The organism is Burkholderia sp. NRF60-BP8, from assembly GCF_001522585.2.
In the GTDB taxonomy this organism is placed as follows: domain Bacteria; phylum Pseudomonadota; class Gammaproteobacteria; order Burkholderiales; family Burkholderiaceae; genus Burkholderia.
The window spans coordinates 689,077-746,747 of record NZ_CP013374.1; the positions used below are offsets into that span (position 1 = coordinate 689,077).

The window sequence follows — 57,671 nt, forward strand, 5'->3', positions numbered from 1 at the left end:
ACAACCGCGGGCGCGCCTTCGGTCCGTGCCGGCGTGGCGAGATAGCCCTGCAGTTCCTGGCCGTCCGGGCGGCGAAACGTGATCATGGAACCGGATGTTTGAGACATGAAACCGCTCCTTTTCGAAAAATGCGCCGAGTGCGACATCGGGCCGACCGGCGGGCGTCGCGATACCGCTCGCTCGCGTTCTGGCCGACACCGACCACGCGGCCATTCTATGCGCAAACACCGGATGCTTGCGTGAACGGCGCCGCGCGGCACGCGAGCGGCAAAGGGCGCGGACGGCCGGAAAACGAACACCCCGCCCCGATGAACGGGAGCGGGGTGTCGCGTGTACGGCGTGCGTATCGGAATACGCGGGAAATATGCCGGCGCGTATCCGGCTTACTGGCCGAAATAGATCGAGTCGCGGCCTTCCTGCTTGACCGCGATCGCGCGGCCGGCACGCGCGCCCGCGGCTGCCTGCGCGCCGTAGCCGGCTTCATCGGCGTTCGTCACGCGGGCCTGCGCGGTCTGCAGCGCACGCGGGTAATACTGATCGGAGACTTCGGGCTTGTAGCCGGCTTGTTCGAGCTGGACGAGTTCCGCACGCACCTGGGCGCGCGTCAACTGGCCCGACGGGTTCGATTGGGCGAATGCGCCATACGATGCGGACAGTGCGGTTGCGGCGACGACAGCGGTGATGAACGACTTCATGGTGACCTCCGGTTCTGTTGATTTCGCGCTTCGCTCGTGGCGTTCAGCGGTTGATTGCATCGTAACGATCGCGTTACCGGTCGGAAATATGCGTTGCAGCGAATCATTATTGCAACTGGGTAAACGATTCGCGCGGCATGCGATTTCCTCTGAAGATTGCGGGCGTGCCGGGGCAGGCGCGTGGCCTGCGCGAGCAACAGGGCCGATCGGTGCAGCGCCAGCGGACTGAACGGTTGAATCGCATTCCGAATTAATTTTGGCGAGGCCGCCGGTGTCGTGCTTTTCGCATCACGCAGTCAGGGTCGCTTGCCGCTTCCGGTATTCGGCCGGGGTGATGCCGACGTGCCGGGTGAACGCTCGCCTGAGCGTATCGACGTTCGCGAAGCCGCATTTCGCCGCGACCTGCTTCGGCGTGTCGTGGCCGTTCTCGAGTAGCTGGCGGGCGGCCGAGATGCGGGTCGCCTCGACCCATGCGGCCGGCGTCATGCCGACTTCCGCGCGGAACAGTCGCGCGAAATGGCGCGGGCTCATACCCGCATGCTTCGCCATCTCGGCCACCGAATGCTCGAGTTCCGGATGGGCGGCGATCCAGCGCTGGACTTCCTGCAGCACCGAACGCCCGGCGGGGCGCGCCTCGCCCTTGCGGCTGAACTGGAGCTGCCCGCCCGGGCGCTTGAAGAACATCACCAGTTGCGCGGCGACGCGCCGCGCGATCTCGCGGCCGAGATCCTCCTCGACCAGCGCGAGCGCGAGATCGAGCCCGGCCGTGACGCCGGCGCCGGTGCGCAGCTTGCCGTCGCGTACGTACAGTGCGTCGGCGTCGACGGTGACGGACGGATATGCGTTAGCGAGTGCATCGGCGGCGGCCCAGTGCGTGGTCAGGTGGCGCCCTTTCAGCAGGCCGGTGGCCGCGAGGAGGAACGCGCCGGTGCAGATCGAGCCGTAGCGCCTGCTTTGCACGGCCGCCGAGCGCAGCCACGCGAGGACGTCGGTGCGCAATACGATCTGGCCGGCGTGCGGCGCGCCGGCGACCAGCAGCGTGTCGAGGCGCTCCGGGATATCAGGCGCGATCCAGTCGGGCAGCACCCGTGCGCCGGACGAACTGCAGATCGGCCCGGGCCCGCTCGCGATGACCCGCAGCGTGTAGAACGGCTTGCCGCACTCGGTGTTTGCTTGCGCGAACACGTCGAGCGGCGCGGAGACGTCGAGCAGTTGAACACCCGGAACGGCGAAAATACCCACGATCTTCGGCATGATCGATTGCATGTGGTATCGAACGTGATGCGCAGCAGTATAGGGGCGCTTCTTGCGCCGTGCAGGCGTCGTGTCCGTTCGTCGCGCGAAATGGCAGGATCAGGCGTGATACGTTCATTGGAGACATCGGTCGGAATCCGGAAAATCGAAGATGTCTTCCATGGAGGTCGATCATGACTGTGAACGTTGCCGGCATCACCCTTCCCGATACGCGTTTGACGCGCGAGATCACCGAGCTCGTGCGCGATACCGAGTCCGAGCTGCTGTTCCACCATTCGAGCCGCGTGTTCTATTTCGCGGCGCTGGCGGGCCGGCGGCGCGGGCTCGAGTACGATCCCGAACTGCTTTATTGCGGCTGCATGTTCCATGACATGGGACTGACGCACCGGCACAGCAGCGCTTGCGAGCGCTTCGAAGTGGACGGCGCGAACGCCGCGCGCGATTTTCTGAAGGGCAACGGGATTTCCCAACAGGACATCGATGTCGTGTGGACCGCGATCGCTTTGCACACCACACCGGGCATCCCGCAGCACATGCATCCGGTCGTCGCGCTGGTCACGGCGGGCGTCGAGATGGACGTGCTGGGCCTCGCTTATCCGGAATACAGCGATAGCGAGCGGGAAGCGGTCGTGCGCGCGCATCCGCGCACGCCGCATTTCAAGGAGGACATCATTCAGGCGTTCTACGACGGCATCAAGCACAAGCCCGACACGACGTTCGGCAACGTGAAGGCCGACGTGCTCGCGGACAAGGATCCGCATTTCCGTGCGGGCAACTTCTGCAGCGTGATCCGGTCGTCCGCGTGGAGCGGCTGAGCGACGGGCCGGCGCGCATCAGCCGACGTTGATCGACTGCCCGACACGCAGCACGTTCGGCGCCGACGCCAGGCCCGAATTCAACTGCAAGATCTCGTTCAGCGCGCGCGCATCCTGCTGGTCGCGCGTCATCGCCTTGCGGTCGTCCGGCGACACGTGCGCCGCGTCCAGCAGCGACTGGCGATGCGCGTCGGCGATCACCCACAGCGAATCTCCGGCCACGACGATGTACGGCTGCGCGGCCTGCGACGGCGGCGCGGAGGGCTGCGCGGGCGCCGTATTGCCCGTCGTGCCGGTCCCGGGCGGTTGCGTGGCGGTCGTGCCCGGCGCGAGGCCGGTCGTCGGCGTGCCGGCGCTCGGCTGCGGCGGCTGGTGTGACGGCGACGGCGAGGCCGGCGTCGTCTGCGGCTTGTGCGGCGACGATCCCGAGCCGCCCGACGGCGGGCCGAAGAACAGGCTCTGCAATTGCGTGAAGCCCCAGATCCCGATCGGCACGAGGATGAGCGCGGTCGGGTATTTTTTGACCCAGCGCGTCGCGTTCGGGAAATGGGTGTTCAGGCGCGCGCCGAGCAGCATCGCCGTCGATGTCGCGGCGGTTGCCGCGAGCCCGTAGTGCCCTTTGTCGTATTGCGCGATCGTGCCCGCGATGCCGCTCGCGACGCCGACGAAATCCGACGTCGAATCGATCAGGCGCACGACGCGGCTGCGCTTGTCCGCGTTCACGCGGTGCGCGCTGACCGCGTAGACGAGGCCCGAATAGGTCGCGGCGAGCCCTGCGCTCGCGGTCGTCAGCGCACCCGCGACGGTCGGCGCGGTCATGAGCCCGTGCACGCCGACGGCGATCGTCCCGGAATAGCCGACGATCGCGCTGCCGCGCCCGACGAGGCCGAGGAACCGGCGGGAATTGCCGTGATGCAGCTGCGTGAGCGACGTGCCGCCGACCATGCCCTGCATGTTCGCGAGCAGGTCGGCCGACAATTCCTTGATCTGCGCGGCCGCATCGTCGAAGCCGATGAGCCCCTGCCGATGCATTTCGACGAAGTGGCTCGCCTTCACGCGCGTTTCGTTCGTGAGCAGGTCCAGCTGTTCGAGCCGCGCCGGGTTGTAGCCGTGCACCGGCGCGGTCAGCTGTTGCGCGAGCGAGCGCTGCAGGCGATCGAGCACGTCGTGCACCGCGCGCGGATCGCCGCTCTGCAGGCTCTGCACCGCACCCTGGTGCATCGCACCGAATACGCGGCCCGCGCGCGCACCGACGAACAGCGCGGTGTTCGCGTGCGTCAGCGCATCCGAACTCATCACCGTCATGCCGTTGAACACGTTGAGCGCCACGAGCGAACTGGCGCCGGCCACCGTGCCGCCGAAGCCCAGCGACCACGCCCAGTCGCGCTTGCCGAACGACGGCCGGTGGACGCGCAGCGCGTTGAGCTGCGCGAGCGCGGCCTCCTGCGGGTTGCCGCGCTGGTGGCTCGGCTGCGCGGCGATGTCGCGGTTCACGATGACGGGCTTGGTCTCGTCGATCGCGAGCTTCGGATCGGCGGCCACCGCGCGCCAGAACGCGGTGCTCGATGCATTCGGGTTCGCATGCGCGTCGATCTTGCGTGCGGTATCGGGCCTGCCGTACCGGCTCAGCCAGCGATCGCCGGCATCGCGTGCGCGCTCCTCGGCCCGGTTGGCGGGATCGGCGGTATTCCAGTAGTTCTCCTTCGCATAAGTGATCGTTGCCTGCCGTGCGCGGTCCATCAGCGCGGTCGTGTGCCCCTCGTAGAGATCGGCGCGCAGTTGCGCGAGCTGGTCGGGCTTCAGCCCATTCGCAAGACCGACGCGTTCGACTTCGGCGAACAGCACCTGATGCTGGTTCGCGAGCGTCTGCGCGCCGACCCGTTCGAACACGCGCGTGAGCGCGTCGGCGCCGTGCAGGCGTGCGAGCTTGTCGGGCGCATGCAGCTTGTATTCGACGAGCTTGCGGGCGAGTGCGGCGGTCAGGTCCTGGTTCGCGACGAAGTCCGAGCCGTGCGTCGCATACGACAGCCCGAGATGAACCCAGTCGAGTTCCTTGCGATCGAGCACGGCCTCGACGAGCTTCAGGTGGCCGTCGCCCGGCGCCGGTTCGAGCACGGCGTCCCAGCCGTGGAACGTCACCATCACATGCGGCGCGGTCGCGCCGGTGTGCTCCCGCGCCCACGTTTCGAGCGCGTCGAACGTGCGCACGTAGTCGTGGTACGCATCGTTGGTGCCCGCCAGCGTGCGCTGGTCTTCGGCCGACACGAGCGCGCGCGACGGCGCGGTTTCGAGACGCAGCACGAAGCCGCCTTCGGACGCCGCGTCGAGCCATTTGTACAGGTGGCCGAGGTCGTCGAGTTCGAGGTGGCGGCCCGTGCCGTCGATGTCGATTCGCGCGTTCGCTTCGTCGAACTGCGCGTTGTCGAGCTTGCCGAGTTCGCGCACGCGGCGGATGAAGGCGGGGTCGTGTTTGCGGCCGAGCGCGGCGGCGAGCGAATACGGATCGACCGCGACCGACACCACCGGCATCGCACCGCCGTAGCGTTTCACGAGTGCGAGCATCTCGGCGGGGTCGTCGCGCAACGTGAAGCCGCGCGCCATCAGCGCGAGGCGATCCTGGATCTCGGGTTTCGCGCGGGCATAGGCCTGCAGCGCATGCCGGTCCGCGGCCCGTGCGATCGACAGATAGGTGATCGCACGCTTCGCATGGCGCGACACTACGTTCGCCGCATGGTCGGGCCGCGACAGCGGGCCGCGCCACGGCATGCTCGACGCGTCGCGCGCGAGCCTCAACGGGATGCCGAGCGCCTTCATCATCACGCTGTCGGCCATCATGACCTGGCGCGTGGTGCCGAGATCGAGCGGTTTGCCGGTGTGGCCCGCGAACGCCTTCACGCGCTCGTGCTCGGGAAACCAGTGGTCGACCTTCGCCTTGCCGAAGCGAAGGATCCATTCGGCGACCGTCGCGCTCGTCAGGCCGGGCTGATAGGTCTTGATGCTGAACGGTTTGCCGGCCGGCGCGGCCTGCGGCGCGGGCGACGCGGCCGGGGCGGGTGCCGCCGGCGCATTCTGCTTGCCTTTTTTGCCCTTGCCGCGCGCAGGCTTTTTCGGCTTCGCGGACGGGCTGGCGGACGCAGTGCCGGACGCCGGATCGCCGGCAAGTATGGCCTGCCGGTTCTTCGCGGCCGTCAGTTCGGCCGCGATGCGGCTCTCCAGTTCTCCGAACGGAGCGGACGATTCCGCCGCGGCCTTCCGCAACTGCTTGTCGAGTTCCGCTTGTTTCAGCGCATAGGCCGCGACCTGCGTCGGCTGCGTGCGCGCATCGAATTCCGCCGGGTCGAGCCGCGTCACGAGAAAGTGCCGGTCCGAGCCGTCCGGACCGCCGCCGATCTTCGTCTTGTCGAGGTCGATGCCGGGCTTGCTCTTGTCGGCGAAATGCGCGGCATCGTCGAACCATTGCAGCGTGCCGTCGCGGGTCGCGAGGATGCCGTCCGGCTGGTGCAGCGTGTCGATCAGCGCGCCCTCCGTGCCGTAGACGTAGATGAAGTATTCGGGGCCGACCTGGCCGAGATCGATCACGCGCCGCAGATGCAGCGTGTTCGCGCCGCTGAAATCGTGCACGTCGTCGGCCGATTTCGGCAGCAGGTTCGGCGCGACCCATCGGTTGGCGAGCGGCGTCGCGCCGGCCGGCGGCTTGCCTCTCGACTGAATCTTGCCGAGCCGGCGCTGCACGCGGTCGCTCGTTTTCATCGGCGGCGGCTTTTGCTCGGCGATCGGCAACGCCCGCTCGGCCGGCTCGAAGCCGCCATAGCGGGACACCGCCGATTCCGGTAGCGAGGACGGCACGAACACGACGCCGCGCCGGCCGTCGGGCAGGCCGCGTGCGCGGCGACGGAAGGCGGCGCCGAGATCCTGCTCGCCGATCGACGCGTCGCCGACCGAGGTTTTCTCGTGATAGGTCCAGCCGCTGCCATCTTGCTTGGGCACGGCGTAGCCGAGCACCTTGCCGGTCTTCCTGTCTACCGCGAAGATCGTCGTGCTGTCGTCCGCGACCTTCGCGGCCGCCTTGGGACGCTTGAATTGCGGTGCAGCGGCGAGTTCGCCGATCTGCTCGACGACGTCCTGCGCAGGCGCGTCGCCGGATGGTTCGGCATGCCACACGCGCTTCGAATCGACGGCTTCGACCTTCGCCGCGCCGCCGAATTGCCGCAGCTCGTCGAGCGACACCGGCGACAGGTAGAAGTCGAATTTCGCGCGTGCCTCATGCGGCGTTTCGCTGCCGCCGCGCTTGCGTGGGCGCGTGCCCGGATAGAGCGCGTCGCGCAAGTCGTGCGACGGCGTACCGCCGGGGTCGGCCGATTCGACCTGACCGGGCTGGCCGTGGGCATCGGTGGTCAGGCTCGCGACGAACTCGGGTTGCGGATGCGTGCCGTCGTCCGCCGGCCGGTCGACATGCTTCGCGATCAGCACGTGGGCGTTGGGGCCTGCGTATTGCGCGAGGTCGCGGATGTCGGCCAACTGCGTGCCGTCGATCCGCTTCAGGTCGCGTTTGCCGTGCGCATCGAGCCAGTCGGCCGCGCGCGCTTCGGGCGTGCGCGTGGGGGCGGCCGGCAGGAACGACGACGGGTCCGGCACCGGCCACATCATCATCGACGGCATCGTCCGCGGTGCCGTACCGGTTCGCCCGGCTTCGCCGTCGCGCAGCGCCTGCTCGGCCTGCGCGCGATACAGCGCACGGTAGACGGGGTTGCCGGGCAGCGAGGTCCGCGCGTTGCCGAACGCGTCGGCGAGGCGCGCGAGGCCCGCGGCGTCGCCCGGCATCACGTGGTCGGCTTCGCGCGCGATTTCGTCGGGGAGCACCGCGTGCTCGGCGATGTCGATGCCGGTCGATGCGAGGATTTGCTTGCGCACCGCGAATGCGTTGGCTTGCGCGCGCGCCTCGGCGCGCAGCGCGCTTTCCGCGTACGCATCGGGGCTGCTGGTGTCGAGGTCGAGCCGGTTCGTCGCCACGTCGACCGCGTGCCCGACCTCGTGTGCGAGCACGTAGACGATCGTGCCGGCGCTGCGCAGGCCGCCGTCGATCACGATCCGGCGCTGTTCGGCATCGACCTTGCTGCCCGCGCCGGCGCGGCCCTGCACGATCTCCCAGCGGCCGGGATTCAGCAGCCGCAACTGATCGGCGAGCAGGCTCGACCGGTCGGCCAGCGCATAGGCGGCATCGGGCAGCGGCGCGCCGCCGAACCACATCCGGATGCGCGTGAAGAGCGACGGCTTCTGGACGAACGCGCCGTCCGGCAGCGACTCGCTGATCACCGGGTGCGCGAGTTCGACGTGGCCGCTCGCGATGCCGCGTTCGAGCGGCTGGATGACGACATCGATCATCCCGGGCGTGCGGTTGGTCGCCGGGTCCGGATGCGGGATCAGGACGGAAGGGTCGCTGAAGTAGAACTCGCCGCTCGCATCGAACAGGCCTTCGAAATCGAACGACAGGCCGTGCCGCGTGGCAAGCTCGCGCATCGCGGCGAGCTGCCGCATCGATTCGCGCGTCACGCGTTTCGGCAGGATGCCGTGCATCACGTCGAGGCTGCCGAGCTCGGCCAGCGGGCTGTACAGCACCGCGACGCGTCCGTGGTAGGTAAACGGCCCGTCGACCGTGACCGTGCGCATGCCGAGCTGCGTCAACTGGTCGAGCCCGCGTTTTTCGTGGGCGAGCATCGTGCGCGCCTTGTCGCCGCTGGCGTCGAACACGCCGATCGCATTGCGTTTGCCGAGTTCGAATACCGCCTTCGCGGTGCCCGCGCCGAGGAACGGGCCGAGCAGCGCGTCGGGATCGACGCGCCGCGACGGATCGCCGGCGACGTGCAGCCCGTGCTCGTCGACGGCGAGCGCGCCCGCATCGATCCGTTCGCGCGGCGACGGCGTGTAGCGCGTCCACGCGCCCGGGCCGCCGAACTGCATGCGCTGCGTGCCGTCGCTGCGCGGCTCGCCGAGCGTGCGGACCGTGCCGCTGTCGGGCACGTAGATCGTGCGTTGCCAAAGATTCGCGAGCCACGCGGCGTGCGCCGCGCCGCCTTCGCCTGCGAGGACGATGGGCGCGCCGGCCCGCGCGGGCGTGAACGCATGGCGATGATCGATCGAATAGTCGACGGGCGTGGCGGGGCGGCCGCGTGCGTCGAGCAGGCCGCCGGCCGCATCGGTCCGCGCGTGGACGAGCGTCAGCGGCTCCCCGTTCGCATAGGAGACCGGACCGTTGCGCGAGAAGGACAGTTTCGGCGAGCCGCCGCCGAACCAGCGGCGCGGAAACGGCGACGCACGGTCCGCGTGCGCGAGGCTCCACTGCGCCTGTTCGTCGAGCGTGCGCGGCAACCGTGCGCCGCCGCCGGCGCCGGACGATTCGGTCGTGTGCGGTGCGGGCATGCTCGGCGATGCGCTGCCCGACTGTTGCTGCCGGTCCCACGCACGGCCATAGAACGCACCGTAGCGCTCGCCGTCGCGGCCCGATACGGGAGCATTGCCGAATGCGTCGGCGAGGCGTGCGAGGCCGGCTTCGTCGCCCGGCATCACATGATCGGCTTCGCGCGCGATCTCTTCGGGAAGCACCGCGTGCTCGGCGATGTCGACGCCGGTCGATTCGAGGATCTGCTTGCGCACCGCGAACGCGTTGGCTTGTGCGCGCGCTTCGGCGAGCAGCGTGCTTTGCACGTACGCTTCCGGGCTGCTGGTGTCGAGGCCGAGCCGGTCGTTCGACACGTCGGCCGCGTGGCCGGCTTCGTGCGCGAGCGTATAGACGAGCGTGCCGGTGCCGCGCAGGCCGCCGTCGATCACGATCCGGCGTTCATCGACGTCGGTGCGGCTGCCGCGTCCCGCACGCCCCCACACGATCTGCCAGCCATCCGACTTCAGCAGCCGCATCTGGTCGGCGAGCAGGCTCGACTGATCGGCGAGCGCATAGGCGGCATCGGGCAGCGGCGCGCCGCCGAACCACATCCGGATGCGCGTGAAGAGCGACGGCTTCTGGACGAATGCGCCTTCCGGCAGCGATTCGGCGATCGCGGGATGTGCGAGCGCGATGCTGCCGTTGTCGATGCCGCGTTCGAGCGGCGCGATGACGTTGTCGATTTCCTCGAGCGTGGCGTCGATTTCCTCGCGGTCGTCCGTGCGGAATACGGTGGCCGGGTCGCTGAAGTAGAAGTCTCCGTGCGCGTCGAACACCCCCTGGAAATCGAACACCAGACCATCGCGCTCGACGATCTCGCGCATCGCCGCGAGCTGTCGCATCGATTCGTGCGTGACACGTGACGGCAACGCGCCGAGCGAGACGGCGCGGCTGCTGAGTTCGGCGAGCGGATGGTAGAGGATCCCGATCCGGTTGCCGACCGAGAACGGGCCGTCGATGGTCAACGTGCGCATGCCGTAGCGGCGCAGCAGGTCGAGTCCGTTGCGTTCGGTGTCGAGCGCGTCGTAATGATTCGCGAGTTGGCCGTCGCGCGGCCGCGCGGGATCGACGTCGTACAGGCCGATCGCGTTGCGCTTGCCGAGTTCGAACACGCTCTTCTCGATGCCGGCTCCGAGGAACGGACCGATCAGCGCTTGCGGGTCCAGCCGCCGCGACGGGTCGCCCGCGACGTGCAGGCCGTTCGCGTCGACGGCGAGTTCGCCGTAGTCGATTCGCTCGCGCGGCGATGGCGCATAGCGAGTCCATGTGGGTGCGTAATCGAATCGCGCCTGCGTGTGCATGCTGCCCGGGTCGCCCATGGCCGCGTCGAACGCGCGGATGGTGCCGCCGTCCGGCACGTAGACTGGCCGTTGCCAGGTGTTCGTGAGCCATGCCGCGGCGGCGTGGCCGTTGTCGGCGGCCAGGACCAGCGCGTAGCCGCTGCCGGCGCTGGTCGACGTGCCGGCGAGGAAGTGTGCGATCGAAAAGTCGACGTGCCGTGCGGGGCGGCCATGTGCGTCGAGCAGCTGGCCAGTGGCATCGGTGCGGCCGCGAACGATCGTCACCGGTTCGTCGATTCCCGACGACGAGCGTTCGTCCAGGAACCGCAGCGTCATCTGTCGCGGCTCGTTGCGCCCGCGTTCGGCGAACGGCGAGATCGCCTCCGCGTGCGCGAGGCTCCACTGCACCTGTTCCTCGAGCGTGCGCGGCAGGTGCGCGCCGCCGCCGGCCGATTCGGTCGTGTGCGGCGCCGGCATCCGGCGCGGGGCGCCGCCGTCGCGTTTCTGCTTGTCCCAGATGCCGTCGTAGAACGCCTGATACGTCTCGCCGCGCCGGCCTGACACCGGTGCGTCGGCGAACGCGTCGGCAAGCCGTGCGACCGTGCCCGCATAGTCGCTCGACGGCGTCCAGCGGTCGGCCTCGTGCTGGAGCGCGTCGGGCAGCGTCGTGTTCGCCGCGATGTCGCCGCCGCCCGCGAGATCGATCTCGTAGCGCGCCTCGAACGCGTTGATCTGCGCGCGCGCTTCGGCTTCGAGCGCCTTGCGCGTGAAGCGGCTGCGGCCGCTGTAGTCGAGCGAATCCAGCGTGCCGTCGATCGCCTCGACCGCGTGCTTGGCCTCGTGCGCGAGCGTGTAGGTGATGCTGCCCGAATCGTGCAGTCCGCCATCGATCGTCACGCGGCGTCGCTTCGGGTCGATCCGGCTGCCGCCGCCGCGCTTGCCGAGGCTCACGCGCCAGCCGGCATCGCTCAGCATCCGCAACTGCTGCGTGAGCGTGTCCGACTGCTGCGCGAGCGCGTGGACCGCGTCCGGCAGCGGTGCGCCGCCGAAACGCATTTGCAGCCGCGTGAACAGGCCCGGGCCGGCAAGCGCAGGGTCCGGCGGTGCTTCGGTAGTTTCCGGGTGTGCGGCGGCCGGGAGCGCGTGGTTGTCGGCCCGTGCGTCGCGGGCCGGCTTCGGCGGCCGGGATGCGTCGCGGGCCGGCTTCGGCGGCCGGGATGCGTCGCGGGCGTCGTTCGCCGCTTGCGACGCGGATCGTTCGGCCGGCTTGACGAGTACCACGATCCGATTCGGCGCACTGAAGGCACCGTCCAGCGCACGCGCGCCGCGAGCGGGCGGCTGCGGCAGGGCGGCGTGCGTTTCGGGATCGGCGGCGTTGCGCCGGGCCGTTGCGAGCACGACGACGGTATCGTCGTTCGCGGGCGGTGGCGCGCGGCGCGCGGCAGGTGCTTCCGGATTCGCCGCGGGCGGGTCGGTCTCGACGACGCCCGCCGCATCGGAGTGCGCCGCCTGCGCGTTCGTGCCGACGACGCGGCCGCCTGCCGCCGCTGCGTCGGGGGCGGGCAGGTAGCGCGTGAGCGGCGCGTCGGCGCGCAACGTGCCGTCCGTGTGCAGCGCGTCCGGCGCGGCCGCGAATACCGGCCGCTGCCAGCGGTTCGCGAGTTCGGGCGCGACGTGCGCGTCGGCCGCATCGGCGATGACGACGATCGGCTCCGCGACGTCGGCGGGCAGCGCGCCCGCCGCACGCGGCCGCGCAGCCTCGGGCGTGGCGGCTGCCGGATCCTCGCCGTTGCGCACGATGAAGAGCGTATGTTCGCCGTAGTCGAGCGCTTCGACGGACGGGCCGCGCGGCACCGACACGCCGGCCGGGTCGAGCGTCGCGGGCCGGGAGGCCGGGTCGGCGTCGGTCAGGTCGATCACGCGGACCGGCGTGCGCGGCGCGACGCTGGCCGGCTCTTCGAGCGCGCCCGCGCCGGGTGCGCCGGGCGCCCGCGCGACGGCCGGATCGTTCTCCGCGCGCAGGTCGCTGCTGCGGCGATTCTGCGCGGCGACGTGCGAATCGGACGCGCGCGTTTCCTGCTGCTCCTCGTCGCGCGCGGTCCGTGCTTCGCTCGTGTGCTGCGCGTTGCGTGCGCTGGCGGTCGTGGTCGCGGTGGCCGTGTCGTTCGCTTCGGTGGCACGCGCCGCGGCTTCGTCGGCCGGCGTGGTTCGCGGCGCGCTGTCGGCCGGCGGGGCCGCGTCGCTTGCCGGCTGTCGCGGGTCGCTGCGCGCCGGGGCGGGCGTTTTCGCGACGAGCTTCGACGGCGCAACGATTTCGCCGTCGCTGCCGAACGACAGCCGGTCGCCCGTTTCCGTGACCGAATCGATCTTCGTGCCTTCGGTCCAGGTCTTGCCGGTCAGCTTGACGATGCTCAGTTCGCCGTTCTCGCCGAGGATCACCGACGTCCCGCGCGGCAGGTTGTTCAGATCCTTGTTGTTGAGCGAGTCGAGCACGCGCACGGGCATGTTGTCGTACGTGAGTACCTTGTCGCCCGCCATCAGCGTGCCGTCCTTCGCGACCTTGACGTCGACGCCGTCGAGCGATGCGCGCGTCGCACCGAACGCCAGTTGCGACGGCTCGTTCCTGGTCAGTATCTTCTGCAGTTGCTGTCCGTCGATCGAGATGCGTTCGCCACCCGCTGAACGGGCGACCACCGGCCGGCCCGTGACGCGAACCGTCGCGTTGACCACGCGGTCCCGCACGCCGCCCGCGCCCATCAGCGCGACGTTCGTGAAGCCGGACTTGAGATCCTCCCAGCCCTTCTCGCTGTTCCCGTTCTTGAAATCGACATAGGCTTCGCCGAAGGTTTCGCCCGCGGCGCCGATGCCGGTGGCGAGCGACGTGCCGCGCACGATCGCCGTGGTCACTCGCGCGGCCTTCGCCGAGCCGGTGAGTGCGGTGATCGTCTTGCCGAACACTTCCGAGCCCGCGAACTTCGCCGCGCCGGCCGCCCCCATCGGCACGAGGTTGAGCCAGTCGCCGCGCGCGCCGGCGTCGGTGAACGGATTGACGCTCTGGTTGTGTTCCAGGCGCGAGCCGATATCGAGCGCGGATTTCGTCATGCTCGAACCGATCGCCGTGTCCATCATCACCGCGCCCGCGAAGTTCAGCGCGCCGCCGGCGAACGCGCCGACGCCGGTGGCGTCGAGCAGCACGCCGGCGCCTTCCATCAGCAGCCCGAGACCCATCATCCCCAGGTTCACCTTGCCGCCGGTCAGCGTGTTCAGCGCGCTGTCGAACCAGTCGTCGTGATGCGCGGCCTTCTGCTGGAACTGCGCGTGACCGTTGTCGTCGTAGCCGGTCACGAGATCGAGCGTGCCGCTCGACGCAAGCTGGTTGTTGTCGAGGTAGTCGCCGACATTGTCGTAATGCGCGGACGTGTCGTCGACGTACTGGACGTGGCCCTTGCTGTCGGTGACCTTGAAGAGTGCGCTCGTCACCATGCCGGCCGTCTTGTCCGAATAGATCAGCGGCAGGACGTTGACCTGCGTGCCGCTGCCGCCGCCGAGCTTCAGGATTTCGCCGCGCACCTTGTCGATCGTGTCGAGCTTGTCCTTGTCGGTGTAGCGCACCGTGTCGTCGTTGACGGGCGCGGTGGGCGTGCCCGTATCCGACGACGGTTGCACGTCGGGCGGCAGCCCGATCGCGGTGCCGATCAGGTTGCGCTGCTCGTTGTCGGTCAGCTTGCCGAAATGGATCGTCGCGGCCTTGTTCGTGCTCGCCCCGGCTTGATCGAGCAGCGATTGCGACAGTTCGCCCTGGTGCGCGCGGAAGAAGCCGTCGAGCGCCTTCGAATAGGCATCCTTGTCATCCTGACTCTGCGGATTGCGCAGGTTCTCGGCGAGGCTCGCATCGAACTGGTCGAGCAGGACCTGCTGATGCGACATCTCGGTCAGCAACTGCAGCTTGTTGACGGTCGCGTCGGCTTGTTGCAGGGCGTTGCGCGCCTGGTCGAGCTGGTCCTGGTACGGATTCGGCCGCAGCGGCGTGCGCATCGGAATCTCGTCGCCGTTGACCTCGCGCATGCGCACCGGCGTCGGGTTGTTCGCGTACCAGTCGTCGTAGGTTTTCTGCATGTCGGCGAGCTTGCCCTTCAGCACGCCTTGCTGCGCCTTCGCGTTCGCGAGCTGGAATTTCGCGGCTGCGTCGTTGAACGTGTTGGACAGCCGGCCGTCGGCCGCGCGCAGCGCGCCCGCGACGACATGGAGTTTTTTCGCGTCGAGCGCGGTCTGGCCGGTCGCGGTGGTCGGCACGGACGTGTTCGAGCCGGGCGGCTGCAGCACGAACGACGGATTCGTGAACAGCGTCGTGGGCGGCAGCGACGTCGACAGCGCGCTGGGCGGCGTCGACGTGCTCAGCGACGACGTCGGCGTCTGCGTCGTCGATGGCGCCGGCGTGCTCGAGGTGCTCGATGTGCTCGGCACCGACGTGCTCAGCGACGGCGACGGTTGCGCCGACGGGGACGGCGGCGTTGCGGACGGCGGCGGATTCGTCGACAGCGTCGGCGTCGGGTTCTGCAGCACGAACGGCACCTTCGGCTTGAGCTGCGCATCGATTTGCGCGCCGGCGTCGTCGTACTGCTGCGCGAGCGTCTGACCGTACGCGACGACGAATCCGTCGTGCGCGAGGCTGGCCTTCTGCTTCGCCTGCGCGAGCGCATCGGACGCGGCGGCGAGGTCGGTATCGACGGTCGGATGCGGATCGAGCGAGTGCGGATTCGCGGTATGCCAGTCGTCGGACGCCGATTTCGCGGCGTCGTACTTGCCTTGCAAGTCGTCGACGCTCAACTGCGCGCCGAGCATCTGCATGTAGCTGCCGCTCGTGTTCGCCTGCGTGGTCGCGCGATCGAGCGCGGCCTTGTCGTCTTTCGCCGCGCCGGGCGTCGAGCCGATCAGGCACGCGCTGTCGGCGTCGTACTTCTGCTGCAGCGTCGTGACCTGCTGCGCGTCGAGCGACGCCGCATAGGCCGCGTTCGAGTAATTGGCGATCTTCGCGGCCTGCGCGATATCGGCCTGAACGGCGTGCATGTCGACGTTGCCGTTCGCATCGGCCGGCGGCGGATCGGGCAGATCGACCTGCAACTGCAGCGGTGCGAGCGCATCGTTCAGCTTGCCGACGCCGGTGTCGATCGCGTCCTTGTACGCGGGATCGGCCATGTACGACTGGAACTGCTTGTAGGCGAGATTCGCATTGCTGACGTCTGCCCAGTACTTCGCCTGAGCCGTTACCGCGCTCGAGGTCGCCGATTGCCAGTCGTCGTAGGCCTGGACCTGGGCGGGCGTCTTGCAATCGCCCTGCTGCGGGACGAAGTTCGGATTCGCCTTCGTCTGGTCGGGGAACAGCTTTTGCAGCGCGGCGAGCTTCGCATCGGCCTGCTGTTGCGCGGGCCCCTCGATTTTGTCGTTCGTCGGGTCGGCGCTGTACTGGTCGGCTTTCGCCTGCTCGCCGTACAGAATCCGGTAGCCGGCGTCGGTCGTCACGTCGAGCTCGCGTTGCGCGGTGTCGGCCGCATCGTGCGCCTTCGCGTAGTTGTCGCGTGCGGCCTTGCGCTCGTCGGGCGTCGCATCGGGGTCGCGGTTCGTCATCCGCAGCACGCCCTGCGCGCCTTGCAGCGCCTGCTGCGCGTGGTCGTACCTGGTCTGCGCGTCCTGGATCACACCCTGGACGGCGCGCGTCGTGTCGTTGTCGACCGTGATCTCGGGCGGCGCCACGCGATATTGATCGGCCATGCTCTGGAGCAGGGCGGTGGCCGACGCGATTTCGGGGTTGGTCGGCTTGGACGGATCGGTGCCGAGATCGGCCTGCACCGGGATCGGCGGCGTGGTGGTCGGGGTGACCGGATTGGCCGGGCCGTTGTTCGGGCCGTCGTTGGACGTACCGTCCGCATTGCGCGGCGGTTTCGGGGCGAGGTCGGGGTCCAGCGTCTGCGACAGGAAACGCTGCCAGTTCAACCCCAAACCCATTCCGTCGATGGACAACATGCAAGGCTCCCGTCAGGCGCGGCCGTACGCAAGATGCACGCCGCCGGCGCCGCATGGCGCGATTTCGAGTGTACGGAAGCGGTCGGAGCGGGCACGGACGCGATTCGTAGCGCGCGACGAGCGGGAACGGGTCGGTCCGGGGATCGCTACGAGAAGCGATCATGTCCTGATAAGTGCGCTATGCAGAAGGCGGGGAGATGAGGCGGCTTGCGCATCGATTCGGTCTGGGCCCGGTGTTACAGCTGGCTTTCGGTGATGGCGTGCGCCTTACTTTCTGCTTTCGGTTTTATGATAAGGTGTGCGAAGTAATTTGCGGCGGTGGACGGGGCGGGTAGGAGTAGGCAGTGCGGTATGCCCTGCATCGAGACGAGGAGTTCGGGCGACACGAGTTTGGAGAGCGGATATTGGCGCGCGAGGAACAGGGGCCGGTACGGCGGGTGATGCACTTTTTTGTGGTGGATCGGTGTTGTCGGATGAATTGCACCGATATCCGATGGGAGAGGCCGGCTGCTGGCTGGAGCAGTCGGTCGACGTGTAATCGGCAGAGTTCGACGTGTTAGCGGGGGACGCGACCAATCGGGCTGGGGAAAGAGGCGGCTCCTTCACTTCGCGTAGCACCATCGGAAAATTGTTACGTGACAACTTCGCACCATCACGGTCGGTGACTTTATATACTGAATTTTTCGGCCCCATCACCGGGGCGAATCTCCGATTCGCGTATCCCCAAATACGGGTCCAGCAGCCCGATCGGCAAGCCCATCGCTCAACCACCCGCAAGCATTCGGCAAAACGCCTATAATGATTGGGCAAATTGCCGTAGAGAGGTCAGGTCATGAGCACCATCGCTTTTCATCCTTCGGGCGTCGCTCATCCGCGTCAGGCCGAATTCACGATTCTCGAGCAGCTGCTCGCGATCCGCGTCCGGTCGGGCGCCGATCTGGCCGAGCTGGCGAGCGCGCGCGTCGACGTGTCGGTGATCGACCGACTGTCCGAGCGCGGGCTGAAATCGGACGAGCTGGCCTTCATCATTCCGCGCCGCACGCTGAGTCATCGTCGCCAGGCGCACGAACGCCTGTCGCCGGAAGAGTCGGACAAGGCGATCCGCCTCGCGCGCATCGTCGCGCAGGCGGCGGCCACGTTCGGCGACCAGGACAAGGCGATGGCGTGGCTGCGCAACGGGCTCCAGCGCTTCGGCGGCCGCACGTCGCTCGACATGGCGAGCACCGAGCATGGTGCGCGGCTCGTCGAAGAGGCCCTCACGCAGATCGACGAGGGGTACTTCGCTTGACGACGCTGTGGCGGATCAGCAATTACGCCGATCTGAAAGGCACTGGCGGATTGCGGGCCGGCGGCCGTTGGCATTTCGCCGGGCAGCCCGTCGTGTATCTCGCCGAGCATCCGGCGCTCGCGTTGCTCGAGACGCTGGTTCATTTCGAAATCGCCACCGTCGCGCAATTGCCGAGCGGATACCAGTTGCTGCGTATCGAAGTACCCGATTCGGTGGATGTTGCCGAAATCGCCGAAGGCGATGCACCGGAGGACTGGCGAACGAACGTCGACTGGACCCGCAGCGCCGGCACCGAGTGGCTGCACACGCAGCCGAGCGCGCTGCTGCGCGTGCCGAGCGTCGTCGTGCCGCATGCCCATAACTTCCTGTTGAATCCGCTGCATCCGGCCGCGTCCGACATCCGCGTCGCGGAAGTGATGCAAGCGCCGTACGACACGCGGATTCTGCGGCTGGTCCAGTCGAAGCCGGGCGAATAGCGAACCGGCAGGCGTACGGTCCGCGCCGGCGGCGCGCGTTCAGCGCTCGTGGGCGGCGCGATTCGCGGCCGCATCGGGCGACAGCGTTTGCCGAATGCGCGTGACCGTTCGCATGCTGGCGAGACCGAGCATCGCGGTGACGTCGGCATGCGCGTGGCCCGCGAGCAGCTGGCGGCGCGCATACGTATTGCGCAGCACGCGCGGGCTCATGTCCGCTGCATGAAAGCCGATCGCGTTCAGCGCGTCGCGCACGACGAGCAGCAGGAACATGTCGTTCATTGCGCCCCCGCGCGGCGCGGGAAACAGCAGCGCCGACGGCCGCAGCTCCGAGCGCGCACGCCATGCGGCGAGCGGCGCCACCGCGAACGCGGCGAGCTCGATCCGGCGCGCCGGCCGCGCGCGATCGCGCGGCACCGACAACACCGCCGGCCGCGCGTCGAGATCGGGCGCATTGCCCGTCGCCGCGCGAATTTCGGCCGACGTGATGCCGCTCGCGAGCAGCAGCGCGACGATCGCGCGATTCCGGCAGTCGGCCGGCGTGTCGTCCGCGCGAGGCTGTACGTGGCGTTGCAGCGCCGTGTCGGCATCGGGCGGCAGGTAGCACGGCTCGGGCTCGCCGTCCGGCCAGGCGAGATCGCGTGTCGATCGGCCGGCCGGATGAATCGTCCGCACACCGGCGTCGACCAGATGCCGGCCCAGTCGGTCGATCAGCTTCGCATAACGCACGCGTGTCGACGTGCCGGGCGCGCAGGTGCGGTCGAGTTCCGCGAGGAAGGCCGCGACGTGGTCGGGCCCGAACGTGGCGAGCGATACGCGCTGTGCGCTCAGGTGGCGCAGGAATCGCTCGAACATCGCGACATGCTGCACGACCGAACGCGGCGCGAACGGCCGGCGGCCGGCGCCGATCGCGGCGGTTTCCTGCCAGACGCGAAACGCGCCGACGGGGTCGTGAATCCAGCGATCCGTGTCCATTCCCGCTTTATAGCCGGACGCGGTGACGCCGGCAATCGTCCCGATGTCCGGTCGGCCGGCGCGTCGGTGCACCAACGCGTGTCGTCGACGCCGTCGTTGTCCATCGTCAGTAGACGAGCACGAGCAGCAGCGTCGCGCCGCGTGAGCGTGCCGCTTGCCTTCATGCGTCGCGCGCAGGCGCCGCAGCTGCCGCCGCGTGCGCTTGTCCGCCCAGCCGCGCGAGCGCGGCGAACGCCAGTTGCGTCGCGATGGCCGCGAGCGTGCCGGCCGCCATGCCGTTGCCGAGCACGATCTGCACGGGCGCGCCGAAATGGCGATACAGGTTCGGCACCAGGATCGGCGCGAGGCCGACCACCAGGGCGGCCGCGAGCGTGTACTGGTTCGCGCGCGCGTGCAGGTCGACGCTCGCGAGCAGCCGAATGCCCATCACGCCGATCATCGCGAATACAACCAGCGCGGTGCCGCCGACGACGGCGGCCGGAATCGCATACGCGAGCCGCGCGAGCGGCGCGAACAGCGCGATGACGAGCAGGATCGCGCCGGCGGCCGCCGTCACGTAGCGCGAGCGTACGCCGGTCGTCTGCACGACGCCGATGTTCTCGGCGCTCGTCACGATCAGCGGCGTGCCGAACAGCGCGCCGGCCAGCGATGCGAGCGCGTCGCCGCGTATCGTCTTCGGCACGTCGCGCCGGAGCGCGATCGCCTTGCCGCACGTTTCGCCGACGGCGACCGTCTGCGCGGTGGCCTCGGCCATCGAGACCGCGGTGAAAATCAGCAGCGGCAGCGCAGCCAGCACGTCGAAACGCGGCATCCCGAACGGCAGCCACGCCGGATGCGTGAACAGCGGGCCGTGCCATACGTCGCCGAGCGCCGGCATCGCGCCGAGCGCCCAGCCGAGCGTCGCGCCGGCCATCAGCCCGATCAGCACCGCGAGGCGTCCGGCCGTGCCGCGGAATGCGCCGGCGACGACGACGGTGGCGACGATCGTCGCCAGCGCGAGCCCGAGCGAGCGCGGCTGCGCGAAGTCGGCCGAACCGGGCTGGCCGACGACGATCGTCGCGTAGATCCGGATCAGGTTGATCGATACGAGCAACAACATCGCGCCGACGACGATGCGCGGAAAGAGCCGCAGGCAGCGCGTGAAGACGGGCAGCAGCACCCAGTAGAACGCGCTGGCGAGCAGCGCCGCGCCGGCCGCGGTCGGCAGGCCCGCTTGCGCGGCGATGCCCGCGAACAGCATCGTCGGTGCGCCGCCGGGCACCATCACGAACGGCATGCGCGCACCGATCGGGCCGACACCGAGCGATTGCACGAGCGTGCCGATACCGCACGCGAAGAACGTCGCGCCGATCAGCTGGACCGTCAGGTCGGCCGGCAGCGCGAGCGTTTTCGCGATCAGGAACACGGCGGTGATCGGCGACGCGGCCATCGACAGTACGTGCTGCAGCCCGAACAGCGCGAGCTGCCACGCGGGCAGCCGGGCATCGACGGGCAGGGAGATCGGATCGTGCGACACGGCAGGCCCCTCGGAAGCGAACGGCGACGATGGCCGGAAACCGGCGGTGAACGGAAGCTCAGGTCCGTAGCCAGGGCAATTGCGCGGCGCTGTAGCGGAACGTCTGGAACACGCTGTTCAACTGGCCGGGGCCGGTCCTGCGCGCCGCTTCGTCCGGGTATTCGGCGAACCACGGGATCACGTATTCCCAGACGACCTCGCCGGCCGGCGTCACTTCGAACAGTCGGCCCGTCGACGATTCGGTGATGTGCGTGTTGCCGTTCGGCAAGCGTTGCGCGTTGCCCATGAACGGCGTGTAGAACAGGTTCACGACGTCGTCCGCATACGACCACACGACCCGCTGCGTCGCCGGATCGATTTCCACGACGCGCGAGAACGCGACGTGCGCACCGTGGCGGAAATTGCCGTTGTCGAACGCGAGGATGTGGCCGTTCGGCAGCGGCACCGGCGCATGCTGGTGCGATACGACGTCGGGCCCGATCCTCAGGTCGACGCGCCCGGTTGCGCGGTTCACGCCGACGATTCCCGACGTCGTGCGCAGGCTCATCAGCACGCGGCCGTTCGCGTCGACCGCGAGACCGTTGACGAGCGGCCAGTGGTAGCGGCCGAACCCCGCCGCGATCGGAAAATCCTCCGGCCGCAGATGGTCGCGTGCATGCCATTCCCAGACGATCCGGCCGGCGCGGTTCACTTCGCGGATCACGTCCGCGTACATCACCTCGTCGTCGCCGTGCGCGGTGCCGCCCGGCACGCGCCGCGCGAATGCCGCGTCGACCGGTTCGCACGCGGCGTACAGCAGGTTGCCGTTCGGCAGCCACTGCGCGTCGTGGTGATGCGCGGGATCCTCGTAGCGCCACACGATGTCGCCTTGCGGCGTGACCTCGTAGAAATCGCCGCCGTGCCACATCGACCACGGTGCGTAGCGCGATTCGGAGTGCGGATGATTGCCGTTGTAACCGAGATTGCCGTTCGCGAGGATGACCGCGTGGCGGCCGGGACGCACGGGCATCTTCCACTGGTGGGCGACCTCGCCGTCGATGCCGACGAGATAGACGTTGCCGTCGGCCGTCTGCGGCGCGATGAGCGTATAGCCGCCCGCGGACAGCGCGGGGTCGTGGGCGATGAGGCCGACGCCGCGGCGGCGCTGGGTAATCTGGTCGACGGTCGTCACGGCGATCTCCATTCGAATCGGATACGGGAATGCAGCGGAATCTAGACGATTCGTCCGGTCAGTAAAATCGGATTATTCTTGACGGCCTGTTCGGAAAAATCTAACGGTACCTTCATGCGCTCGATATCGCAGACATTCCGCTGTTTCGACGAAGTCGCGCGGCGCGGCTCGATTCGCAAGGCGGCCGACGCGCTGCACCTGACCGCCGCGGCGGTCCACCAGCAGATCCGCAATCTCGAAGCGCAGGTCGGCGTGCCGCTGTTCGACCGGCTGCCGCGCGGCATGCAGTTGACGCTCGCCGGCGAGATCGTGATCGCGGCCGTGCGGCGCGGCCAGCGCGATTTCGACAACGCGCTGACGCAGGTCGAGGATCTGCGTGCGCTGCGGCGCGGGCACGTGAATCTCGCGGTGCCTGCCTCGACGGCGGAAAGGCTCGTGCCCGACGCGATTCTCGCCGCGATGCAGCGTTACCCGGGCGTCACGTACAGCGTGCGCTCGGGAAACGGCGAGAGCATCGTGCGCTGGGTCGAGACGGGCGAGGTCGACATCGGTTATGCGCTGCGCCGGCGCAGCGCGGCGGGCGTCGTCGAGGTGCGCGCGTTCGCGCAGCCGCTGGGTGTCGTCACGGCGCCCGGTCATCCGTTGGCGTCGACGGGCGGCAAGGTGCGGATGCGCGACTGCTTCGCGCATCCGCTGATCCTGATGACGCCCGACACGGAGCTGCGCGCGATGTTCGACCAGATCGATGCGCGGCAGCCGCGCAGCGTGCGGCCGCTGGTCGAAACCGGTTCGGTGTCGATGGTGCGGCGCCTCGTGGCCGCAGGGGCCGGCGTCGGTTTCCTGATCGCGGAAAACGTCGCGGACGACGTGGCCGCCGGCCGGCTCGCCTGGACGCCGCTGGCCGATGCGGGCGCGCGCTCGTTCAGTTGCATCTACCAGCGGGCGGACACGAGCGCGACGGTCGCGATGACGATGTTTCTCTCGTTCTTTTCCGAGGCGATCGACGCGATGGAGCACGCGTTCGCGCGTGGGCGGCCGGCCGCCGCGCGTCGCCGGGCGACAAGGTAACGGTCGCGATGCGAGCCGCATCCGCGTATCGGAATGCGATGCAATGCAGCAAGCAACCTCGCATGCCGGTTCGGTGACGTCGCGCACACGACATGCGGTTGCGTGAAGTCATTTCCTTATTGCGGAAAAAATTTTGTTCATGGGACTATCGAACGCGTCGCCCGTGCACCGAGGGGGTTGCAGGCGACAGGACGTCCATCGCAACGACCGACAAGAACATCGGCAGACCATGAACAGAACAGCGATTTTTCCGTATGCGTCCGCGTTGCTCGCGGCTGCCTTGCTGACCGCGTGCGGCGGCGACGTCGAGAACGAGGCCGCCCGCACGACGACACCTTCCACCGATGCGAGCTGCCTCGCGGTCGACAATAACGGCGCGACGGTCGTGGTGGGCTCGAACCAGCCGGGCGACCCGTCGCTGCCGGAAGCATCGTCGGGCTATCGCACCGGAATGAAGCCCGTCTATGCGAAAACCTACCTGGTGGCCACGTCGAACGCGTACGCGAGCGCGGCCGGTTGCGCGGTGCTGAAGAAGGGCGGTACGGCCGCCGACGCGGCGGTCGCCGTGCAGGCCGTGCTCGGTCTGACCGTCCCCGAGGCGACGGGCCTCGGGTCGGGCGGCGTGCTGCTCTACTACGATGCGCGCGGCAAGACGCTGCAGGCATACGACGGCCGCGAAACCGCGCCGGCCGCCGCGACGGAGAACTACCTGCGCTATGTCGATGACGCCACCGATCATTCGGCGCCGCTGCCGAACGCGCGCGCGAGCGGCCGTTCGATCGGCACGATCGGCGTGCCGCGGCTCATCGAGGCGCTGCAACAGGATCACGGTCGCTTGCCGTGGCAGAGCCTGTTCGGCGACGCGATCACGCTGGCGACCAACGGGTTCCCGATCGGCGGCCGGCTGGCCGACGCGATCGCGGCGAACGCAGCGAACCTGAAGCGGGACCCCGAAGCCGCCGCGTATTTTCTGAACGCCGACGGTTCGCCGAAGACGCTCGGCACCGTACTGAAGAATCCCGCCTACGCGCGCACGCTGTCGTTGATGGCGCAGTCGGGCGCGAACGCGCTGTACACGGGGCAGATCGCGCAGGACATCGTCGCGAAGATCGCGGTGACGAAGGGCGCGGACGGCTCGACGCTCACGCCGGGCAAGACGACCGTCGCGGATCTCGCCGCCTATCAGGCGAAGCGCCGCGAACCGGTGTGCACGACTTATCGCAGTTACTGGGTCTGCGGGATGCCGCCGCCGTCGTCGGGCGGCATCGCGGTCGCATCGGCGCTCGGCATTCTCGAGAATTACGACCTGAAGTCGCTGAAGCCGACGGCGATCGATCTCGAAGGCGGCAAGCCGACCGTCGCGGGCGTCCATCTCATCACCGAGGCCGAACGGCTCGCCTATGCCGACCGCGACAAGTACGTGGCCGATACCGACTTCGTGCCGCTGCCGGGCGGCACGTGGGACACGTTGCTGAACAAGCCGTACCTGAAATCGCGCGCGGCGCTGATCGACCCGACCAAAAGCATGGGCACCGCGCAGCCCGGCAATCTCGGTGCGGTGCCGCTCGGCGTCGACACGACGCTGATCGAGCACGGCACGAACCAGTTCACGATCGTGGACGGCGACGGCAGCGTGCTGAGCGCGACGACGACGGTCGAGTCGAGCATGGGCTCGTTCCACATGACCAACGGCTTCCTGCTGAACAATCAGTTGACCGACTTTTCCGCGAACCCGCTCGACACGTCCGGCAATCCGGTGGCCAACCGACTGCAGCCGGGCAAGCGACCGCGCAGCTCGATGGCGCCGACGATCGTGTTCGGGCAGGCCGCCGACGGCTCGCGCGGCGACTTCGTGATGGCGACCGGATCGCCGGGCGGCGGCACGATTCCGCAATACGTGGTCAAGACGCTGGTCGGCGCGCTCGACTGGGGGCTCGACGCGCAACAGTCGGCGGGGCTCGTCGACTTCGGCGCGAGCAACAGCCCGACGACCACGATCGGCGGCGAGCATCCGAACGTCAACACGGCGAACAACGGCGCGAACGATCCGCTGATCGCGGGGTTGCTCGCGCTCGGGCACAAGGTGTCGACTTCCGCGCAGGCGAGCGGCGTCAACACGGTGATGCGCGTGACGGTCGGCCAATCGCCGGTGTTGCAGGGCGGCACCGATCCGCGTCGCGAAGGCGTCGTGCTCGGCGATACGTTCCGGCCGTAATCGGGCAGCATGCGCACGGCCCGGGTCTGCTGCCGACGACCGGGGGCCGTGCATCGCGACGAGGCTGCATCGACGGCCGGGCAATCTCGATCATTCGGAATGCAGATATATGCGGCCGGCTCGTCAGCCGGCCGTTTAGTTGGTCGGCTGCCCCGATACATGGCGATCGCGCGAAGCGCCGGCGTGAAGCAGCCGGTCGCCCCGGTTCGCGGTTCAAGCCCGTCCGTCGTCAAATACGGCGTTCACTTCGCCGCAAGCCCCCGATTGTCAAACAGTGTGAGTCAATCGTCAGCATTTGCAACGGAAGTAACAGTCCCCGCAAATCAATCGTTTTGCGCGCCGGCGCCGCTACATTAGCCCCACTTGCCGCATGTCGCGGCGAGGCATGCGACAAGCCGCACGAAGGCGGCCCGCAGCAACAACGTCTTTGGGGAGAATGACCATGAACAAGATTCGTACGATTCTGCTGGGTGCCGCTCTGACGGCGATGGCGACGTCGGCTGCATTTGCACAGACGGCTCAGACCGGTGCCGAGGGTTCCGCAGGCGTCGGCGCCCAGGTCCAGACGCCGCTGCTCGGCGGCGGCGTGGGCGTGCAGGCTGGCGCCGGCGCGAATGCGGCAGGCTCGGGTTCGGGCGCGGGCAATGTCGTCGGCGGCGCACTGAACGGCGTCGGCAAGACGGTCGGCGGCGTGGGCTCGGCAGCCGGCACGGCAGTGGGCGGCGCGACGCAGGCGGTCGGTTCGGCGGCCGGCGCGACGAAGGATGCGGCGGCATCGGCCGTGCACGCGACGAAGTCGCACGTGAAGTACGTTGCCGGCTCGGCGAAGAGCCGTGCACAAGGCGCGATGTCGACCGCGGGCGATGTCGCGGGCGGCGCGAAGGCGAAGGCCGGCGAGGCGCTCGAAGGTGCGACGAACTCGGTGCAGGGTGGCGCATCGGTCGGCGTGAAGGGTTCGGCGTCGGCGCAAGGCGGCGCGCTGTAACGAGCAGCACGGATCTCGTCACGGCCCGGCCCGCTTCGATGCGGGCCGGGCTTTTTATTGGGGAGCGCGATACGTCGAGAAAGGCAAGGTATCGATATTGATCAGGATTGCAAAAGTAACAAGACTGGCGGCCTGAGCTGGATGACGAAAGGGGATGACAGTCGAGCTGGGGCAAGCTGACCGGCTTGGCGGCTGCGAAGATGGAACGACGGAGATACCGAGGCAATATCTGCACTGGGTGCTGCTATCGAGCGGCTAGCGGCCTCGAATGTCACGTTCATGACCCGGTGACGATCGTCGCAAATGAACGTGCAATAACGAAATAAAGTATTTGCAAGAAAAGTGAAAGTTGGTTTATAAATACGAGCGTTTCGTATTTTCTCTGTCACTCGCGCCATTGGCATTGAAGAGGGCGTCAAATGGCTGTAACACTGTTTGATGTGTGTCAGCTGCGCGCGCTTTCTCGTGACCATGAATGCCGCCTAAGAAGCAGGCTATGTCGCGTTGGGGATCCCGTGAATTGCTGAAATCGTCAGCCCGCGCCTGATGAATCGCAGGCGGAACACGGCATTTTCGTTGTCGAAACGTTGATTATTTGATCGGTGGAAGTTGCGAGCTATCTTGTGGTTCGCGTTGACGATCACCTGATCTTTTTAATTGATTCGAACGGCGAAATGATCGACATGTTTTTTAATAAAAAGTGAATGTATTATCGATTCCATTTTATTGGCGTGCAGTCGTAAATTCGAAAAAAATATTCCATGATTAATACGCTGCAGGGCACGAAGCATCCGCGGTGATTGAGCGTGTCGTCACGCCTTCAACGATATCCGCACGGGCACTGTCGCGTTTGCAGAGTCGGATCGCGTACCACTATCGGCAATGTGCGATGAGGTTGCGTTGCAATCGGACGCGTCGGCGCCGATCGAGGCACGTCAATGTTCAAGTCGACCAGCGCGAGGCGTTTGGCAGGCTTCTTCGGACGATCACGCTGAAGGTCCGCGACGCGCAGCGCGACGGCGACATGACATTCAACGTCGTGTTGCCGCCCGGAGGCGGCGTCGTGACGACCGACACGGACGCCACGCCTGATTACCGGGTGAGTCCCGTTCACGGAGAGGCTTCAATGCGTAAAGTCATGCTGTACTGGATGATGTTGCTGCTCGCGTCGTTTGCGTCGGGTATCGCGAATATTGCCCATGCGGGACCAGCAAGCGAAGCGCTGGCGCCCGCAGCGGCACGCGCAGACCGGCTGCCCGCCTATCAGCCGCGATTCGGTCGCACGCGCCCGATCGTCGCCGTCGTCGGCGAAAACGACTATACCGAGCTGACCGATTACGTCGTCCCCTATGGCATCGTTGCCGAATCGGGCGCGGCGGATCTCGTCGCACTTGCGACGAAACCGGGCCCCATCCGGATGTTCCCGGCGCCGATGAACGTCATTCCGGACGAAACCACCGCTCGGTTCGATGAGCGCGTGCCCCAGGGGGCGGACTATGTGATCGTGCCGGCCGTGCATCGCGACAGCGATCCGGCGCTGCTTGCATGGGTGGCCGAGCAGGCGAAGAAGGGCGCCACGATCATCGGCGTGTGCGATGGCGTCTGGGTCCTTGCACGCGCGGGGCTGCTGGAAGGCCGTCGCGCGACGGGGCACTGGTACTCGATGAGCGATCTCCGCAAGAAGTTTGCCGATACGCGATGGGTCGACGGCAAGCGTTACGTTGCCGATGGCAAGGTCGTCACGACGACCGGCGTCACCGCGACGATTCCGGTATCGCTTGCGCTCGTCGAGGCGCTCGCCGGACACGAACGCGCACTGCAGGTCGCCGAGCGGCTCGGACGGCCTGCATGGTCGTCCGAGATCGCGAGCGACCGATTCAAACTCGGATTGTCGGCGATGGCGACGATCGCAACCAATTACGTGTCGTTCTGGTCGCACGAGGATTTCGGTATCCCGATCGAGCCGGGTGTCGACGAAATTGCGCTCGTGCTCGAGGCCGACGCCTATTCCACGACGTTCCGCTCCACCGCCTACACGGTTGCAGCGAATCGCGAGCCCGTGCGCACCCGGCGCGGATTGACTATCGTTCCGGACCGCGTGGCCGGCGTCGATGCGCCTGCGCGGATGTTGTCCGTACCGATCGCGCGCTATCCGTTGCATGCGCTCGATGCATCGCTGAATGCGATCTCGTCCGAGTTCGGCAAGCGCACGGCCGCATGGGTCGCACTACAGATGCAGTATCCGGGTTACTGAGCTGCGCATCGCAGCGTCGCCCGGTTCGCCCCCGAGCCTGTCGGTTCTCCGCCCGTCTCCGTGGGAGCCGAGCATGTCCCTGTCGTTTCGTAACTGCTTCGGAGATTCGGAGCACGCATGGACGCTGTGCGATCCTCGCGCGCGCCGCTCCGCCGCGCTCCGCGCCAGGAAGGATTGACCGCGTCCGGCTATTTTCCGATGACGTCGCGGCTCGCGAGCATGATCGCCATGCGGCACCTCGCGACATCGTGGAAATGGTGATTTGCGAACTTCGGTCCGGATCTCCGGATCGGGCGGCGTCCCGTACCCATTGCCCGCACGTCGTGCTTAAATAGCGGCGCTCCCGATAGCCGGCTGTCGCGATGGCAACGCCGGCCGGCTCCGTTTCGCCGTCACGCACGCCTGCTGCGGCACAATGTCGGTTCGCATCGGTATCGCGTGCTTCCCCGCCATCCGCACCGATGGAGAACGCATGTCGTTACCGCTTTCAGGTACCATCCCGACCCGCTTGCAGTGGGCAGCATGATCCGGTCCGACGCGTGTCGCATGTGCGGCGGCAAGCCCGGCGGCTACCGGGACGACGCACGACGGCATGGGCCGTGCGAGCGGCGTCGCCCGTTCGTCATGAAACAGAGGAACCTTCGTGAAGTTCATCCACGCGGCAGACATTCACCTTGACAGCCCGTTGCACGGCCTGAGCGCATATCCCGACGCGCCGGCCGCGCAGTTGCGCAACGCGTCGCGCGAGGCGCTGCGGCAACTCGTGGATCGTGCGATCGAAGAGGAAGTCGCGTTCCTCGTGATCGCAGGCGACCTGTACGACGGCGACTGGAAGGATCACAACACGGGCATCTTCTTCGGCCAGCAGATGGGCCGCCTGCGCAAGGCCGGCATCCGCGCGTTCGTGCTCGGCGGCAATCACGATGCCGAAAGCGAGATGACGAAGAAGCTGACGCTGCCCGACAACGTCACCGTGTTCGGCCACCGCAAGCCGGAAACCTTCAGGCTGCCGGAATTCGACGTCGCGCTGCACGGGCAGAGCTTCAAGGACAAGGCGGTCGTCGACAATCTCGCGATCGGCTATCCGGATCCGGTGCCCGGGTACTACAACATCGGCGTGCTGCACACGGCGCTCGAAGGGTATGCGGCGCATGCGAACTACGCGCCGTGCACACTGGCCGAACTGCACGCGAAAGGCTACGACTACTGGGCGCTCGGGCACGTGCACGAATTCCAGCAATGGGCGGGCGCGTCCACCGTCGTGTTTCCCGGCAACCTGCAGGGGCGCCATATCCGCGAGACGGGCCGGCGCGGCGCGGTGCTCGTGACGGTCGAGCAAGGCAAGACGCAGGTCGAGCGCCTGTATCTCGACGTGCTGCGCTGGGAAGCCGTGTCGGTCGATGCGTCCGATTGCGTGTCGGTTGCGGATCTGTCGAGAAAGATCGGTCAGTCGCTGGAGGCGCTGTTGACCGTCGACGGCCACGTGCCGCGCGCGGTGCGCGTCACCGTCACCGGGCGCACGCCCGCGCACGGTCTCTTTTTCGGCCGCGCGCCGCAGTTGCGTGCGGAGGTGCTGAACCAGATCGGCATCATCGGCAACGAGCGGCTGTGGCTCGAGAAGGTCCGGCTCGCGACGTCCGCCGCCGATCGGCAGCCGGGCGAAAGCGAACCGCTCGAGGCGCTGGAGGACCTGAAGCAGATCCTGGCCGATGCCGCGCACGATCCGGATTTCCTCGCGCTGCTCGAACGCGACCTGAAGCCGTTCGTCGGCAAGGTCCGCAGCGACGTGAAGGAGGACGTGCCGTTGCTGACGATGGCGCGTGCGGGCGAGCTGACGGCGCTGGTCGAGCAGGTCGGGCCCGCGTTGCTGGCGCGGCTGGCGAGGGGGGAGTAAGCGATGCGCATCGGCCAGCTCGATCTGATCAAGTACGGCAAGTTCACCGACGAGACGCTGCGTTTCCCGTCGGCCCGCGAGGATTTTCATGTGATCGTCGGGCCGAACGAGGCCGGCAAGTCGACGATCCGCACGGCCGTGTCCGAGTTGCTGTTCGGCATGAAGCTGCAGACGCCGCTCGATTTCCTGCACAGCACGCCCGAGTTGCGGATCGGCGGCGTGCTGGAGAGCGGCACGGGCGAGCTCGCGTTCCACCGTGCGCGCGGGCGCAGTTCGTTGCGTACGCCCGCCGACGACAAGTTGCCCGACGACTATCTGACGTCGATCCTCGACGGCGCGACGCGCGAATTCTTCGAGCAGATGTTCGGGCTCGATCACGGGCGGCTGGTCGATGGCGGTCGCAGCATTCTCGACGCATCGGACAAGCTCGGTCAGGTGCTGTTCGAATCGGCGGCCGGTGTCGGCAGCCTCGGGCCGGTGCGCGAGGAGCTCGATGCGCGTGCGCTCGAATTGTGGGCGCCGCGTCGCAGCGGCAGCGCATTTGCGCTGGCCGAAACGGCGTTCAACGAAGCCGTGACCGAACTGAAGGCGGTCCAGGTGCGCACGCGCGACTGGGTCGATCGCAAGGATGCGCGCGAAGCGGTCGAGCAGCAGATCGAGCAGGCGCGTGCGGAGCAACGCCGGCTCGAAGCGCTGCGCTCGAAGCTCGAACGCGTGCGACGGCTCGCGCCGTACCTGAAGGAGCTGACGGTCAAGGATGCCGCGCTGGCCGAACTGGGCGCGGTCGTCGAGTTGCCGCCGACCGCGTATGCGGATCTGCTGAAGGCGCAGGGCGATCTCGCGGCCGAGCAGAAGGTGCTCGAGGAGCGGCGCGCCGACCTGCTCGCGAAGCGGCAGGCGCGCGAGGCGATCGTCGCGGATGCCGACACGCTGGCGCTCGAAGCCGATATCGAGGCGCTCGATCGGCTGCGCGGTGCATGCATGAATCACGCGCAGGATCTGCTGTTGCTCGGCGCGGACGTCGAGCGGCATCTGTCCGCCGCGTCGTCGGCGGCCGCGCAGCTCGGCTGGCCGACGGACGAAGCGTCGCTGCGCGCCGCGTTGCCGACGGCGCTGTCGCTGAAGACCGTCGCGAACCTGCTGCGCGAACATGGCGCACTGCATCAGGCGCTGGCCGGTGCGCGCGAATCGCTCGACGAACGCACGCGCGAACTGACGCAGGTCCGGGAACAACAGGCGCGCCTGTCGACCGTCGACGTGCCGGAAGCATTGCGCGCGGCGCTGGCCGATGCGCAAGGTTTTCGCAACAGCGGCCCGCGCGAGCAGGCGCTGGCGCACGAAATCGCGGCCGCCGAACGCACGCTGTCCGGCGCGCTCGACGCGCTCGGCCAGTGGCGCATGCCGGTCGATGCGCTGCGTGCGCTCGACGTGCCGTCGGCGGCGCGGCTCGGCGCGTTGCTCAAGGAAGACAGCGAGCGGGCCAGTGCGGCCGCCGCCGCGCGCGAGGCGCGCGACGGTGCGCTCGAAGAGCTCGAACGCCTCGAACTGCAAGAAAAGCATTTCGCGGAGAACCACAAGGTCGTCACGACCGCCGACGTGCTGGCGGCGCGTGCGCGTCGCGATGGCGCGTGGGGCGATATCCGCAACGGCGCCGTCGATCTCGCCACGGGCGCACCGGCGCTCGACGACGCGATTCGCCTCGCCGACGAACTCGTCGATGCGCAACTCGGCGCGACCCAGGCCGCCGCGACGCTGCAATCCTTGCGTCAGCAGGTCGAATCCGCGCGTGCGGGCGTGACGCGCCGGCAGGCCGCGCTGGACGAACGCGAGCGCGAGCTTGCCGCACATCGCGACGCCTGGGCCGCGCTCGCGACGGCGGCCGCGGTGCCCGGCATGCCGCTGGCGGCGATGGGCGACTGGCTCGCGAAGCGCGACACGGTGTTCGCCGCCCAGACCGATCTCGATCGTCAGCGTCGCGAACTCGATGCAATGCGCGCTGCCCGCGCCGGCGCCGAGGCCGCGCTGCGTGCGGCGCTGCTGACGGTATCGCGGGGCGGCGAATCGGACGGGCTGGCCGCGCTCCTCGCCGTTGCAGAGACGTTCGTACAGTCGGCCGAGAAGGCGGCTGCACAGAAGGACAGCCTCGACGATCGCGCGCGGGAAGCCGAACGCGGATGCGCGATCGCACAGTCGCGGGCCGGCCATGCGCAAACGGCTTACGATGCGTGGCAAGTGCAATGGCGCGACGCGCTGGCCGACGCGAAACTGTCCGCGAGCGCGACGACGCTGGCCGCGGCGGAAAGTGCGCTCGGGCTCGCGAATACGGTGACGGCCGAACTGGCCGAGGCCGTCGCGCCGCGCAACCGGATCGCCGCGATCCGCGCGGAGCTGGCCGCGCTCGAGGCCGGCGCGCGGCGGCTCGCCGAAGCGCTCGCGCCGGAGTGGCTGGCGAGCGGCGACTGGCCGGACGTGGCGCGCCGGCTGACGATGCGCCTCGCGGCCGCCCGGGAAATCGCGCGTGCGATCGAGCGGGCCGACGAGGCCGTGCGGCAGGCCGACGGCAAGGTTGCGGACGCGGCTGCCGCGGTGGCCGGTGCCGATGCGCGCATCCAGCCGCTGTTGCAACTGGCCGGCGTCGCGTCGATCGACGCGGCGCTGCCGCTGGCCGAGCGCTCGGATCGTCAGCGCCAGCTTCGACAGGCGGTCGATGCCGCGCACGAGGCGCTGGTGCGAGACGGCGACGGGCTTTCCCGGTCCGCCGTCGAGGCCGAGGTGGCGGAACAGGACATTGCCGACGTGCCGGCGCATCTCGAAGCGGTGAAGCAGTCGCTCGCCGATATCGGCAGGCGGCTGAACGAGCTGGCGCAGCAGCAGGTCGTGGCCGACCAGGCGTTCGGCGCGATCGACGGCCAGGCGAACGCGGCCGTTGCCGAGTCGAAACGGCAAGAGGCGCTGGCGGCGATGGGCGACGCGGCCGAACAGTATCTGGAGGCAGCCACGGCCAGCCGCTTGCTGAAGTGGGCGACGGATCGCTACCGCGACCAGAAGCAGGGGCCGATGCTGCGGCGCGCGGGCGAGATTTTCGCCGGACTCACGCTGGGCGAATTCGCGAAGCTGACCGTCGATACCGAACGGACGCCGCCCGCGCTGTATGCACGGCGTACCAGGGGAACGTCGGTCGAGGTCGCCGGGCTGAGCGAAGGGACGCGCGATCAGTTGTTCCTCGCGCTGCGGATCGCGGCGTTGGAGTTGCAGCTCGGCAGCCGTACGGCGCTGCCGTTCGTCGCCGACGACCTGTTCATCAATTTCGACGACGCGCGCGCGAAGGCGGGGCTCGATGCGCTGCGCGATCTGTCGACGCGCACCCAGGTGCTGTTTCTGACGCACCACGACCACCTGCTGCCGCTCGTGAAGGACGTCTTCGGCGCGCGGGTCAACGTGATCGAGTTGCAGCGCGCGCCGGCCGGCGCGTGACGCGACGGGGTACGCCGGGGTGCTGCCGCACGGGAAGGGTCATCGGGTACAGGTAGTATGAGCGGTTCCGAAACGCACGCGGCCGGTTCGGCGGTCGCGGGTCTGGCCACACGAGGGGGGAATATGAAGAAGCTGGTAGCCGCGATTGCGTTCGCGGCGGACAAGCATCGCAATCAACGGCGCAAGGATGAAGAGGCGTCGCCGTACATCAATCATCCGATCGCGCTCGCCGACGTGCTGGCCAACGAGGCCGGCGTCGAGGACGAACGCGTGATCGTCGCGGCCGTGTTGCACGACACGGTCGAGGATACGGAGACGACCGAGCAGGAGTTGCTGCGGCTGTTCGGCAAGGACGTGGCGGACATCGTGATGGAAGTCACCGACGACAAGTCGCTGCCGAAGGACGAGCGCAAGCGTCTGCAAGTCGAGCACGCGGCCACCATCAGCCGGCGCGCGAAGCTCGTGAAGCTGGCCGACAAGATCTGCAACCTGCGCGACATCGCCCGGCATCCGCCTGCGGACTGGCCGCTCGAACGCAAGCAGGCGTATTTCGACTGGGCGAAGTCGGTCGTCGACCCGATGCGCGGCGTCCATCCCGGTCTCGAGGCGATCTTCGACACCGCGTACGCCGCACGGCCGGCTGACTGAGGCACGCACATGCGATCGGCCCGATCCGCCGCGCGAGAACCGGTTGCCGTGGCGGGTGTCGATGTCGGCGGCGACAGGAAACTGTGCGATCTCGTGATCCTGCGTGGCTCGACGATCGTCTGCCGGGAAGCGCGGATCGCGCCCGAGTCGCTGCCTTCACTATGTCTCGCCCATGACGTCGTGGCCATTGGCGTCGACGCCCCGAGCCTGTGGTGGGTGGGGAGCGGTCGCCGCGCGGCCGAACAGGCGCTCGCGCGTGAACGGATCTCGTGTTTCCCGACGCCGTCGCGGGAGCAGGCCATCGCGAGCACGTCGGGCTTCTTCGACTGGATGTTCATGGGAGAGCGCGTCTACCGGGCGCTCGCGGACGCTTATCCGTTGCTGACCGACGCGCGTTACGCGGGCGGGCGCGTGAGCTTCGAAACCTATCCGTATGCGATTACCTGCGCGATGCTGGGCAAGGCCGTGGCGTCGGCGAAGCAGAAGCGCAATCAGCGTCGGCAATTGCTGGAGCGGCTGGGCATCGACGTATCGATGCTGCGCTCCGTCGATGCGCGAGACGCGACCCTGTGCGCGTTGACGGCGCAGTACGTGATCGACGGGAACGCGCATGCGTATGGCGATGCGGCGGGCGGATACATCCGCGTGCCGATGATGAGCGAGACGATTGCGCTGGATTCGCCGTAGGGCGACGTCCGGCTCTGCGCGCGGTGGCGGTTGCAGGGCCGCTTCGGGTGGGGAGGATGCGGCCGGCGCGGGGACGCAGATTGTCAGCTAGCGGTTGTTGGCGGGCACGACGGGGCCGGTGCACCGCGCGATTCCGGTGAGCCTGTTCAATCCTCGAGGATGGATTTCGGCACGCTGGACAGGTCGCAGGCCTGTGCATGCTCGAAGTAGCTGTCCGCATCGTCGATCATCACGACCGCGACGTCGATCAGCTCGTCCAGGCGTTGCAGCAGCGATTCCCGCCACTCGATGTCTTCATCGCGCTCGGGCGCCTTGTCCAGCTGCTCGATGATCGAGTCGGCCGTCTGCAGGAATGGAATCGCCTGCTGATAATTTTCGATCGAGACCAGCGCCGCATTGCGCGCGCCGACGAGCCTCTCGCGATGCGCGTCCGCCAGTTCGGATTCGCCGCTGATGCGCGGCAGCATGTCCGAGATGCGTTGCAGAAGCGGCGGGACCTGTTCTTCCAGTCGCATCGCGCGTTCGCGCAGGGCGGCATATTCGTCGCGAAGGTCGGTGTCGCCGGGTTGAGTCGTGCTGTCCATCATCGATTTGAGTGCGTGGTTCGGTCGCGGCATGATACTCGACCGCGCCAGTTTCCTTGCGCGGTCCCCGTCCGCCTGTATACAGGGGGGAAGACGCGTTCGTCATATCTTTGGAGGGCGGCACGCGTTGCGATTTACGGCTCGTCGAATCCCAAAGCCCCCGTGCGCGGCAGCGCACGGGGGCTTTTTCAAACTTTCTTCACAAAGGGCTTGCGCGGACGGGGGCGGATGCATAGAATCACGCCTCTTTCGCGCTAACGGAAACGCGGCGCGGAAGGAAGGGAAGCGGTGCTGTCGAGGTTCGGAAGTAGCGAGCCCGACGGCGCAGGAAGAGGACCCCGCAGTCGCAACGATGTAGTGCAGAAAGTTGTTGACGAGCTGCGAAACGCGGTTCATAATCTCGTTTCTCTGCTGCTGAAAACGCAGCGCTGCCGGGAAACTTCAGGTTCCCTCGCAGAATGCTCTTTAAAAATTAACAGCCGATAAGTGTGGGCGCTTGATGGAAGCGAGCTGATCCTCGGATCAGATAGCAAAAGTATCAAGAGTCTCACACTAAAGTAAGTCAGGTTTATGAAGTGATTCATATTCCTGTCAGCTTTGAGTGAGCGACCGGTTCTTAACTGAACCGAAAACAGTAACAGGTTTGAACTGAAGAGTTTGATCCTGGCTCAGATTGAACGCTGGCGGCATGCCTTACACATGCAAGTCGAACGGCAGCACGGGTGCTTGCACCTGGTGGCGAGTGGCGAACGGGTGAGTAATACATCGGAACATGTCCTGTAGTGGGGGATAGCCCGGCGAAAGCCGGATTAATACCGCATACGATCCACGGATGAAAGCGGGGGACCTTCGGGCCTCGCGCTATAGGGTTGGCCGATGGCTGATTAGCTAGTTGGTGGGGTAAAGGCCTACCAAGGCGACGATCAGTAGCTGGTCTGAGAGGACGACCAGCCACACTGGGACTGAGACACGGCCCAGACTCCTACGGGAGGCAGCAGTGGGGAATTTTGGACAATGGGCGAAAGCCTGATCCAGCAATGCCGCGTGTGTGAAGAAGGCCTTCGGGTTGTAAAGCACTTTTGTCCGGAAAGAAATCCCTGGCTCTAATACGGTCGGGGGATGACGGTACCGGAAGAATAAGCACCGGCTAACTACGTGCCAGCAGCCGCGGTAATACGTAGGGTGCAAGCGTTAATCGGAATTACTGGGCGTAAAGCGTGCGCAGGCGGTTTGCTAAGACCGATGTGAAATCCCCGGGCTCAACCTGGGAACTGCATTGGTGACTGGCAGGCTAGAGTATGGCAGAGGGGGGTAGAATTCCACGTGTAGCAGTGAAATGCGTAGAGATGTGGAGGAATACCGATGGCGAAGGCAGCCCCCTGGGCCAATACTGACGCTCATGCACGAAAGCGTGGGGAGCAAACAGGATTAGATACCCTGGTAGTCCACGCCCTAAACGATGTCAACTAGTTGTTGGGGATTCATTTCCTTAGTAACGTAGCTAACGCGTGAAGTTGACCGCCTGGGGAGTACGGTCGCAAGATTAAAACTCAAAGGAATTGACGGGGACCCGCACAAGCGGTGGATGATGTGGATTAATTCGATGCAACGCGAAAAACCTTACCTACCCTTGACATGGTCGGAATCCTGCTGAGAGGTGGGAGTGCTCGAAAGAGAACCGGCGCACAGGTGCTGCATGGCTGTCGTCAGCTCGTGTCGTGAGATGTTGGGTTAAGTCCCGCAACGAGCGCAACCCTTGTCCTTAGTTGCTACGCAAGAGCACTCTAAGGAGACTGCCGGTGACAAACCGGAGGAAGGTGGGGATGACGTCAAGTCCTCATGGCCCTTATGGGTAGGGCTTCACACGTCATACAATGGTCGGAACAGAGGGTTGCCAACCCGCGAGGGGGAGCTAATCCCAGAAAACCGATCGTAGTCCGGATTGCACTCTGCAACTCGAGTGCATGAAGCTGGAATCGCTAGTAATCGCGGATCAGCATGCCGCGGTGAATACGTTCCCGGGTCTTGTACACACCGCCCGTCACACCATGGGAGTGGGTTTTACCAGAAGTGGCTAGTCTAACCGCAAGGAGGACGGTCACCACGGTAGGATTCATGACTGGGGTGAAGTCGTAACAAGGTAGCCGTATCGGAAGGTGCGGCTGGATCACCTCCTTTCCAGAGCTATCTCGCGAAGTTGAGCGCTCACGCTTATCGGCTGTAAATTTAAAGACAGACTCAGGGGTCTGTAGCTCAGTCGGTTAGAGCACCGTCTTGATAAGGCGGGGGTCGTTGGTTCGAATCCAACCAGACCCACCATTTGTCTGGCGGTACACACCTGAGGCATCTGTACTCATGGGGGGCATAGCTCAGCTGGGAGAGCACCTGCTTTGCAAGCAGGGGGTCGTCGGTTCGATCCCGTCTGCCTCCACCAATCTTCAATGACAAGCGTTCGACTGCGTCGAACCTTTGTCATTGGCGATTGAGCCAGTCAGAGCGGTACGTAGTAAGTATCGGCTGTCGTTCTTTAACAATCTGGAAGAAGTAAGTAATTTGGATAGCGGAAGCGTCTTTGAGATGGACGTGGAAACTATCCGGGTTGTGATTGTATCGATGTATCTCAAGATGATTCGAACTTCATGTTCGGCTCAATTTGGAATACGGCACACACGTAGTGTGGGCTCCGCGTAAGTGCTAAAGCACTAACGCTGAGCGACACGCGAGAACTCAACCTGTAGCGACTGTAGCGTCGAAAGATGAGACAGACTCGTTATAGGGTCAAGCGAACAAGTGCATGTGGTGGATGCCTTGGCGATCACAGGCGATGAAGGACGCGGTAGCCTGCGAAAAGCCCCGGGGAGCTGGCAAACAAGCTTTGATCCGGGGATATCCGAATGGGGAAACCCACTCCTTATGGAGTATCCATGGCTGAATACATAGGCCATGTGAAGCGAACGCGGTGAACTGAAACATCTAAGTAACCGCAGGAAAAGAAATCAACCGAGATTCCCAAAGTAGTGGCGAGCGAAATGGGATGAGCCTTGCACTCTTTATTTGTATTGTTAGCCGAACGCTCTGGAAAGTGCGGCCATAGCAGGTGATAGCCCTGTAGGCGAAAACAGTATGAAAGAACTAGGTGTGCGACAAGTAGGGCGGGACACGTGAAATCCTGTCTGAAGATGGGGGGACCATCCTCCAAGGCTAAATACTCGTGATCGACCGATAGTGAACCAGTACCGTGAGGGAAAGGCGAAAAGAACCCCGGGAGGGGAGTGAAATAGATCCTGAAACCGCATGCATACAAACAGTCGGAGCCTCGCAAGGGGTGACGGCGTACCTTTTGTATAATGGGTCAGCGACTTACGTTCAGTAGCAAGCTTAACCGTATAGGGCAGGCGTAGCGAAAGCGAGTCCGAATAGGGCGTTCAGTTGCTGGGCGTAGACCCGAAACCAGGTGATCTATCCATGGCCAGGATGAAGGTGCGGTAACACGTACTGGAGGTCCGAACCCACTAACGTTGAAAAGTTAGGGGATGAGCTGTGGATAGGGGTGAAAGGCTAAACAAACCTGGAAATAGCTGGTTCTCTCCGAAAACTATTTAGGTAGTGCCTCGTGTCTCACCTTCGGGGGTAGAGCACTGTCATGGTTGGGGGGTCTATTGCAGATTACCCCGCCATAGCAAACTCCGAATACCGAAGAGTGCAATCACGGGAGACAGACATCGGGTGCTAACGTCCGGTGTCAAGAGGGAAACAACCCAGACCGCCAGCTAAGGTCCCCAAATATAGCTAAGTGGGAAACGAAGTGGGAAGGCTAAAACAGTCAGGAGGTTGGCTTAGAAGCAGCCACCCTTTAAAGAAAGCGTAATAGCTCACTGATCGAGTCGTCCTGCGCGGAAGATGTAACGGGGCTAAGCTATATACCGAAGCTGCGGATGCGAGCTTGCTCGCATGGTAGGAGAGCGTTCCGTAAGCCTGCGAAGGTGCGTTGAAAAGCGTGCTGGAGGTATCGGAAGTGCGAATGCTGACATGAGTAGCGATAAAGGGGGTGAAAGGCCCCCTCGCCGTAAGCCCAAGGTTTCCTACGCAACGTTCATCGGCGTAGGGTGAGTCGGCCCCTAAGGCGAGGCAGAAATGCGTAGCTGATGGGAAGCAGGTCAATATTCCTGCACCGTCGTTAGATGCGATGGGGGGACGGATCGCGGAAGGTTGTCCGGGTGTTGGAAGTCCCGGTCGCTGCATTGGAGAAGGCGCTTAGGCAAATCCGGGCGCAGGATTCAAGGGTGTGGCGCGAGCGACTTAGGTCGCGAAGCAATTGGAAGTGGTTCCAAGAAAAGCCTCTAAGCTTCAGTCTAACGATGACCGTACCGCAAACCGACACAGGTGGGCGAGATGAGTATTCTAAGGCGCTTGAGAGAACTCGGGAGAAGGAACTCGGCAAATTGGTACCGTAACTTCGGGATAAGGTACGCCCTTGTAGCTTGACTGGCCTGCGCCAGGAGGGTGAAGGGGTTGCAATAAACTGGTGGCTGCGACTGTTTAATAAAAACACAGCACTCTGCAAACACGAAAGTGGACGTATAGGGTGTGACGCCTGCCCGGTGCCGGAAGATTAAATGATGGGGTGCAAGCTCTTGATTGAAGTCCCGGTAAACGGCGGCCGTAACTATAACGGTCCTAAGGTAGCGAAATTCCTTGTCGGGTAAGTTCCGACCTGCACGAATGGCGTAACGATGGCCACACTGTCTCCTCCCGAGACTCAGCGAAGTTGAAGTGTTTGTGATGATGCAATCTACCCGCGGCTAGACGGAAAGACCCCATGAACCTTTACTGTAGCTTTGCATTGGACTTTGAACCGATCTGTGTAGGATAGGTGGGAGGCTATGAAACCGGAACGCTAGTTTCGGTGGAGCCGTCCTTGAAATACCACCCTGGTTTGTTTGAGGTTCTAACCTTGGCCCGTGATCCGGGTCGGGGACAGTGCATGGTAGGCAGTTTGACTGGGGCGGTCTCCTCCCAAAGCGTAACGGAGGAGTACGAAGGTACGCTAGGTACGGTCGGAAATCGTGCTGATAGTGCAATGGCATAAGCGTGCTTAACTGCGAGACCGACAAGTCGAGCAGGTGCGAAAGCAGGTCATAGTGATCCGGTGGTTCTGTATGGAAGGGCCATCGCTCAACGGATAAAAGGTACTCTGGGGATAACAGGCTGATACCGCCCAAGAGTTCATATCGACGGCGGTGTTTGGCACCTCGATGTCGGCTCATCTCATCCTGGGGCTGTAGCCGGTCCCAAGGGTATGGCTGTTCGCCATTTAAAGAGGTACGTGAGCTGGGTTTAAAACGTCGTGAGACAGTTTGGTCCCTATCTGCCGTGGGCGTTGGATATTTGAAGGGGGCTGCTCCTAGTACGAGAGGACCGGAGTGGACGAACCTCTGGTGTACCGGTTGTCACGCCAGTGGCATCGCCGGGTAGCTATGTTCGGAAGAGATAACCGCTGAAAGCATCTAAGCGGGAAACTCGCCTTAAGATGAGATATCCCTGGAGGCTAGACCTCCTTGAAGGGTCGTTCGAGACCAGGACGTTGATAGGTCGGGTGTGTAAGCGCAGTAATGCGTTCAGCTAACCGATACTAATTGCCCGTAAGGCTTGATCCTATAACAAGTCTGTCTTAACAGGACTTGTTGATTCTCGTGTGCGATACACACAACTCAAAATTACTGCTTCTTCCCGGATTGGTTGCGCTGCGAAGCAACGCAACAACCCTCTTTGCCTGATGACCATAGCGAGTCGGTCCCACCCCTTCCCATCCCGAACAGGACCGTGAAACGACTCTACGCCGATGATAGTGCGGATTCCCGTGTGAAAGTAGGTAATCGTCAGGCTCCCTAAGCCAGAAACCCCCGCCCGAAAGGCGGGGGTTTTTGCATTGGCGCGGCGGAAGTGCACTAGGCCCGGCGACGCGCTATCCGGCACGAGCCTGGGGCGTGGAAAACGTCTTCATGCCCCTGGTCCGACCGACCGAATTCCGATATTTTTCCGTCGCAACGCCCTCGTCAGACCGTGATCCGCAAGATCGGAAAAAATCTGCCCGGAATGGCGCTCGATTCCTGTTCGCCAATCTTTTCAGCCCCCAGCGCCAGATAGAACGGCGCAGCATTGGGATCCGCTTCGATCACGAAGCTTTTGATTCCTCTCGCAGCGGCTTCGGCCCGAACTGATTCCCACAGCGCACGGGCGATGCCCTGGCCCATGTGATCGGGATGAACGAACAACCATCCGGGCGTCGGTCTATCCGAATCCAATGACGCTCGGACCCAGAACCCGATGATCGACCCGCCCGATTCCGCGACGTAACCGATCGCTCCTTCGATCGTCTCCGGCGAAATCGCAAGATCGTTTTGCCACAAGTCGAGCCATTCCTTCGGATAGCCCCAATGTGCCTTCGAAAGGCGCGCCAATTGCGTGAGTTCGTCCGCGTCCGCGGCACGCGCAGGACGCACGGTAAATAGCTCGTTCATTTCGACTCTCGTCATGGCCGATACCACCATGGTCGGCGATTTCATCAGTGCAGCATCCGGATCGCGGCGTCTCACCGCTCGATCGACAACCGGCCCGCTCGCAGCAGCATTGCCTGACGCGGCTCATCCGCACACGCTCGCCGCAGCTACATGACCTGCGATGCATGCCCGGCGATGACGCGCCAGTTGGCGCCCGATCGACGCCACAGGCGCGTATAGGCAAACGTGCCGGCGAATGCCGTGCCATCGAAACGACCGATGAGGGTCGCTCGCGTCGTGGTCAGAATCATCCCGTCGATCGCGCATGCGCGCATCTCGTGGACGTCGAGTGTGTCGAGACGCAGAAGCTTCGCGCGATGCGCGGCCAGGTCGTCCTCTTTCGAGATGACCTGACCGGTCGGGACTGTAAACACCAGATCGTCGTCCAGCAGCGTGTCGAGCACATCGACGTCGTTGGCCAGCATCGCGGCGCGCAGCGCAGTTTCGCTGGGTTCGATGACGGCACGGATTGCATCCATGTCAGGCCTCGCATCATTTTCGGAAGGGAAGCGGTATGGCGGCGACGAACGCAGCCTACCGCGCATTCGACAACGACTGACGCCGGACGAGCATCACCAGGCAGATGCCGATCGACGCGATGAGGTTGACGGCCGGATAGAACGCGACCGCGACACTCCATGTGCTCAGCGCCAGCAACGCCAGCGCGTACTTGAGCACGCACAGCGCGAAATAGGCGAGGCTCTCGCTCCACGGATCGCGGATCGTCTTGCGCACGGTCGGGCCGAGGCCGGCAAGCTCGATCAGCGTAACCAGGCAGATCGACACAGTCGGATCGTCGGTCAGCATCCACAGCGGAATGGCCGATAGCGCCGCGCACAGGAACAACCAGTCGAGGCCCGTCCAGCCGCGCTCGCCGCGAAACAGGCTGGCGATCAGCGTCAGAAAGCATGTGATGGCAATCGCCGCCGTGCACCATGCGGACGGTCCCGCGCCCGCGACGAACTGGCCGGCGGCCGCGATCGCCGTGACGACCGACCACACGAGCCACGTGAACAGATGCGGGCGAACGGTCCGCCGGTAGATCGCGAGCGCGTAAGGAATCGCTGCCAGCAACGACACGGCCGTTCCGATCACGCCGAAGATCGAAGCGGCGCTCTCAGCGGTATTCACCATCGACGCAACCTCGTTCGGACGGGCCGACCAGTATGTGGTCAGACGGAACGGGGTGCAACGTCATGCCACGCTCCGTGGTGCGGTGAGCGCTACGCAGAATCTCACCGGAACGCAAGGGCGGCCACGTGCCGAAGACGCTCGAGAACTATCTCGGCGAGCAGACCTTGCGCAAGGGGCTGGAAAAAGGCAGAGCCGGGCGTATCGACGGCACACGACGAGACGCTCGCGCCCACCGGCATTCACGACTCCGCTTCCGCCGCATGCACGTCGCGCCGATAGGCGCCGGGGCTCGTGCCGGTCCATTTCCGGAACGCGCGATGAAACGCGCTCGGCTCGGTGAAGCCGAGCTCGGCCGCGATCTCCGCGACGCTCAGCGCGTGCCCGCGCAGCAGCGACTGCGCGAGCGCGCCGCGCAACTCGTCCTTGATCGCCGCGAAGCTTTGCCCTTCGCTGCGCAAACGCCGTCGCAGCGTCGCCGGCGTCGTGTCGAGGTACACGGCCAGCGTGTCGAAGTCGGGCCACTCGGCGGCCGGCCGCGCCTTCAGGTGCGCGCGCGTCTTCGCGACCCAGCCCGTGTCGTGCCGGTAGCGCACGAGCAGATTGCCGGGCGCGCCGCGCAGGAAGGTCTTCAGCGCCTGCTCCGAACGGATCGTCGGCAGCGCGAGGTATGCGGCATTGAACGCGAGCCGGCTGTCGGGCCGCTCGAAATGCACGGGGACGCCGAAGAACTGGTGATAGTCGCTGCGCTGGCCGGGGCTCGGGCACGCGAAATCGATGCGCTGCAGCGGGATGCGCCGGCCGATCAGCCAGCACGCGACGCCGAGCAGGATCAGCCAGAACGTCCGGTACGCGAACGCCGGGTACGGCGCGCCCGATTGCGCCAGCACGATCTGCGCCTGCCCGTCAGCCACGACAAGTTCGCCGTGCGGCTCGTCGAGCACGACCCGCAGGAACTGCAACGCGCGCCGCAGCGCCTTGTCGAGCGTGCCGGCATGTAGCACCGCATGGCACAGCAGCGTAAAGCTGCCGCGCCGCATCGGGCGCGCGGCGAGCCCGAAGAATTCGTCGTCGAGCGCGCCGGCGATCGCAAGCCATAGCCGGCCGTACTGTTGCGGCGTGACGGGCGCGTGCACGGCCGCCGGCAGCCCGGCGGTGCGCAGCACGGGCGCGGTCGGCAGACCATGCCGGCGCAGGCACGCGAGCGCATCGTCGACGAAATCCGGCGAAATCATCTGCGGCCCCATTTCCCAGCACCCTCCCGGCATGGCAAAAACGATCACGATTCTAGATTCCGTTTGTCATTGATTGCAATGTAGCGGCTGTCTACTATCGATGTATCCCCGTCGCGCGCTGGCTCGACGGCGGCCATAACGAACAGGAGACACGCATGCCCGAAGGAGCTACCGCCCGGCCGGTGCCGGCCTATGCCGACGCCGTGGCCCGGTTCAGTATCGAGACCGCCGCCGCGCAACTGAACGGCGATCTGGAGCGCGGCCTGAACGCGTGTGTCGAATGCTGCGACCGCCACGCGAAGGCGGACGCGATCGCGCTCGACTGGATCGACGCCGCCGGGCAGCGCCGCCGCTTCACGTTCGCGCAGATGCAGGCGTTGTCGGCCCGGGTCGCTAACCTGCTGGTCGCACAGGGCGTGAAGCCCGGCGACGTGGTGGCCGGCCTGCTGCCGCGCACACCGGAGCTCGTCGCGACGATCCTCGGCACGTGGCGCGCGGGCGCCGTGTACCAGCCCTTGTTCACGGCGTTCGGCCCGAAGGCGATCGAGCATCGGCTGCGCATGAGCGGTGCGCGGCTCGTCGTAACCAATGTCGCGAATCGCGCGAAGCTCGACGAAATCGCCGATTGCCCGCCGGTCGCGACGGTGCGCGAAGCGAGCGACACGCTGCCGGACGGCGACATCGATTTCCGGGCGGCGCTCGAGGTGCAGTCCGACTGGTTCGAGCCCGTGCTGCGCAAGGGGGCCGACCTGTTCATGATGATGTCGACGTCGGGCACGACGGGTCTGCCAAAGGGCGTGCCGGTGCCGCTGTATGCGTTGCTCGCGTTCGGCGCGTACATGCGCGAAGCGGTGGATCTGCGCAACACCGACCGGTTCTGGAATATCGCCGACCCGGGCTGGGCGTACGGGCTTTATTACGCGATCACGGGCCCGTTGCTGCTCGGTCATGCAACGACGCTCTACGAGGGCGGCTTCACGGTCGACAGCACGTACGACGTGATCGAACGGCTCGGCATCACGAGCCTCGCGGGTTCGCCGACCGCGTACCGGATGCTGATGGCGGCCGGCAACGAAGCGGCCGCGCGGCTGAAAGGCCAGCTGCGCGTGGTCAGCAGTGCCGGCGAACCGCTGAATCCGGAAGTCGTGCGCTGGTTCCACGCGGCGCTCGGTGCGCCGATCCACGATCACTACGGCCAGACCGAGCTCGGCATGGTCGTGAACAACCATCACGGCCTCACGCATGTCGTGCACGTCGGTTCGGCCGGCCTCGCGCTGCCCGGCTACCGTGTTGCGGTGCTCGACGAAGCCGGCCGCGAACTCGGCCCCGGCGAGCCCGGCACCCTCGCGATCGACATCGCGCGCTCGCCGCTGCTGTGGTTCTCCGGCTACTGGCAGCAGGACACGCCGGCGATCGCGGGCGGCTACTACCGGACCGGCGACAACGTCGAGCTGGAGCCGGACGGCACCGTGAGCTTCATCGGCCGCTCGGACGACGTGATCACGTCGTCGGGCTACCGGATCGGTCCGTTCGACGTGGAAAGCGCGCTGATCGAGCATCCGGCCGTCAGCGAGGCCGCCGTGATCGGCGTGCCCGACCCCGAGCGCACTGAAATCGTGAAGGCGTTCGTCGTCCTGTCGAAAGGGTTCGACGGCACGCCGGAACTGGCCGAGGAATTGAGTCTGCACGTGAAGCGGCGGCTGTCCGCTCACGCTTATCCGCGCGCGATCGACTTCGTCGACGCGCTGCCGAAAACCCCGAGCGGCAAGATCCAGCGCTTCGTGTTGCGCAAGATGGAAGCCGAGAAGGCCGCTCAACCCTGAATATGGACTGCGAATGAATATCAAGGATCGCGTTTTTCTGATTACGGGCGCAGGTTCCGGCCTCGGCGCCGCGGTGGCGCGCATGGTCGTCGCGCAAGGCGGCAAGGCCGTGCTGCTGGATGTCAACGAAGAAGCGGGCGCGAGCCTCGCGAACGAACTCGGCGCGGCCGCGCGGTTCGTGAGGACCGACGTGACGAGCGAAGCCGACGGTCAGGCGGCCGTCGCCGCCGCGCGCGACGCGTTCGGCCGTGTCGACGTGCTCGTCAATTGCGCGGGCGTCGCACCGGGCGAGAAGGTCGTGGGCCGCGACGGCCCGCATTCGCTCGACCGCTTCGCGCGCGCGGTGTCGATCAACCTGGTCGGCACGTTCAACATGGTTCGGCTAGCCGCCGAAGCGATGTCGAAGCAGGACGCCGACGCGGAAGGCGAGCGCGGCGTGATCGTCAATACGGCGTCGGTCGCGGCGTTCGACGGGCAGATCGGACAGGCCGCGTATGCGGCGTCGAAGAGCGGCGTGGTGGGCATGACGCTGCCGATCGCACGCGAGCTCGCGCGCTTCGGCATTCGCGTCGTGACGGTCGCGCCCGGCATCTTCGCGACGCCGATGATGGCCGGCATGCCGCAGGACGTGCAGGACGCGCTCGGCAAGAGCGTGCCGTTCCCGCCGCGGCTCGGCCGCCCGGAAGAATTTGCGGCGCTGGTGCGCCACATCGTCGAGAACACGATGCTGAACGGCGAAGTCATCCGTCTCGATGGCGCGTTGCGCATGGCACCGCGCTGACACTGGAGGAAGCGAATCATGACGACTCAGGATCCGATCGTAATCGTGGGCGCGGCGCGCACGCCGATGGGTGGTTTTCAGGGCGACCTGGCGGCAGCCAGCGCGAGCGACCTCGGCGCGGTGGCGATTCGTGCCGCGCTCGAGCGCGCGAACGTGCCGGCCGAACGCATCGACGAAATCGTGTTCGGCTGCGTGTTGCCGGCCGGGCAGGGGCAGGCGCCCGCGCGACAGGCCGCGCTGAAGGCCGGCCTGCCGCTCGCGGCGGGCGCGACCACGGTCAACAAGATGTGCGGTTCGGGGATGAAGGCGGCGATGTTCGCGCACGACCTGCTGCTGGCGGGGTCGGCGGGCGTCGCCGTCGCGGGCGGGATGGAGAGCATGACGAATGCGCCGTACCTGCTGCCGAAGGCGCGCGCGGGCATGCGCATGGGGCATGGGCAGGTGCTCGACCACATGTTCCTCGACGGGCTCGAGGACGCCTATGAAAAGGGCCGCCTGATGGGCACGTTCGCCGAGGATTGCGCGCAGGCCTACCAGTTCACGCGCGACGCGCAGGACGCGTTTGCGATTGCATCGCTCACGCGGGCGCAGCGCGCGATCGCCGAAGGGCATTTCGCGTCGGAAATCGCGCCGGTGACCGTGAAGGCCGGCAAGACGGAAAGCATCGTGTCGATCGACGAGCAGCCGGGCAAGGCGAAACTCGACAAGATTCCGACGCTGAAGCCGGCGTTTCGCGACGGCGGCACGGTGACGGCCGCGAACGCGTCGTCGATCTCGGACGGCGCGGCCGCGCTCGTGATGATGCGCCGCTCGGAAGCCGAGCGCCTCGGCCTTACGCCGAAGGCCGTGATCGTCGGGCATTCGACTTATGCGGACAAGCCCGGCCTGTTCGCGACCGCGCCGATCGGCGCGCTGCGCAAGCTGTCGGAGAAAACCGGCTGGAACCTGCGCGACGTCGACCTGTTCGAGATCAACGAAGCGTTCGCGGTGGTGCCGATGGCCGCGATGCGCGATCTCGACCTGCCGCACGAGAAGGTCAACGTACACGGCGGCGCGTGCGCGCTCGGGCATCCGATCGGTGCATCGGGTGCGCGCGTGATGGTGACGCTGCTGGCCGCGCTCGAAACGTACGGCCTGACGCGCGGTATCGCATCGCTGTGCATCGGCGGCGGCGAAGCGACGGCCGTCGCGATCGAGCGCATCGCGTAACGCAGCGAATCGTTCGCACCCACCGCCGACACGGGCGGCGCGTATTGCACGGGACATCCCCCGTGTGGTGCGCGCCGCCCGTTTTTATTCGACGGATCGTCGCGTCGCGTTACGACTTCACATTCGGCGACACCGCGCCGCACGCGCGAATCACGAGCTGCACGACCTGCTCGGTCTTTTCGTCGAACGCCTTCTTCGTGAACGCGCGCTTGCCGCTCAGCGCGCGAATCTGCGCATCGAAATCCGCGTAGTGCTGCGTGGTTGCCCAGATCAGGTACATCAGCGCATGCGGGTCGATCGGCGCGAGCAGGCCGCGCGCGATCCAGCCTTCGATCACCTTGATGCGCGTGTCGAACCACGGCTTCACGCGTTGCGACAGGATGTCCTGCATGTGCTCCGCGCCGTGGATGATCTCGTTGGCCCAGACCTTCGAGCCGAGCGGGCGCCGCTGCGACAGCGCCATCTTCGCGCGCACGTAGCCGCCGATCGCCTCCACCGGATCGTCGCCGGCCTCGAACGAGCCGGCCGCGCGATGCCAGTCCTCGAACAGGTCGTCGAGCACGCGGCGGTACAGCGCGAGCTTGGTCGGGAAGTAGTAGTGCACGTTCGCCTTCGGCAGGCCGGCGCGCTCCGCGATCATCGAGGTGCTGGCGCCGGCGAGCCCGCGTTCCGCGAATACGGCTTCCGCGCACGCGAGCAGATGCGCTTCGTTGGACTCGCGAATGTGCGCCTTGCGTCGCCGCAAAGGCGCCGGCGTTTCGTCCCGGTCGGTGGCTGCGATTGTCGCCTCGTCATGTCTCATCGTTACCCTCGCGCGGCGGGCATGCCGCGTTGGGCTTCATTCTAGCCGCTGATTCGCGTCGCGCACACGCGCGGAGATGCCGCCGCTCCACGGCGATGCTGCGTTGAGATGGCACGTTTCTCGCTCAGGTGCGTCGCGCAAGAAAGACGTTGCGCTGGTCATTTTGATCGTCTAAAACCTGTCCAATCGGACAGGATTTAACGCGTTTCGCGAACCGGCGGAGCATGCACCGCGTCCGGGCGGCGTGCCCCGAAACAGGCCTCGCGTGCACCGGCACGGACCGGGCCGACGACATCACCGACCCCACAGGAGCGATACGAATGAACGCAGTATCGGAAACAGTGAAGCGGGCAGCTTTCGACACGTCGATCAAGGTCGACGGCAAGCGGTTGTGGGAGAGCCTGATGGAGATCGCGAAAATCGGCGCGACACCGAAAGGCGGCGTGTGCCGACTCGCGCTGACCGATCTCGACAAGGCCGGCCGCGACCTGATCGTCGGCTGGGCGAAGGCCGCCGGCTGCACGGTGACGGTCGATACGATGGGCAACGTGTTCATGCGCCGCGCGGGCCGCGTGGCCGACGCGGCGCCGGTCGTCACGGGCTCGCACGCGGATTCGCAGCCGACCGGCGGGCGTTTCGACGGCATCTACGGCGTGCTCGGCGGCCTCGAGGTGATTCGCAGTCTCAACGATCACGGCATCGAGACCGAGCATCCGGTCGAGGTCGTGATCTGGACCAACGAGGAGGGCTCGCGCTTCGCGCCCGCGATGGTCGCGTCGGGCGTGTTCGCGGGCGTGTTCCCGCTCGAATACGGGCTGTCTCGCAAGGACGTCGACGGCAAGACGATCGGCGAGGAACTGGCGCGCATCGGCTACGCGGGCGACGTGCCGTGCGGCGGGCGCAAGCTGCATGCGGCATTCGAACTGCATATCGAGCAGGGGCCGATTCTCGAAGCGGAATGCAAGACGATCGGCGTCGTGACCGACGCGCAGGGGCAGCGGTGGTACGAGATCACGTTCACCGGCCAGGAAGCGCACGCGGGACCGACGCCGATGCCGCGCCGCCGCGACGCGTTGCTCGGCGCGTCGCGCGTGGTCGATCTCGTCAACCGGATCGGCCTCGATCACGCGCCGTTCGGTTGCGCGACGGTCGGCATGATGCAGGTCCACCCGAACTCGCGCAACGTGATTCCCGGCCGCGTGTTCTTCACCGTCGATTTCCGTCATCCGGACGATGCCGTGCTCGCGAAGATGGATGCGGCGCTGCGCGACGGCGTCGCGCGCATCGCGGCCGACATCGGGCTCGACACCGAACTCGAGCAGATTTTCTATTACAAGCCGGTCGCGTTCGATCCGGCATGCGTGGCGGCCGTGCGCGACGCGGCCGAACGCTTCGGCTACTCGCATCGCGACATCGTGTCGGGCGCGGGCCACGACGCGTGCTATCTGGCGCAGGTCGCGCCGACGTCGATGGTGTTCGTGCCCTGCGTCGACGGCATCAGCCACAACGAGATCGAGGACGCGACGCCCGCATGGATCGAGGCCGGCGCGAACGTGTTGCTGCACGCGATGCTGTCGCGCGCATGCGAGCCGGCTTCATGACGAACCGACCGTAGCAGCCGCGAGGCTGCCTGGAGTTCGAAATTCGCAGGCCTAAGCATGACCGCCCCGACTGTGCATTCGCAGCCGGCGGGGACGGCTTTGTCTCCACCCAGTCGAAGGAACGCGTATGACCACCAAGCCAACCGGCGATATCGCCGCGCATCGCCTGTCGTCCACGCAACTCTCGTGCGAGTTCGCCGATATCGCGCCGCTGCTCGATCCGACTGCCGCGGCGGCCGCCGCGAGCCGCTGCCATTACTGTTACGACGCGCCGTGCGTGCACGCGTGCCCGACGCAGATCGACATCCCGAGCTTCATCCGCAAGATCGGCAACGGCAACCTGAAAGGCGCGGCGATGGACATCCTGTCCGCGAATCCACTCGGCGGGATGTGCGCACGCGTGTGCCCGACGGAGATCCTGTGCGAAGGTGCATGCGTGCGCAACCATCAGGATGCGCAGCCGGTTGCGATCGGCGCGCTGCAGCGGCATGCGACCGACTGGGCGATGCAGACGGGCGCGGTGCAGTTCCGGCGCGCGCCCGAGACGGGCCGCCAGGTGGCGGTGGTCGGCGCGGGGCCGGCCGGGCTCGCGTGCGCGCACCGGCTCGCACTCGCCGGGCACCGCGTCACGCTGTTCGACGCGCGCCCGAAGGCCGGGGGCCTCAACGAATACGGAATCGCCGCATACAAGACCGTGGACGATTTCGCGCAGCGCGAGGTCGAGTGGCTGCTGTCGGTGGGCGGCATCACGCTGGAGACGGGCGTGGCGCTCGGACGCGACGTGACGCTCGACGCGCTGCGCGAGCAGCACGACGCGGTATTCCTCGCGATGGGGCTCGGCGGCGTGCGTGCGCTCGCGATCGACGGCGAGCAACTGGGCGGCGTGATGAATGCGGTCGATTTCATCGAGCAGGTGCGGCAGGCCGACGAGCTCGCGAACGTGCCGGTCGGGCGGCGCGTGGTCGTGATCGGCGGCGGCAATACGGCGATCGATGCGGCGGTGCAGAGCCGCAAGCTCGGCGCCGAGCGCGTGACGATGGTGTACCGGCGCGGCGTGGACGCGATGAGCGCGACGTGGGCCGAGCGCGAGTTCGCGCAGAAGAGCGGCGTCGCGCTCGTCACGCACGCGAAGCCGGTGCGCATGGCGGGCGCGAACGGGCAGGTGACGGGCGTCGAATTCGAGGCCGCATCGGGCGAGCGCTTCACCGTCGACGCGGACATGGTGCTGAAGGCGATCGGCCAGACGCTCGTGCCGGACGGTATCGCGGCCATGTTGCTGACCGCGGACGGCGCGCGTATCGCGGTGGATGCGGACAGGCGCACGGCGCTGCCGGACGTATGGGCCGGCGGCGACTGCGCGGCGACCGACGGCGTCGACCTCACGGTACAGGCCGTGCAGGACGGCAAGCGCGCGGCTGCGTCGATCGACGCGACGCTCGCCGCGCGCGCCGCGAAGGCGGCCTGAACGCGCGGCGCACCGCCGGCACACCGAACACGACCCCCTTCTCACGGAGCCGAACATGGCCGATCTTCGCTGCACCCTCGCAGGCATCACTTCGCCGAACCCCTTCTGGCTGGCGTCCGCGCCGCCGACCGACAAGGCCTACAACGTCAATCGCGCGTTCGAGGCCGGCTGGGGCGGCGTCGTCTGGAAGACGCTCGGGCTCGATCCGCACGTCGTCAACGTCAGTTCGCGCTATGGCGCGGTGCAGTGGAACGGCCAGCGCATCGCGGGGCTGAACAATATCGAGCTGATCACCGACCGTCCGCTCGACGTGAACCTGAGAGAAATCGCGCAGGTGAAGCGCGACTGGCCGGACCGCGCGCTGATCGTGTCGCTGATGGTGCCGTGCAACGAGCGCGACTGGAAATGGATCCTGCCGCTCGTCGAGGATACCGGCGCCGATGCAGTCGAGCTGAACTTCGGCTGCCCGCACGGGATGAGCGAGCGCGGGATGGGCGCGGCGGTCGGGCAGGTGCCCGAATACGTCGAGATGGTCACGCGCTGGGTGAAGGAAGGCACGAAGCTGCCATGCCTCGTGAAACTCACGCCGAACATCAGCGACATCCGGATGGGATCGCGCGCCGCGTACAAGGGCGGCGCGGACGGGGTGTCGCTGATCAACACGATCAACTCGATCGTCGCGGTCGATCTCGACCAGATGGCGCCGGTGCCGACCGTCGACGGCAAGGGCACGCACGGCGGCTATTGCGGCCCGGCGGTCAAGCCGATCGCGCTGAACATGGTCGCGGAGATCGCACGCGATCCGGAAACGCCGAACCTGCCGATCTCGGGCATCGGCGGCATCTCGTCATGGCGCGACGCGGCCGAGTTCATGGTGCTCGGCGCCGGCAGCGTGCAGGTGTGCACCGCCGCGATGCATTACGGCTTCCGGATCGTGTCGGATCTCGTCGACGGGCTGTCGAACTGGATGGACGAGAAGGGCTACGCGACGCTCGACGACATCCGCGGCCGCGCGGTGCCGAACGTGACCGACTGGAAATACCTGAACCTGAAGTACGACATCAAGGCGCGCATCGACCAGGACCGCTGCATCCAGTGCGGGCTGTGCCATATCGCATGCGAGGACACGTCGCACCAGGCGATCACGGCGACGAAGGACGGCGTGCGGCATTTCGAAGTGGTCGATTCGGAGTGCGTCGGGTGCAATCTTTGCATGCATGTGTGTCCGGTCGAGCAATGCATCACGATGGAGCGCGTCGATTCGGGCGACTACGCGAACTGGACCACGCATCCGAACAATCCGGCGAGCGCGGATGCCGGTGCGAGCGGCGGCCCGGCGGCCGCGCCCGAGAAGCACGCGAAGGCGGCCTGACCGGTGGCCGGTGGCGCGGGAGGTGCCGCGCCGCCGCTTTTCGTTTCATCGGGCCGGCATCGCACGATGCCGGCGCCGACGTTTTCGTGGAGTGCGATCGATGAAATACGCAGCGAATCCCGCCGATCCCGACAGCGCCGCGGCGCACGGCGGCAGCCTGTACAACGACGACCTCGCGCCGACGACGCCGGCGCAGCGCACGTGGAAGTGGTACCACTTCGCGGCGCTGTGGGTCGGGATGGTGATGAACATCGCGTCGTACATGCTTGCGGCCGGGCTGATCCAGGAAGGCATGTCGCCATGGCAGGCGGTGACGACGGTGCTGCTCGGCAACCTGATCGTGCTCGTGCCGATGCTGCTGATCGGCCATGCGGGCGCGAAGCACGGGATTCCGTACGCGGTGCTCGTGCGCGCGTCGTTCGGCACGCAGGGCGCAAAGCTGCCGGCGCTGTTGCGCGCGATCGTCGCCTGCGGCTGGTATGGCATCCAGACCTGGCTCGGCGGCAGCGCGATCTACACGCTGCTGAACATTCTGACCGGCAATGTGCTGCACGGCGCGGCGCTGCCGCTCGTCGGCATCTCGTTCGGGCAGCTCGCGTGCTTCCTCGTGTTCTGGGCGCTGCAGCTGTACTTCATCCTGCACGGCACCGATTCGATCCGCTGGCTCGAAAGCTGGTCAGCGCCGATCAAGGTCGTGATGTGCGTGGCGCTCGTGTGGTGGGCGACGTCGAAGGCGGGCGGGTTCGGCTCGATGCTGTCGGCGCCGTCGCAGTTCGCGGCGGGCGGCAAGAAGGCCGGGCTGTTCTGGGCGACCTTCTGGCCGGGCCTGACCGCAATGGTCGGCTTCTGGGCGACGCTCGCGCTGAACATCCCCGATTTCACGCGCTTCGCGCATTCGCAGCGCGACCAGGTGATCGGGCAGTCGATCGGGCTGCCGCTGCCGATGGCGCTGCTGTCGGTGGTGTCGGTCGTCGTGACGTCGGCGACCGTCGTGATCTACGGCAACGCGATCTGGGATCCGATCGACCTGACGAGCCGGATGACCGGCATCGGTGTCGGCATCGCGCTCGTGATCCTCACGCTCGACACGATGTGCTGCAACCTCGCCGCGAATCTCGTTGGTCCTGCTTACGATTTTTCGAGTCTGTGGCCGAAGGCGATCTCGTATCGCGCGGGCGGGATGATCACCGCGACGATCGCGATCGTGATGATGCCGTGGAAGATCCTCGCGACGACGGACGGCTATATCTTCACCTGGCTCGTCGGCTATTCGGCGTTGCTCGGGCCGGTCGCGGGCATCCTGATGGTCGACTATTTCCTGATTCGCGGCACGCAGCTCGATACGCGCGCATTGTTCGACGAGGGCGGCGACTTCAGCTACGCGCGCGGCTGGAACCCGGCCGCGCTGGTCGCGCTCGCGGTCGGCGTGCTGCCGAACCTGCCGGGCTTCCTGCATACGGCGTTTCCGGCGTCGTTCCCGAACGTGCCGGCGTTCTTCAACACGCTTTACACGTACGCGTGGTTCGTCGGCCTCGTGCTGGCGTCCGGCGTGTACGGCACCTGGATGAAGCGGCGCGCCGGACAGCGCGCGCAGATCGCGAGCGCATGACGCGCGAGCCGGAGGCGACTCGCGCGCGGCATGCGGCACCCGACAGTCAACGAGGAGGCAACGAAATGGCAATCCTGATTCGTGGCGGCACCGTGGTCGATGCGGACCGTTCCTATCGTGCGGACGTACTCTGCGCGGACCCGCAGGACGGCGGCACGATCCTGCAGATTGCGGAGCGGATCGACGCGCCGGCCGGCGCGACCGTCGTCGACGCGCACGACCAGTACGTGATGCCGGGCGGCATCGATCCGCATACGCACATGGAACTGCCGTTCATGGGCACGACCGCGAGCGACGACTTCTACTCGGGCACCGCTGCCGGGCTGTCGGGCGGCACGACGAGCATCATCGACTTCGTGATTCCGAGCCCGAAACAGCCGCTGATGGATGCATTCCGCGAATGGCGCGGCTGGGCCGAGAAGTCGGCGTCCGACTACGGGTTTCACGTCGCCGTGACGTGGTGGGACGACAGCGTGCACCGCGACATGGGCACGCTCGTGCGCGAGCACGGCGTGTCGAGCTTCAAGCATTTCATGGCGTACAAGAACGCGATCATGGCCGACGACGAGATTCTCGTGAACAGCTTCACGCGTTCGCTCGAACTCGGTGCGTTGCCGACCGTGCACGCGGAGAACGGCGAACTCGTGTTCCAACTGCAGAAGGCACTGCTCGCGCGCGGCATGACGGGGCCGGAGGCGCATCCGCTGTCGCGGCCGCCGGAGGTGGAGGGCGAAGCCGCGAACCGCGCGATCCGTATCGCGCAGGTGCTCGGCGTGCCCGTGTATATCGTGCACGTGTCGGCGAAGGATGCGGTGGATGTGATCACGCGCGCGCGCAGCGAAGGGCTGCGCGTGTTCGGCGAAGTGTTGCCGGGCCATCTCGTGATCGACGAGGCCGTCTATCGCGATCCGGACTGGACGCGCGCGGCGGCCCACGTGATGAGCCCGCCGTTTCGCTCGGCCGAGCATCGCGAGGCGCTGTGGCGCGGGCTGCAGTCGGGGCAGCTGCATACGACGGCGACCGACCACTGCGTGTTCTGCGCGTCGCAGAAGGCGATGGGCCGCAACGATTTCACGAAGATCCCCAACGGCTGCGGCGGCGTCGAGGATCGCATGTCGGTGCTGTGGCATCACGGCGTGAATCATGGCCGAATCACGCCGAACGAATTCGTGCGGATCACATCGACGAACGCCGCGCAGATCTTCAACCTGTATCCGCGCAAGGGCGCCGTGCAGGTCGGCGCCGATGCCGACCTCGTCGTGTGGGACCCGGCCGCGACGAAGACGATTTCGGTGAAGACGCATCATCAGCAGGTCGACTTCAACGTGTTCGAGGGGATGACCGTGCAGGGTGTCGCGACGCACACGCTTACGCGCGGCGCACTCGCGTGGGCCGACGGCGAATTGCGCGCGGTGCGCGGCGCGGGCCGTTACCTGAAGCGCCCGCCGGGGGCAGGCTACTACGAGGCGGCACGGATCGCGAACCGTCTGCGCGAGCCGCATCCGGTCGAACGCGCGGGTTGAACGACGCGTGTCGTGCGGGACGTGTCCGTTCGAACGGCACGTCCCGAGCGCATTTTAGGCAGGTACATAGCATAACTGATCAAGCAGTCGAAGCACGAAAATAGAAACGATCGATGCCATTGATGTCGACGATTTTGGCGACGTTGCCGGCGCACGTATCGTGCGAGTAACATCCACCCACCCGATCACGCGGGTCGCGGGCACGGGTCGCCCGCCGAACAGTTCAAATAGTGAGAAAGGAGCACAAGGTGGATATTCTGCGCAGTCTCCTCGGTATGCTGTTTCTGTTGCTGGTCGCGTATCTGCTGTCGAACAACCGCCGCGCGGTCAGCGTGCGAACCATGATCGCCGCGCTGCTCACGCAGTTCGCGATCGGTGCGCTGGTGCTGTTCGTGCCGTCGGGGCGCGCGGCGCTGGCCGCGGCCGCGAACGGCGTCAATCGCGTGCTCGACATGGGCAATCACGGCATCGCGTTCGTGTTCGGCGGGCTGGTCGACGCGCGGATGTTCCAGTTGTTCGGCGATGGCGGATTCGTGTTCGGCCTGCGCGTGCTGCCGATGATCATCTTCGTCACCGCGCTGATCTCGGTGCTGTATTACATCGGCGTGATGAAGTGGATCGTCGCGATCCTCGGCGCGGGGCTCGCGAAAGTGCTCGGCGTGAGCCGCATCGAGGCGTGCTCGGCCGTCGCGACGATCTTCCTCGGGCAGAGCGAGATGCCCGCGCTCGTGAAGCCGTTCGTGCGCAACATGACGAGCGCCGAGATCTTCACGGTGATGGCGAGCGGCATGGCGTCGGTCGCGGGCTCGGTGCTGGTCGGCTACGCC

The 57,671-nt window shown here is 66.4% G+C and carries 33 protein-coding genes, 2 tRNA genes and 3 rRNA genes (2 of these 38 only partly in view); 25 read left to right on the top strand and 13 right to left on the bottom strand.

Annotation, left to right across the window (positions count from 1 at the left end):
- The 3 genes from WS54_RS32760 to WS54_RS32775 form a co-directional block, all read right to left on the bottom strand.
- Positions 1 to 107, bottom strand: the 5' end (the start) of a protein-coding gene (locus WS54_RS32760) for a dienelactone hydrolase family protein (RefSeq protein WP_034208825.1). The gene continues 607 nt to the left of window position 1, outside the view; 107 of the gene's 714 nt are visible here — the first part of the coding sequence; its start codon is at positions 105 to 107; its stop codon lies off the left edge, out of view.
- A 276-nt stretch (positions 108 to 383) separates the two neighbouring features.
- Positions 384 to 695: a DUF4148 domain-containing protein gene (locus WS54_RS32765; protein WP_059786638.1), complete on the bottom strand. Its 312-nt coding sequence runs from the start codon at positions 693 to 695 to the stop codon at positions 384 to 386.
- A gap of 288 nt (positions 696 to 983) precedes the next feature.
- Positions 984 to 1,949 (bottom strand): GlxA family transcriptional regulator, encoded by a 966-nt coding sequence (locus WS54_RS32775; RefSeq protein WP_059786703.1) that lies wholly within the window; start codon positions 1,947 to 1,949, stop codon positions 984 to 986.
- A 173-nt stretch (positions 1,950 to 2,122) separates the two neighbouring features.
- On the opposite strand from WS54_RS32775, the gene WS54_RS32780 reads away from it, so the two are divergent.
- Entirely contained in the window at positions 2,123 to 2,764 is a 642-nt protein-coding gene (locus WS54_RS32780) for an HD domain-containing protein (RefSeq protein WP_034208823.1), read from the top strand.
- Between the two features lie 18 nt (positions 2,765 to 2,782).
- Here WS54_RS32780 and WS54_RS32785 read toward each other — a convergent pair whose 3' ends face one another.
- Positions 2,783 to 16,501 carry an LWXIA domain-containing protein gene (locus WS54_RS32785; RefSeq protein ID WP_059786641.1) on the bottom strand — a complete coding sequence of 4,573 codons (13,719 nt, stop codon included), beginning with the start codon at positions 16,499 to 16,501 and terminating at the stop codon, positions 2,783 to 2,785.
- Between the two features lie 832 nt (positions 16,502 to 17,333).
- On the opposite strand from WS54_RS32785, the gene parS reads away from it, so the two are divergent.
- Complete coding sequence (parS, locus tag WS54_RS32795) at positions 17,334 to 17,789, top strand: type II RES/Xre toxin-antitoxin system antitoxin (protein WP_050018210.1); 456 nt, start codon at positions 17,334 to 17,336, stop codon at positions 17,787 to 17,789.
- Positions 17,786 to 18,265 (top strand): RES family NAD+ phosphorylase, encoded by a 480-nt coding sequence (locus WS54_RS32800; protein ID WP_034208820.1) that lies wholly within the window; start codon positions 17,786 to 17,788, stop codon positions 18,263 to 18,265. The genes parS and WS54_RS32800 overlap by 4 nt, the downstream gene beginning before the upstream one ends.
- A gap of 39 nt (positions 18,266 to 18,304) precedes the next feature.
- Here the strand turns inward: WS54_RS32800 and WS54_RS32805 are convergent, their stop codons facing one another.
- The 3 genes from WS54_RS32805 to WS54_RS32815 form a co-directional block, all read right to left on the bottom strand.
- A complete protein-coding gene (locus WS54_RS32805; RefSeq protein ID WP_059786644.1) occupies positions 18,305 to 19,237 on the bottom strand; it encodes a tyrosine-type recombinase/integrase in 933 nt (310 codons plus the stop codon).
- A gap of 160 nt (positions 19,238 to 19,397) precedes the next feature.
- The gene (locus tag WS54_RS32810) at positions 19,398 to 20,753 is read right to left on the bottom strand and encodes a uracil-xanthine permease family protein (protein WP_059786646.1); all 1,356 of its coding nucleotides are present in this window, start codon (positions 20,751 to 20,753) and stop codon (positions 19,398 to 19,400) included.
- A gap of 58 nt (positions 20,754 to 20,811) precedes the next feature.
- Positions 20,812 to 21,936: an aryl-sulfate sulfotransferase gene (locus tag WS54_RS32815; RefSeq protein WP_059786649.1), complete on the bottom strand. Its 1,125-nt coding sequence runs from the start codon at positions 21,934 to 21,936 to the stop codon at positions 20,812 to 20,814.
- Positions 21,937 to 22,038: 102 nt separating this feature from the next.
- Between WS54_RS32815 and WS54_RS32820 the strand changes: the two genes are divergently transcribed.
- The 8 genes from WS54_RS32820 to WS54_RS32860 all read left to right on the top strand — a co-directional run bounded on the left by WS54_RS32820 (position 22,039) and on the right by WS54_RS32860 (position 35,149).
- Positions 22,039 to 22,992, top strand: a complete 954-nt coding sequence (locus WS54_RS32820) for a LysR family transcriptional regulator (RefSeq protein WP_059786652.1) — start codon at positions 22,039 to 22,041, stop codon at positions 22,990 to 22,992.
- Between the two features lie 229 nt (positions 22,993 to 23,221).
- Positions 23,222 to 25,207 (top strand): gamma-glutamyltransferase family protein, encoded by a 1,986-nt coding sequence (locus WS54_RS32825; protein ID WP_059786654.1) that lies wholly within the window; start codon positions 23,222 to 23,224, stop codon positions 25,205 to 25,207.
- A 442-nt stretch (positions 25,208 to 25,649) separates the two neighbouring features.
- Positions 25,650 to 26,192: a hypothetical protein gene (locus tag WS54_RS32830; RefSeq protein WP_059786659.1), complete on the top strand. Its 543-nt coding sequence runs from the start codon at positions 25,650 to 25,652 to the stop codon at positions 26,190 to 26,192.
- Between the two features lie 1,126 nt (positions 26,193 to 27,318).
- Positions 27,319 to 28,446 carry a DJ-1/PfpI family protein gene (locus WS54_RS32835; RefSeq protein ID WP_059786668.1) on the top strand — a complete coding sequence of 376 codons (1,128 nt, stop codon included), beginning with the start codon at positions 27,319 to 27,321 and terminating at the stop codon, positions 28,444 to 28,446.
- Between the two features lie 643 nt (positions 28,447 to 29,089).
- Positions 29,090 to 30,340, top strand: a complete 1,251-nt coding sequence (locus tag WS54_RS32845) for a metallophosphoesterase family protein (protein ID WP_059786679.1) — start codon at positions 29,090 to 29,092, stop codon at positions 30,338 to 30,340.
- 3 nt (positions 30,341 to 30,343) lie between these two features.
- Positions 30,344 to 33,814 carry an ATP-binding protein gene (locus WS54_RS32850; RefSeq protein WP_059786694.1) on the top strand — a complete coding sequence of 1,157 codons (3,471 nt, stop codon included), beginning with the start codon at positions 30,344 to 30,346 and terminating at the stop codon, positions 33,812 to 33,814.
- Positions 33,815 to 33,937: 123 nt separating this feature from the next.
- A complete protein-coding gene (locus WS54_RS32855; RefSeq protein WP_027786250.1) occupies positions 33,938 to 34,462 on the top strand; it encodes an HD domain-containing protein in 525 nt (174 codons plus the stop codon).
- Between the two features lie 9 nt (positions 34,463 to 34,471).
- Complete coding sequence (locus tag WS54_RS32860) at positions 34,472 to 35,149, top strand: DUF429 domain-containing protein (RefSeq protein ID WP_059786698.1); 678 nt, start codon at positions 34,472 to 34,474, stop codon at positions 35,147 to 35,149.
- Positions 35,150 to 35,295: 146 nt separating this feature from the next.
- Here WS54_RS32860 and WS54_RS32865 read toward each other — a convergent pair whose 3' ends face one another.
- Complete coding sequence (locus WS54_RS32865; protein ID WP_236872850.1) at positions 35,296 to 35,733, bottom strand: ATPase; 438 nt, start codon at positions 35,731 to 35,733, stop codon at positions 35,296 to 35,298.
- Positions 35,734 to 36,378: 645 nt separating this feature from the next.
- Here WS54_RS32865 and WS54_RS32880 point away from each other — a divergent pair.
- From WS54_RS32880 to rrf, 5 genes are all read left to right on the top strand, one after another.
- Positions 36,379 to 37,911: ribosomal RNA gene (locus tag WS54_RS32880) — 16S ribosomal RNA — on the top strand.
- Positions 37,912 to 37,975: 64 nt separating this feature from the next.
- Positions 37,976 to 38,052: transfer RNA gene (locus tag WS54_RS32885), tRNA-Ile, on the top strand.
- A 39-nt stretch (positions 38,053 to 38,091) separates the two neighbouring features.
- Positions 38,092 to 38,167, top strand: a tRNA-Ala gene (locus WS54_RS32890).
- 342 nt (positions 38,168 to 38,509) lie between these two features.
- A 23S ribosomal RNA gene (locus WS54_RS32895) occupies positions 38,510 to 41,390 on the top strand.
- Positions 41,391 to 41,505: 115 nt separating this feature from the next.
- Positions 41,506 to 41,618, top strand: a 5S ribosomal RNA gene (rrf, locus tag WS54_RS32900).
- Together the 16S, 23S and 5S rRNA genes with 2 tRNA genes alongside form the textbook arrangement of a ribosomal RNA operon.
- Before the next feature lie 171 nt (positions 41,619 to 41,789).
- Here the strand turns inward: rrf and WS54_RS32905 are convergent.
- The 4 genes from WS54_RS32905 to WS54_RS32920 form a co-directional block, all read right to left on the bottom strand.
- On the bottom strand, positions 41,790 to 42,254 hold the full coding sequence (locus WS54_RS32905; RefSeq protein WP_179949018.1) for a GNAT family N-acetyltransferase: 465 nt from the start codon (positions 42,252 to 42,254) through the stop codon (positions 41,790 to 41,792).
- Positions 42,255 to 42,400: 146 nt separating this feature from the next.
- Positions 42,401 to 42,772 carry a nuclear transport factor 2 family protein gene (locus WS54_RS32910; RefSeq protein ID WP_059782452.1) on the bottom strand — a complete coding sequence of 124 codons (372 nt, stop codon included), beginning with the start codon at positions 42,770 to 42,772 and terminating at the stop codon, positions 42,401 to 42,403.
- Positions 42,773 to 42,827: 55 nt separating this feature from the next.
- Entirely contained in the window at positions 42,828 to 43,427 is a 600-nt protein-coding gene (locus WS54_RS32915) for a hypothetical protein (protein ID WP_059782453.1), read from the bottom strand.
- A 239-nt stretch (positions 43,428 to 43,666) separates the two neighbouring features.
- Positions 43,667 to 44,671 carry an AraC family transcriptional regulator gene (locus tag WS54_RS32920; protein ID WP_034209432.1) on the bottom strand — a complete coding sequence of 335 codons (1,005 nt, stop codon included), beginning with the start codon at positions 44,669 to 44,671 and terminating at the stop codon, positions 43,667 to 43,669.
- A gap of 143 nt (positions 44,672 to 44,814) precedes the next feature.
- Here WS54_RS32920 and WS54_RS32930 point away from each other — a divergent pair, with 143 nt between their 5' ends.
- The 3 genes from WS54_RS32930 to WS54_RS32940 are packed head-to-tail and all read left to right on the top strand — an operon-like array spanning position 44,815 to position 48,472.
- Positions 44,815 to 46,482: an acyl-CoA synthetase gene (locus WS54_RS32930; protein ID WP_059782456.1), complete on the top strand. Its 1,668-nt coding sequence runs from the start codon at positions 44,815 to 44,817 to the stop codon at positions 46,480 to 46,482.
- A 13-nt stretch (positions 46,483 to 46,495) separates the two neighbouring features.
- Entirely contained in the window at positions 46,496 to 47,263 is a 768-nt protein-coding gene (locus WS54_RS32935; protein WP_059782458.1) for a 3-hydroxyacyl-CoA dehydrogenase, read from the top strand.
- A gap of 18 nt (positions 47,264 to 47,281) precedes the next feature.
- Positions 47,282 to 48,472 (top strand): acetyl-CoA C-acetyltransferase, encoded by a 1,191-nt coding sequence (locus WS54_RS32940; protein WP_059782461.1) that lies wholly within the window; start codon positions 47,282 to 47,284, stop codon positions 48,470 to 48,472.
- A 109-nt stretch (positions 48,473 to 48,581) separates the two neighbouring features.
- On the opposite strand, the gene WS54_RS32945 is transcribed toward WS54_RS32940, so the two are convergent.
- Entirely contained in the window at positions 48,582 to 49,274 is a 693-nt protein-coding gene (locus WS54_RS32945) for a TetR/AcrR family transcriptional regulator (RefSeq protein ID WP_059782463.1), read from the bottom strand.
- 320 nt (positions 49,275 to 49,594) lie between these two features.
- Between WS54_RS32945 and WS54_RS32955 the strand changes: the two genes are divergently transcribed.
- The 6 genes from WS54_RS32955 to WS54_RS32980 all read left to right on the top strand — a co-directional run.
- Positions 49,595 to 50,875, top strand: a complete 1,281-nt coding sequence (locus tag WS54_RS32955) for a Zn-dependent hydrolase (RefSeq protein ID WP_059782465.1) — start codon at positions 49,595 to 49,597, stop codon at positions 50,873 to 50,875.
- A gap of 127 nt (positions 50,876 to 51,002) precedes the next feature.
- Positions 51,003 to 52,340 (top strand): NAD(P)-dependent oxidoreductase, encoded by a 1,338-nt coding sequence (locus tag WS54_RS32960; protein ID WP_059782467.1) that lies wholly within the window; start codon positions 51,003 to 51,005, stop codon positions 52,338 to 52,340.
- Positions 52,341 to 52,395: 55 nt separating this feature from the next.
- Positions 52,396 to 53,712: an NAD-dependent dihydropyrimidine dehydrogenase subunit PreA gene (gene preA, locus WS54_RS32965; RefSeq protein ID WP_059782469.1), complete on the top strand. Its 1,317-nt coding sequence runs from the start codon at positions 52,396 to 52,398 to the stop codon at positions 53,710 to 53,712.
- Between the two features lie 100 nt (positions 53,713 to 53,812).
- Positions 53,813 to 55,321: an NCS1 family nucleobase:cation symporter-1 gene (locus tag WS54_RS32970; protein WP_059782471.1), complete on the top strand. Its 1,509-nt coding sequence runs from the start codon at positions 53,813 to 53,815 to the stop codon at positions 55,319 to 55,321.
- Positions 55,322 to 55,386: 65 nt separating this feature from the next.
- Positions 55,387 to 56,844 carry a dihydropyrimidinase gene (gene hydA / locus WS54_RS32975; RefSeq protein WP_059782473.1) on the top strand — a complete coding sequence of 486 codons (1,458 nt, stop codon included), beginning with the start codon at positions 55,387 to 55,389 and terminating at the stop codon, positions 56,842 to 56,844.
- Between the two features lie 248 nt (positions 56,845 to 57,092).
- Positions 57,093 to 57,671 carry the start of a NupC/NupG family nucleoside CNT transporter gene (locus WS54_RS32980; protein WP_059782476.1) on the top strand. The gene runs 696 nt beyond the window's last position, so only the first 579 of its 1,275 coding nucleotides appear in the window; it begins with the start codon at positions 57,093 to 57,095; the stop codon falls past the right edge of the window.

Coding starts and splice junctions, on each gene's coding strand:
- parS (WP_050018210.1), top strand. CDS start 17,334: ATGAGCACCATCGCTTTTCATCCTTCGGGCGTCGCTCATCCGCGTCAG.
- WS54_RS32835 (WP_059786668.1), top strand. CDS start 27,319: ATGCGTAAAGTCATGCTGTACTGGATGATGTTGCTGCTCGCGTCGTTT.
- WS54_RS32855 (WP_027786250.1), top strand. CDS start 33,938: ATGAAGAAGCTGGTAGCCGCGATTGCGTTCGCGGCGGACAAGCATCGC.
- WS54_RS32830 (WP_059786659.1), top strand. CDS start 25,650: ATGAACAAGATTCGTACGATTCTGCTGGGTGCCGCTCTGACGGCGATG.
- WS54_RS32775 (WP_059786703.1), bottom strand. CDS start 1,949: ATGCCGAAGATCGTGGGTATTTTCGCCGTTCCGGGTGTTCAACTGCTC.
- WS54_RS32930 (WP_059782456.1), top strand. CDS start 44,815: ATGCCCGAAGGAGCTACCGCCCGGCCGGTGCCGGCCTATGCCGACGCC.
- WS54_RS32905 (WP_179949018.1), bottom strand. CDS start 42,254: ATGAACGAGCTATTTACCGTGCGTCCTGCGCGTGCCGCGGACGCGGAC.
- WS54_RS32935 (WP_059782458.1), top strand. CDS start 46,496: ATGAATATCAAGGATCGCGTTTTTCTGATTACGGGCGCAGGTTCCGGC.
- hydA (WP_059782473.1), top strand. CDS start 55,387: ATGGCAATCCTGATTCGTGGCGGCACCGTGGTCGATGCGGACCGTTCC.
- WS54_RS32780 (WP_034208823.1), top strand. CDS start 2,123: ATGACTGTGAACGTTGCCGGCATCACCCTTCCCGATACGCGTTTGACG.
- WS54_RS32910 (WP_059782452.1), bottom strand. CDS start 42,772: ATGGATGCAATCCGTGCCGTCATCGAACCCAGCGAAACTGCGCTGCGC.
- WS54_RS32765 (WP_059786638.1), bottom strand. CDS start 695: ATGAAGTCGTTCATCACCGCTGTCGTCGCCGCAACCGCACTGTCCGCA.
- preA (WP_059782469.1), top strand. CDS start 52,396: ATGGCCGATCTTCGCTGCACCCTCGCAGGCATCACTTCGCCGAACCCC.
- WS54_RS32820 (WP_059786652.1), top strand. CDS start 22,039: ATGCGCTCGATATCGCAGACATTCCGCTGTTTCGACGAAGTCGCGCGG.
- WS54_RS32815 (WP_059786649.1), bottom strand. CDS start 21,936: ATGGAGATCGCCGTGACGACCGTCGACCAGATTACCCAGCGCCGCCGC.
- WS54_RS32920 (WP_034209432.1), bottom strand. CDS start 44,671: ATGGGGCCGCAGATGATTTCGCCGGATTTCGTCGACGATGCGCTCGCG.
- WS54_RS32805 (WP_059786644.1), bottom strand. CDS start 19,237: ATGGACACGGATCGCTGGATTCACGACCCCGTCGGCGCGTTTCGCGTC.
- WS54_RS32970 (WP_059782471.1), top strand. CDS start 53,813: ATGAAATACGCAGCGAATCCCGCCGATCCCGACAGCGCCGCGGCGCAC.
- WS54_RS32915 (WP_059782453.1), bottom strand. CDS start 43,427: ATGGTGAATACCGCTGAGAGCGCCGCTTCGATCTTCGGCGTGATCGGA.
- WS54_RS32860 (WP_059786698.1), top strand. CDS start 34,472: ATGCGATCGGCCCGATCCGCCGCGCGAGAACCGGTTGCCGTGGCGGGT.
- WS54_RS32865 (WP_236872850.1), bottom strand. CDS start 35,733: ATGGACAGCACGACTCAACCCGGCGACACCGACCTTCGCGACGAATAT.
- WS54_RS32940 (WP_059782461.1), top strand. CDS start 47,282: ATGACGACTCAGGATCCGATCGTAATCGTGGGCGCGGCGCGCACGCCG.
- WS54_RS32850 (WP_059786694.1), top strand. CDS start 30,344: ATGCGCATCGGCCAGCTCGATCTGATCAAGTACGGCAAGTTCACCGAC.
- WS54_RS32825 (WP_059786654.1), top strand. CDS start 23,222: ATGAACAGAACAGCGATTTTTCCGTATGCGTCCGCGTTGCTCGCGGCT.
- WS54_RS32960 (WP_059782467.1), top strand. CDS start 51,003: ATGACCACCAAGCCAACCGGCGATATCGCCGCGCATCGCCTGTCGTCC.
- WS54_RS32785 (WP_059786641.1), bottom strand. CDS start 16,501: ATGTTGTCCATCGACGGAATGGGTTTGGGGTTGAACTGGCAGCGTTTC.
- WS54_RS32945 (WP_059782463.1), bottom strand. CDS start 49,274: ATGAGACATGACGAGGCGACAATCGCAGCCACCGACCGGGACGAAACG.
- WS54_RS32955 (WP_059782465.1), top strand. CDS start 49,595: ATGAACGCAGTATCGGAAACAGTGAAGCGGGCAGCTTTCGACACGTCG.